The following is a 57,671-nucleotide window of genomic DNA, read 5'->3' as shown; positions in this document are numbered from 1 at the left end:
ATGCAAGGAATACGCAGGCTTCTCTCAGCGCTCCTTCTTGTGGGGAGCTGCCTGGAAGCTAGCGCTCGCGTCGAAGAGAGCGAGCGCGAAGCCCTTATGGTGATTCCCGCTGGGCCTGTCGAGACGGTATTCGACTGGTCCCGCGACGCCTGCGCGAAAAGCCATGTTCCGGATGCTCCGGCGCGGGCTTTTCGCAATGCGGCTCGTGAGGTGAACCTGATTATCAGTCACAACGATAATCGGGCCCTCGTTGGACCCACTATCAATGAGGTACGACCACGCTGCTCAGTGATTTATCGGGGAACGCGGTCAGCTCGGTTGGCCGACTTCGATGACCTGAGTTGGATCGGCGGTGTGTATACCCGCGATGGCCAAACGGTTTATGCGCTTGCTCACACGGAGTTACGGGGCGAACGCATACACGGACAATGCCCGGCAGGCCGCTATAGCGCGTGTCTGCTCAATACGGTGACCGGCCTGGTGTCTCGCGACGGCGGGCGTAGCTTCCAGCCTGCGGGAACGGGGAGGCCGCCTGTGGTAGCAACGCTTCCCTATGGATTCCCGACGGATCGGACTGCCCGGGTCGGTTATGCCAATCCATCCAACATCATCGAGCGCGATGGCTGGTTTTATGCATTCGTCTTTGCCGATGGCTACAAGGATCAGCGCCGCGGAAATTGCCTCATTAGGACCAAGGATATCGAGGACCCATTCTCATGGCGCGCCTGGAACGGAACGGACTTCTCGGCGCAATTTATTGATCCTTTTCGAGAGCCTGGAAAAGATCCAAAGCTCCATGTCTGCGCGCCCGTTGCTTCGAACGTCATCGGTCGCATGATTGGTGGAATTGTCACGTACCGTGATAGCGGATCCGTGATAGCGGTCTTCGGCGACAAGAGGCAGGACGCCAACGGGCGCTGGATCGAGGGGATCTTCTCATCAACGTCATCTGACCTCCTCACCTGGACACGACCTTCCCTCATCATGGAAGCGCAGGTGCTCTGGGACAAATCCTGCGAAGAGCCGCACGCCTATTTCTACCCGACCCTCATCGATCCCGATGCGCGGACCTTTTCGTTCGAGGATGTCGGCACAAGCGGCTTTCTCTATCTGACCCGATATCAACTCGATAAGTGTCAAGTGACCTGGGACCGAGATCTCGTGCGTGTCCCGGTAACGATTCAAAAGATGCGGTAGTTCGCGGATTATTGCCGTCTTACTTAAAAGCTAAAAGCATCGTGGTGCATTACATGTGGTAGTCTGCCGCTGCAGTCTGATCGGTGCCACGGGTCGCACGAAACGGATTCAGAGCCAGGGTAAGAACGATTGACACTGCGAAGTTCAGACCCAGCGCATAGAGAGCCGCGTAGCCGGGGATGGTGAGGCCATCGAGCGAGAGGGGCACCACGGCCGATTGGAAGCCTTGTGAGGCTGCCATCCAGGTTCCCGTCACGATGCCGACAGCCCAGCCGATCAGAAGCGCCCAAGGGTTCAACCAGGCGGTATAGAGGCTGACAATCACCGCGGGAATTGTCTGACTGATCCAGATGCCGCCGAGAAGCTGGAGCTGAATGGCATATTGCAGCGGAAGAAAGATGATGAAGATGAGGGCCCCGAATTTTACGATCAGCGAAACGATCTTGGCATTCTGCGCCTCTTGTTTCGGGGTTCGATCCGGCCGGATGAAGGGGACGTAGATGTTTCGTGTGAAGAGGTTCGAGGCTGCGATCGACATGATGGCCGCAGGCACTAACCCCCCGATGGCGATGGCCGCGAAGGCGACGCCTGCGAACCAATCCGGGAAGGAATGGAGGATCAGCGCGGGTACTGCGAAGTTCGACCCGTAGCGGGCGAATTGCGGGGCGAATTCCGGGAGTTTGTCGACACTGACCGCCAGCGCCATGAAGCCGGTGAGCGCGAGAAGTCCGAGCAGAAACGAATAGGCGGGGAGATAGGCGGCATTGCGGCGGATCACCTCGCGACCGCTCGAACTAAAGATCGCCGTCATTGTGTGCGGATAGAGAAAAAGGGCGAAAGCCGAGCCCAGTGCGAGCGTCGCATAGGCGGAGTATTGACCAAGATTACCATTCTTCGGCGAGGTGAGGAGGAGCTTCGCTTCGGGTACGGACGCGAACAGCTTTGTGTAGCCACCGATCTCGATGGGAATAACGACCACCATGGCGATCACAGTGATATAGATCAGCGTATCCTTGACGACCGCAATCATCGCCGGAGCACGCAACCCACTCGTATAGGTGAAAGCTGCCAGGATCACGAAGGCGATAATGAGCGGCAGATCGCCGAGAAAACCCGCAGCTTGTACGCCCATCGCGCCGATCACCACTTCGATGCCGAGCAACTGCAGCGCGATATAAGGCATGGTCGCCATGATGCCGGTTATCGCGACGGCGAGCGCAAGCCATCGGTTTCCGTGACGCCCTTCAACGAAATCTGCGGCAGTGATGTAGTTGTGTTTGTGCGCCACCGCCCACATGCGGGGCAGGATGAGAAAGACGAGCGGGTAGACGATGATTGTGTAGGGCAGTGCGAAGAAACCAATGGCGCCTGCGCCGAAGACGAGGGCAGGGACAGCGATGAAAGTGTAGGCTGTATAGACATCGCCGCCGAGCAGAAACCAGATGACCACCGTGCCGAGCCGGCGCCCCGCGAGACCCCATTCATGCAATTGATCGAGATCGCCGCGTCGCCAGTTGGCGGCGACAAATCCGAGCACCGTGATGAATCCGAAGAGTAGGATGAAGATGATCAGCGCGGTCCAATTCATGTCCGTCTCCTCGGGACAAGCGACTCGCGACTGTCGCGGCGCTAGCCGATCTTGCGGTGCACCAGAACGATCAGGCCCGAGGTGATGAACACCCAGGCGAATTGATACCAATAGAAGAACGGGATGCCCCAAAGCTGCGGCTCGATGGCGTTGTAGAACGGAACCCAGAGCAGAGCGATGAAAGGGATCAACAGCAACAGGTTCCAGGCACGGTGGCCGCGCGGCCGGGTATCAAGGGGGTCGGGCATTTCAACGCCTCCCTTGGTTCAGAGCCTTACCAGCCTGTCACGGCACGGCCGGCTTGAAATCTAACTAAAGAAGCGCAACGGTTCGCGTTGGTTCCATGGATGATTTCATATTCAAGAGCATCCGTAATCTGGAAACGATGATGACCTTTCAGAAACCGTTTCTTCTCAAAGCTGCTCGATGGAAGAGAGGAAAAGGTCTCGCCAGCTGGGTTCTCGCCCACGACCAATGTCTTGTCATTCGTGTAGTGATGCGGCGGAACCGCTAGATTGTAGGGAGCGGGTACCCCGCGAGAAACCCGTCCGGCCAGATCATATTTAGACCCATGGCAGGGGCAAAAGTATCCACCTGGCCAAGCCGCATCGACGTTGGGGTCGCCTGGGTCAGGTTTGACGTAGGGAATACAGCCCAAGTGAGTACAGATGGCGACGAGGACGAGGAATTCGGGCTTGCTCGACCGGCTCCAGTTTCTTGCGTAGCTTGGCTGCTGATGAACGGACGATTCTGGATCGCTGAGGCGTGAGATTACACTCTCGCTTTTCAAACTCGCTTGTTCCGTGCGATGCAAAACGAAGATTGGTTTCCCTTGCCAGAAGAACGAAATTTGTTGTCCCGCTGAAATGGTGATGTGGGTTCTCCCGCCGCCAAAACATCTGCCGATGGCTTCATCGATGCAAAGAGCGGCCAAATTGTAGCGGCGGTGCCTACCGTGGCGAATGCACCTGCCGTCAGAAACATAAAGTCTCGTCTATTAACCGTCTCATCCGCTTTGAGGCTGTGCTGATCGGCCATGTGTCACCATCGATTTGTAGGCGCGCCGATGTCGCTTCACGATGAATAGTTTCCCGATAATCTCACCGGCATTGTGCGATACAACGGAAATTCAAGATTACGCGCCTACAGCTCGACACTCAGGTATTCCTTACTTTGTATCGTTGTCGCCAGTCTGGTTCGCCGGCCTCTCGTTCCTGCGATTTAGAGCACTATCAAGGTAAGATAAAAGATCTATCGGTAGTGGGAAGACCACGGTTGAGGAGCGTTCTCCTGCGATATCGTGGAGGGCTCCGAAATAGCGGAGCTGCATTGCGCATGGTTCTCTGGCAAGCGATCGACCAGCTTCGACGAGCTTGTCCGCAGCTTGCTGCTCGCCCTCTGCGTTGATCACCTTGGCGCGCCGTAACCGCTCGGCCTCAGCCTGCTTGGCAATGGCGCGAACCATGGTCTCGTTGAGGTCGATATCCTTGATCTCGACGTTGGTCACCTTGATACCCCACGCATCGGTCTGCTGGTCGACAATCTGCTGAATGTCCGCGTTGAGCTGATCGCGTTCGGCGAGCATCTCGTCGAGTTCATGTTTTCCCAGAACGGAGCGAAGAGTTGTTTGGGCAAGCTGGTTCGTTGCTATCGCAAAGTTCTCCACCATAATGATCGCGCGCTCAGGATCGACGATGCGGAAATAGAGAACGGCATTGACCTTAACCGAGACGTTGTCGCGGGAAATGACGTCTTGTGGTGGAACATCCTGGACAATGATTCTCAGGTCGACTCTCACCAGTTGCTGCACGAAAGGGATTAAGATGATCAAGCCAGGCCCTTTTACGCCTGTGAACCGACCGAGTGTAAAGACAACCCCCCGTTCATATTCCCTGAGGATGCGAATTGCAGAAGCCAGGAAGACAACGGCGATCAGGATGAGGATCAAATATACAACATACCCGACTATCATGGTTTCCCTCCTTGGCTCGTTGCGACCTTCGGAGCGCTCTTCACGACAAGCGTGAGTCCATCGACTTCTGTCACCTCGACGCGGTCACCGTTGATAAAAGAATTCGCGGCTCGGGCACTCCATCGCTCTCCGAGGGCGAACACATGACCCGTCTCACCGGACCAATCGAGTACTTCGGCGGACTGCCCCAGCATTGTCGAAACACCTGTGCGGGCAGGTTGACGTCGTAAGCGCCAGACATAGCCGAGCGTGAGTGTAAACAAGCCGATGCTCGCCACTGCCACGCCTCCGATCACACCCCACGACAGTCTAAACTCCGGCACATCGGTGTTGAGCAGCATTGTGGCTCCGATAACGAGAGCCACAAGACCACCGATGCCGAGCACAACGGTCGGTGTGAATGCTTCCGCAATAAGGAAAGCGATCCCGAGCAATGTAAGCGCAACGCCCGTATAGTCGACCGGCAACATGTTCAAGGCGTAGAGGCCCAGAATAAGGCAAATTCCGCCAATCACGCCCGGTGCGATGGTGCCCGGATTGCTGAACTCGAAGACAAGGCCGAAAAGACCCAGGATCAAGAGAATGAAAGCGACATTGGGGTCGGTGATCACCGAAAGGAATTGATCGAGCGAGGTCGGTTCAATCGGTTCGATCCGGAGATTTCCTGTCGCGAGGCGTATTCGGCTCCCTGCGATGTCTACTTCTCGCCCATCGATGCGAGCAAGAAGGTCCATGGGATCTCGGGCGATAAGGTCGATGACGCCCTTGTCCAAAGCGGCTTGGGCCGAAAGGCTTACCGAATAGCGCACGGCTTGCTCGGCCCAATCGGCATTGCGGTGCCGCAACTCCGCCAAACTGCGAATGAATGCGACGGCGTCGTTAGTAACCTTCGCTTTCATTGTATTCTCGTCATTAGCCGGCTCCGGCTGGTCGTGAGCATCTCCCTTGCCCTTCTCTTTATTGATATCTTTTCCGGGAGGAGAAGGCTCGAACAAGCCCCCAATCTGTACGGGAGTCGCCGCTCCTATATTTGTTCCGGGTGCCATGGCCGCAATATTGGTCGCATAGAGAATGTAAGTGCCGGCGCTCGCAGCATGAGCTCCGGCAGGCGCAACGAAACCTATGACTGGGATAGGAGAGCTCAGAACGTTGGCGATAATCTCGCGCATGCTGGTGGCAAGGCCACCTGGAGTATCAAGTTGTAGAACTATGAGATCTGCCCGATGCCGAGTGGCGGAGTCAAACGCGCTTTTGACGTATCTGGCGGTCGCCGGTCCAATCGGGCCCTTGATCGCAACCGAAGCCGCAAACCGGTTTCGATTGATGTCATCTGCACATGCAATGCCCGTCCATGATGCGATCAGCACCATGAAAGAAATTGCGATCGGGGTTGATCGCCATTTGGACACGCACAAGTCCCCTTCTACGGAAGGCTGCAAGTGCTTCGATAGAGTGACTATAGCATTCTATGGTTTCGTAACCTATTGAGTTCTCGCGCTATTGCGGAACATCAGGCGGAACATAGGGTAACGTTCGCGCGAAGAACCAGAGCAGGAACAACACCAGCGCAAGGCAACATCCACTCGGCGCGCCAATCACCATCTCGCGACGGGGTTTCCGAGGCGTCGCATGGCGCTTGTACCGTACATTTCCATCCTTAAGTCGAAACGATGAACCTTTTCTCGAACGGAGACCGACCATGAGGAAAGTCCTTATCGGACTGAGCGTCTTTCTATTGAGCGCGAGCCTCATCTCAGGCGTGGCTGTTGCGCGAGGAGGAGGAGGAGGAGGAGGCGGAGGCGGTGGCGGTGGCGGTGGAGGTGGAGGTGGAGGTGGAGGTGGAGGTGGAGGTGGAGGCGGCCATGGTGGCGGTGGTTCCGGCGGCTCACACTCCGGCGGAGGTTCGTCGCGTGGTGGCCACGAGCATGAAGGGTTCTCGCGCCGGCAAAATCAATCGGAGCCCGGGGATACTCGTTGCTATATGATCTATTCAGGCTACGCGTGTAGCTATTAAGGTGTCCTAGTCGCTTGAGGTGCCGGAAGACGGCAGGATAGAATCCTACCCGAACGTGAATGCACGACGATCATCGGGTCGATATGTTCCGAAGTTTTTGAGTGCCGCGCGATACCTGCGCCGGCGAGGGCTGCGCGCGCCAAGGAACGTATCCACAACATGATCGTTGATTGTACGGCCTACCGGGAGAGAACAAGCAGCCGGCGTTCGGCGCTGTAAGAGCTGTCATGAAGGGAAACGGCATAGTTCGTTTCGGGCGGCGGTATGGCTCGTGAAATTCCACGGGAAGCGTCAGACACACAGGAGGAAGTCTCAATGAGCACCAACCTGGTATCGCTGGTCACACAATTTCTGACGCCCGACATGATCGCCAAAATCGCTTCAGCTTTCGGTTTGGACAAGTCACAAATCGGAAGAGCAATAAGCGCCGCCGTGCCGGGCATTCTCGGTAGTCTGGCAGGAACCGCATCCACCCCGGAAGGTTCGCGCAAGCTATTTAATGTGGTCAGTCAACAGCCGCCGGGTATCCTGGATACGTTGACGGGAGCGATTGGAGGCTCCGGCCAGAAAAACCTGATCGACAATGGAACCGATATGTTGTCCTCCCTATTGGGCGGTTCCTCAACTTCGGCGCTCGGAGATGCGGTTGGTAAGTTTGCTGGGATCGGAAGCTCGTCCGGTGCGTCGCTTCTCGGGCTCCTGGCGCCGGTGGTTATGGGCGTTCTTGGTAAGCAGAAAACAGCCGGAGGGCTCGATGCATCGGGTCTTTCGCAAATGCTCACTTCCCAGAAATCCGATATTGCCAGGGCGTTGCCACCTGGTTTCGCGGACTTGCTGAGCGGCACCGGTTTGCTCTCCGGCATCAGCGGTGCCGGCGCTGCGCAGACAGCGAGAGCTGCACCCCAGTCGACAACGTTGGAGACCAATCGTACGGTCCGACGGACCCAGTCTCCTATGCCTGGTTGGGCTTGGGCTCTTCCGGCCATTGCTTTGATTGCGCTGGGCTGGTGGTGGTTCGGCCGATCTGCGACGCATGTGGCGGAGACGGGAACGACAACGCAGACCGCGCAAAATCTCCCCGATCAGACCACGACGACACAGGCTCTGCCATCGGCGCAAAATCTCACTGTCGGCTCCGTCAATCTAGGGTCGACAGTTCAAACAACGGTCACCAATATGCGGCAGGCTCTGCAAGGTGTAACAGACGTTGAATCTGCGAAGGTAGCGTTGCCGAAACTCGCCGAGGGTGCGGCCCAGCTCGATCGGGTCGACAACCTGGTCAACCAGCTTCCAGCCGGTGGAAAGGTTGCACTCGCATCGCTCGTCACAACGGCTCGCCCCACCCTTGACGAACCCTTCAATCGAGTCCTTGCCATTCCCGGTGTCTCGGAGGTTGCCAAGCCCACGATTGATGCAATCAAACTCAAGCTGGATGCACTGACCAAGACTGCGGGCTGAAATCAATATCCCGATTTTGACGGACCGGCCGGACAATTATTGTCCGGCCGAGTTTGTATTGCGGTCGACGATGCTGACATCATGACGCACGTTGCCTCGCCATACGCAAAGGTGTCATCGCGCTCGGCGTGAGCGCGATGACGGGATGTGGAAGAGTGGCTACGGTTCGGATCCTTCATTGAGAGCTAACTCAGCCGGGGCCGCGAGAGGCTCATCCTCGCCGGTTGTAGAATCGGCAGTTTGGAGTTGGTTAAACGCGCCTCCTGACGAGCTGAACAGAACATCGACCCAGTAGTTCGCTGCATCGTAAGAGCTTGTCGGAAACAAGCTGGACGATCCATAGGTGTACACGCCGTTGCCGCCCGCACTCGCGCTCGACGGCGCGGTGAGGGGGCCGTTCGTGGCTGCCGCCGAGAAGTAATTCGAGGTCGCGGCGTAGTGGCCGTTGCTGTGGTAGGAGACCACATAAGTGGTTCCAGCAGCCAACGGGATCGGGCTCGGGAATGCCGCGGTCTGCCATCCGCTGGCGGTTTCGTTCGTAAAGGTGACGGTGCCGAGAAGCGTTCCGGTCGCTGTCCATAGATTTCCATGGTGCGTGCCGGTGTCGCCGGTCCCTTTATAGAACTTGATACCGTTAACGGTGCCCGCGACAGATGATTGGAACTTCATCCCGAGTTCGACCGAGTTGGTCTCCGGGTCGGACAGGATTGCCGGTATTGCCGACGGCGAGAACAGGCTGACGGAAGCGGGTGTGACGGTGATACTCACATTCGCCGAGGATGTGCCGCCGCGACCGTCGCTGATCGAATAAGTGAATCCAGCGGCCCCGGTATATCCCGCCGTTGGCGTGAACGTGATGATGTTTGTGGATGCGTTGAACGCGACCGAGCCATGAGTCGCAGCGCTGACACCCGTAATGCTCAATGGATCACTATTCGGATCAGTGTCATTGGCGAGGAGTGCTGCAGCGGTGATCGTGAGAGGTATGTCCTGGTTCGTGGAAAATCCCGTATCGTTGTTGGCTGTAGGGGGTTGGTTGGCAACGCTGCTGGAAGAGGCGAACAGCACGTCGACCCAGTAGTTCGTAGCCTGATAAGTATCGGTCGGAAACGAGCTGGACGATCCGTAGGCGTAGACGCCATTGCCTCCGGCCGATGCACTCGATGGCGCTGTCAACGGGCCGTTCGCGGTGGCCGTCGAGAAGTAGTTTGAGTTCGCCGAGTAAAAGCCGGTGTTCGTGTGGTACGAGACGACGTAAGTCGTGCCGGCAGTGATTGTCACCGGACTGGAGAATATTGCCGTCTGCCATCCGCTGGCAGTCTCGCCCGCGAATGTCACCGTTGCTAGCCGAGTGCCCGTGCTCGACCAGAGCGATCCGGTGTGAGTGCCGGTGTTTTGAGCGCTCTTGTAGAATTTGACACCTGTGACCGTGCCTGCGACGGACGCCTGGAACTTCATTCCCAACTCGACTGGAGCAGCGTCGGAAACGGAAGGGGTCGCTGGTGTCGCCGATGACGAGAACAAGCTGACGGAAGCCGGTATGACGGTGAGACTCACATTCGCCGAAGACGTGCCGCCACGTCCATCGCTGATGGAATAGCTGAAGCCTGCCTGCCCGGTATATCCCGCTGTTGGCGTGAACGTGACGGTGTTGGCGGCAGCATTGAACGCGGCTGCGCCATGGGTCGCTCCACTGACACTTGTGATGTTCAACGGATCGCCGTCCGGATCGGTGTCGTTGGCGAGAAGCGACGCAGCGGCAATCGTGAGAGGCGTATCCTGATTCACGATAAATCCGGTGTCGGTATTCGCGGTGGGAGGTTGATTGACCGTACTGCTGGAGGAAGCAAACAACACATCGACCCAGTAGTTCGTGGCCTGATAGGTATCGGTTGGGAACGAGCTTGACGACCCATAGGCGTAGACGCCGTTGCCGCCGGCCGCTGCGCTTGATGGTGCGGTCAACGGGCCGTTCGTGACGGCGGTCGCGAAGTAGTTTGCGGTGCTCGAATAATGTCCCGCATTCGCGTGGTAGGAAACGATGTAGGTGGTGCCGGCGGTAACTGTCACTGGGCTGGGGAATATTGCGGTCTGCCAACCACTGACGGTCTCGCCCGTGAATGTTACCGTTGCCAGTCGCGTCCCTGTACTCGACCAGAGAGATCCGGTGTGAGTGCCGGTGTTTTCAACTCCCTTGTAGAAACGGATACCGGCGATCGCTCCCGCGATCGATGGTTGGAACTTCATTCCGACTTCGACCGCGCCATTGTCTGCAACATTGGGGTTTTCAGGCATGGCCGTGAGTGGGAACAAGGACACGAGGTCGTTACCCGAGACGGTAACTGTTCGTCCTGCAGCTGGAATCTCCAGATTGAGGCTGTCATCCACGGCTCTCGTCTTGATCGTGACGGAACCTGCCGTCAATGGAATCCAGCTGTAGGTCCAGTTTTGGCGACCAATCGCCCGGTGCCAGGTCGCGCCGGAATCCGTCGACACGTCGACTGCGGCGACGACACCACCTCCGCTGTCGGATGCCGTGCCCGTGATTGTAACAGTCTGGCCGACAGTGATGGTTGAACCGACGCTGGGAGATGTGATCGTCGAGACCGGTTTTATGGTATCGGTCGATTGTGTTGCCGGGACGAGACCAGCCTCAAGAGTGCCGGGTTGAACGCCCATATCGGCGAACAGGTTGACCATCGCCTGCTTGACATTGTCGTCTACGGGTGTCGCTTCGTTGTCATGGTTGTCATCGAGCCCCCAAGCCCAATAGACTGTTCCCGCGCCGAACACCAAGGCACCGCTCGGCGCGCGATACAGCGTCAGGTTATGGGTCGCGGTGCCGTTCCCGACCGTGTTGCCATAGTCCAGGAGATATTGAGTGACCGGGACCGTGGTCGAGGAGAGCATGATGAGCCCTGCCGGCCGGAAGCCGTTATCGGGGGACTCGTCCCATTCGTAACCGAGATAGCCCTGCGGTAAGGTCGCAGTCTGGCCCGGTTGCAGGTTGGCAATGCTCGTATTGCGCCAAAAACGCAGGTTGGCGTATTCGGAACCGATTGTGATCGAGTCGCGACGATAAGAGTCGACCTGGAAGATCGTTCCCGTGAGAGCATTTTCGGGCCGACCTCCGCCTTGCGAGGTTGGCGAGACGAAGCGCGGATCGCGAAAAGTTCCGGTCCACTCATTGCTCGGATCGATGTCGCCGTTGCCCCAGGTTTCCTTGTAGCAGATCAGAGTGCGATAGGGTTGAGCACCGGCGGTGAAACTCGGCGCCCATCTGGTTCTCCAATAAACCTCATTACCGCTCCAGAACGAGAGATGGACACCCGCATCGCGAGCCGCCTCGACGTTGGCGCGCTGCTGCCCCGACCAATACTCGTCGTGGCCCACCGACAAGAACACCTTGTGGTTCGTGAGCAGGTTTCCGAAACGGTCGGTATCCACACCGGCCATGTACGACACGTCGTAACCATTCTTTTCCAGCCATAAAAGCGCCGGATATTCGACCCCGAAAATGTAGTCCTGTGGACCGGCCAGGAGGCCGCCGCCACGTGTTGTGATCGGTCGGTTGTAACTCAGCGCGTAGGCGCGGCCGCTTCCCACAGAGCCTGTCGCAGGGCCGGTGCCCCCGTAGAAATTCGCGCCGCCCCAAGGATTGTACGCGTGCCAGGTCGTGTCGGACGTCTGGAAGATGATATCGCTCGTGCTGCTATCGTCGCGAACGATGAACGGGATATGATTTGCACCAGCCGTGCCGTCTTGCCGAACGAGCTTGGCGATGTAGATCCCTGACGTGGCATCCGGCGGAACGTTCCAGGACGCGGAGACGGCCCAGTTGCCGGCATCAACCGCACCGGTGGCGTTGTCTCGCTGCGGGTTCAGCTGGGTTTGAAGGCCCGTATGGGGGATCGTGTCGAGTTTCCTGGCGCCCATACCGCCGTAGTAGCCGAGGCGGTAGATGTCGATCCGATAGTTGGTCGAATCGGTATTGATCTTGAAGTCGATCCTCTGTCCTCGATTGATACTGATCTCGGTCGCGAACCCCTCGATGTTCGTGCTGCCCGCTCCATCGATGCCCCACTCGTTCTCAGGATTTCCGAGTTCCTGATTTTCAAGAACGATGGGGTTGGAGGCGGTAGCCGCAAACGCGGTCCGCAGGTGTGCCGCCGGACTGCTCCTGGTCACCGGACCCTGGAGGATGCCGGGCCCGATGATGACGGCATCTGCCCCGGCCTGTGGCACCTCTGGCCCCCCGCCTGGGAGCCCGTGAATTATTGCGTCAGTCTCTGTTTCGGACCGAAGGCTATCGATAAGGCTTGGCCCTTGTTGATCGGGTTTTGTAAAGTTCGTCGGGGTCTGATCTGTCTTGAAAGGTACAAGTTTCTTCAAGAACAGAAATCGATCTACTATGTTTTGGACAAATTTATAGCACGACACAAGCATTGCAGCCTCCGTTGGAAGAGGTAATAGCTAATCGTCTAGCTTTCTAACGTCTCATATCTGGAACGGTAATGGAATGTGGGGTCGACGGCTGCGACCTAACTCTGGGTAAGTCATCCACAACTAATAATGGCGAAATCGGAGATTCCAACTTGTGACGGGCGCTGGTTCAAGTGCCCATCGACCGGGCGATGCGAACCTGCCGTCCGACGGTCTCGGGAAGCGTACCCGGTCACGAGATGGAGCGACTGCACTGGCAAACACTGCGTTGCCGTGCAATTTCGGCCAGATCGCAAGAGCTGATGCCGTACTCGCCACACTCAAGTGAGGCGCCTTAAGCGGCATCTTGATACTCAGAAACAATCCAGATACTCAGGATTATGGCTACCGAAGAAAACGTCCCTATTTACGCTGAAATCCAGCGGGATGTGGAGCGCAAGATCATGTCGGGCGCTTGGCCGCCCGGACACCGCGTTCCCTCCGAAGCAGAACTCGTTGCTCAATACGGCTGTTCGCGGATGACGGCGAACAAAGCGATGTCCAATCTCGCGGCATCCGGTATGATCGTTCGTCGGCGCAGGTCGGGATCGTTCGTCGGACCACCGCGCGTGCAGGAACCGCTGTTACGGATCCAAGACATCCGGGCCGAGATTCTCGCGACGGGCCGTTCCCATCGGTTCAAGATATTGCGCCGCAACACACGCATTGCATCGACCCAGGAAGATGCCGCGCATGTCGGCGTTCCCGTCGGCACGCCGATCCTGACGCTGGAAATCATCCACTACGCAGACGACGAACATTTTGCGGTCGAAAACAGACAGATCAACTTGGCGGTTGTGCCTGAGGCTGCCGAGGAGAGTTTCAAGACGATCCCGCCAGGCACGTGGCTCTTGCAAAACGTGCCATGGACAGAGGCGGAGCACGCCATTCGCGCTCTGCCGGCGGACCGCGTGACGAGCCAACGCTTGAAGATCCCTTTCGGCGACGTTTGCCTATCGATCGCTCGCCGAACCTGGAAAGCCGATCGTCTGGTGACCTTCGTCCGCATCATCTATCCCGGCGATCGACATCGCTTTGTGGCCCGGTTTACACCTTCATCATCTTTGTGAGGCGTGGTTAGGCGACCGAGCGCGGCTATATCTCGGAAAAACAATCTTCCTGCTTTTCCGAGACATGCGCTAGCGGGCGGCTGACGCCCAACCATATCTGCGCCCCAGCCGCCACTCGATCACGTATTGGATCAGCGTCCAAGCGAGGGTCAGCAGCAGATAATAGACCGCAATGGCGAGATAGACCTCGAAAGTTCGATAGGTCGCGGCATGCAGGCTGTCTGCGAAAAGAAACAACTCAGGAACTGCGATCACGCTCAAGAGCGATGTCGTCTTGAACATCGCGTTGCATTGATTCCCGAGGGGTGGGATTATCACAGGTATCGCCTGCGGCAGGATGATGCGCCGCATCGCGAGCGCCGGCTCCATGCCCAGCGATTTCGCAGCCTCGGATTGACCCGGATCGACTGAGTCGATTCCGGCCCTTGTGATTTCACTCATGTAGGCGGCTTCGTGCAGCGCAAAAGTAATGACACCGGCAAGGATTGCGCCGCTCAAGTTGAAGATGCCCAAGATCCTGATATCAGGTGGAAACATATCCCACCCTCCGAATAGGTATGGAAGCCCGAAATAAACGAGCATGATCTGGACGAGAACGGGGGTGCCGCGAAAGAAGGCGACATAACCTCCATTCAGCATCCGCATGCTCCGTCGTCGGCTCAAGCCGGCGACGGCCAATAACGTTCCGAGTCCGATCCCTATCACCATCGAAACGATAGTCGTGGACACGGTGATGCGAAGTCCACGCAACAGATTCTCGGGTGGGTTAAACAGGATACTGAGGAAAAACGCGACATCGAAGTGCAAAGCCGTTCACTCCCGTCCAGGCGGTATTCGATTGTAGCGCGTATCAATCGCAAGCCTTGGTGCTGCCACAGAGGAAGGTTCCTTCCCCGAGCTTCCAATCGTCAAGGATCTTCTGAGCTTCCCCCGATGCGACAAGCTCCTTCCAAGTATCGCCGATAGCCTTTGTCTTGGCCGCTTGCGCTTTAGGAATGACGATGCCCATCGTGTTGGGAGGAATCGGCAAGCCACCGATTTCGAATTTATCAGTCGCGGTCGATAGAAAATAAGCGAGCGTCAGCGAACCGCTTGCGAAGGCCTCCACGCGCCCGAGCGAAAGATCCTGAAATGCGATCGCATTGTTCTGGTAGGTGGCAATTTCCATCGGCGACTTATTCGCCGAAACGATCTTTTCGTTGACTGCCTTGAGGCGGCGCTCGTTTGCGCTTCCGAGGAGAACGGCGACGCGCCGGCCCGACAGATCTTCGTAAGTGTGAAGATTGAGCGGGTTACCCTTCTTCACCAGGATGCCGGAAGCCTGTGCCCGGTAATCGACGAAATCATAGATCTGAAGCCTTTCGGGGCTCTTCGATGTCTGTGACATGACCGCGTCGCACTGACCTGAATCGAGTGCCGCAAAGATCGACGCGAATTTGAAATTCTTGAGTTCCGTCTTCACGCCGAGGCGATTGCCGATAGCCTTCATCAAATCGATCTCGAAGCCAATTGGTGTTTGTCCATCCTTGTCGAGGAACGCTGCCGGCGGATCTCCGAACTCGGTGCAGAAGACGATAGCGCCCTGTCCTTTGAATGGTCCGGAATCCGCGGCCATCGCGGCAGCGGACGATGAGCAGGCAAGAAGGGCGGCTAGGATGAGGCGTTTCATGGCAAAGTTCCCTTATTGGCATTATGGTATATACATATTCACGTCTTCTGATGATGGGCAAGCCGAAAAATGGGGCATTTGCTGCCTAAATGGTGACTTGCCAGGACGATTTAATTGTACATACAATTGAATTGTGAACTCAATTCAGGAGAGTGACATGTCCCGATTGGTGTCTGACGACGAGATCGAACGGTTCGCCAGAGATGGCGCAGTCGTGCTTCGAGGCATTTTCCCCGACCAATGGTTGAGGGTCGTCGAGGCGGGTATTGAACACAATGTTGCAGAGCCGAGCGATCACGGCGCCTACGCAGACGGTGAAGCGCGCGGTTTCTTTCAGGATAGCGACAACTGGCGCCGGATCGACGAATTTCGCGACTTTGCGATGAACTCACCGGCAAAGATTATCGCGGCGGAATTGATGCGTGCCACTAAGATCAACTTCATCCATGACCATGTTCTCGTGAAGAGAGCCGGCGCGGGGAAGCGAACACTGTGGCACCAGGACCAGCCCTACAGTCCAATCGATGGTCGTGATTTTTGCACCATGTGGCTGCCGATCGACCCGGTGTCGCGTGAGACGACACTCGAGTTCGTGGCCAAGTCGCACGTATCGGGGAAATGGTATCGGCCACAACGCTTCGCGACGGGCGAACTGCGAGAAGGAGACGATCCGCAATGGGACGTGCTGCCGGACATCGAGGCGGATCGTGAGCGTCACGAAATTCTTGGTTGGGCGATAGAGCCTGGCGATGTTCTTGTCTTCCATGGTCTGACTCTGCATGGCGCGGCTGGCAACAGCACGACGCAGGATCGACGGGTGCTGTCGACGCGATGGACGGGCGACGATGCACGCTTCCAACGCCGTCTTGGCAAGATGTCACCGCCGCCGCCCAAGATCGGTGCACCTGAAGATGGCGATCCTGTCGATTGCGACGCGTTTCCCGTGGTCTGGAGAGCTTGAAGAAAGCCTAACCTCTTGCGAGCAGCGGTCTGTCGGTAGTCCCAGCAAGACGACAGGAATCCTGCAGCGCTGAGTTCTGCTGCTCGCAACCACACATATCCTCGATTCGAACATCGAACGCCACCGCCGGATTGCTGTTTCGCTCGCGGCAACTTCGGCCCGATCGTTTGTTGCGGATCGAAGCGCTCGGATCATTTTGCGTTGTCGTGAAGATCTCTTTTCTCTTGCTCCATCTCGATGACGACAATATGTATATACTATTGAATGTGCCAAAACAGACCGTGTCCAGAGAGGGGAACTGCGAATGTCCTACGGTAGCATCCGGGATCTCACGCAAGAGATCATCGAGGCGACGAACGCCATCATGACGACGGAACCGGAGGAGATCCGCGCTTTCCGAACCGGGACACTCGATAACAAAGCGGGCAGTTACGGCCAATATTTCGGCACCTGGGACATCGCTGCCGGCATGATCCGGGACTATTCGATGTATACGCTCTATCCGCTTCTGAATGTCGTCCAGAACGAGAAGATCGGCCTCGAACAATTCCGCGCTGTTTTCCAGGCATTCGATCCTGCATACAGCAACTATCTGCGCTACAGCGGCTTTCCGGAGATGGGCCGTCGAGCTGCCGATATGCGCCGTCTCCTGGAGACGACGAAATCACGCGAGGATGTTGTCGCTGCCATCAAGGCTTTTACGGCTTACACGAACCGCCTGGCGGCTTGGTCATTTCACTACTTCCCGTGGGGCCTCGGCACGCAGTTCCAGTACAAGGATCCCGAGGTGCCGGCGCCGTCCATTACCGACCTCAATCGCCGCGTTCATATCAAGGACGGGCAGCGCATTCGCTTGACATGGCAGCCGCTCGGAATCTCTGTCGAGGCGGTGCTGGCGACGCAGGAAAATCCGGAGCTGTGCCGAGATCTGCTTGAGGCGCTGCCTTTCAGCATCATCCAGGATCACGCTGTGGTCACGGGCGAATCGATGTATGCCTGGACGCCAATCGTCAGCACCGCGCCGATCCATGTTCGCGAGCGCATCTGCGACGCTCCTCAGGGTCGTCTGCGCTTCTCGCAATCGACGGGCCAGAAGTTCATTGTTCAATATGGACCGACGACGGAAGATCTCGCGCAGCCTGTGCTCGGAGAGATCCTAGGCGAAGACGCGAAGAAATTGCCGGAGGTCGGTAAAGCGGTTTGGAGGAGCACTTTCGAAACGAAGGAGCTGATCTGGCTCACCGTTGAAAAGGTCTGACGCCTGAAAGTTGATCGCACTATGCGCGAGCGTCGCGCCGGCGCTCAGTTCTGTGCCGGTGCGAAGCTTGCGCTCAGATAATAGAGGTTTCCAGGAAAGACTTGCCGCACATGAGTGATGGACTCGCGTTCGCGCCAAGTCCGGCGTTCAACCTGGAGACAGGCAGTCTCGGGTGTGATCGAGAGGGGCGCCGCGTAGGTATTTCCCGCGTTGAGTGACATGATGCGGTGTTCGGCCTCCGTCCACGGCACATGACCGAGCAACCAAGTGCCCGGCGGTTCCCTTGAGAAGTCGACGTCGGCCGCTGTCGGAACCGCTGCGAGATTAAGTCGCCGCTCTTCGAAGGCAAACGGTTCTCGCCCGGCGAAATGGCGGCATGTCAGCATGAGGACGTCGGTTCCGGACTCCACGACGAGCAGGGCGCGGTCCTCGCGCGTGGCGCGGCGGCGGCGGCGTGAGATGAGCTCATACCGGTATTCCTGGCCGCGGCGAGAAATCTCTGCCTTGATGTCCGGGATCTCCAGGACCGCCGATTGCACTCGCGGGCGCGAGACGAACGACCCGGCGCGACGGCGCCGATCAAGAAGCCCGATCTCGGCTAGCCGCGACAGCACCTTGTTCACCGTCATGCGTGAGCAGCCGTATTCCGCCCTCAGCTCATGCTCGAAGGGGATACGATGTCCCGGTGGCCATGCACCTGAGAGGATCTTCTTCTCGATGTCCGACCGAATCCGCTGGTGCAGTGTTTCGGCTTGGTCGGGTTTCGATGAGATTGAGGGACGCGTCATTCAGCCAACAGCCTGGCAAGGGTGGCGCGGTAACGTATTTCGATAGCGGCACGGTCGACATGATACCCGTCGGCAACAACTTTCTTGCCATATCGCCATACGCAATCGATCACTTGGCGACGGGATGCAAATATCCAGGTGTCGAGCACCGTATCATCGCATCGTGAATCGATGAACGACGCGGCCTTGAGCGAAGCGATGTCGGCAGGCGCTCCCGGTGTTAGATCGCGTGAAGAAAGCGACAAGGCTCTTGCGCCTCCGGTACGGGCGGCATCGAAGAGGCTGCGCCCGGTCGAGTGGCCAGCCTCCTGCGCCATGACGTTGCGACTCCGCAATGTGAGTCTCTGTCCGTATTCCAGCATCGAGAGCTCACTCGCGGCGTCGATGAGAATATTAGAGTCAGAGCCGATGCCGTAATGCCCCCCCAGAGCCGTGAAGGTGCGTGCTTCAAATACGCCGTCGCCGAGATTGGCCTCGGTTATGGGGCAGAGCCCGACCGTCGCGCCGTTGCGTGCCAAATGCTCGATCTCGTCGGGTGTCATATGGGTGGCGTGGATGAGGCACCAGCGCGAGTCGACAGGCATGGAATCGAGAAGCCAGGCGATGGGTCGCGCTCCGCTCCACGCCAGGCAATCCTCGACTTCTTTCATTTGCTCGGCGACATGAATATGAATCGGGCCGCTTGGCGCGAGTGCCGCGACATGGGTCAGCTCATGGGGTGTCACGGCGCGCAAGCTATGGGGCGCGACGCCGATGTTGGCGTCCGGCAAAGTCACGAGGCTACGGCGGGCGTCCTCCAGCAGAGATGCGAATTGATCGAGCGATGTCACAAAGCGCCTCTGTCCCTCCAATGGCTCGAGACCGCCGAAGCCGGCATGAGCGTAGAACACGGGCAGAAGCGTGAGCCCGATACCGGTTACGTCGGCCGCAGCTGCGATCCGCTCGCTGAGTTCCCCAAGCCGCGCATAGGGAGTGCCATTACAATCGTGGTGGACGTAGTGGAACTCGCCGACGCGCGTGAAACCCGATTCCAGCATCTCGGCGTAAGCGAGAGCCGCAATGCTCTCCATGTCGTCCGGTGTCAGGCGGTCGAGGAAGCGATACATGACCTGCCGCCACGTCCAAAAACTGTCGAGGGTTTCACCTCGCACTTCGCTCAGCCCCGCCATGCCCCTCTGAAAGGCGTGGCTGTGGAGATTGGGTACCCCCGGCAGGGCGATCCCGTGTCGATCGTCCCCCGGCCTTGCCGGAACACCGGTTTCGACGGCTGCGATCAGCCCTTCCTCGATCGTGATCCGGACATCCTGACGCCAGCCATTCGGCGTCAACGCCGACGCAAACCATAGAGCCATTCCATCCCCGCGATGCACTTGCTTGACACCTCTTTATATGTCTATACAAGTTAGATGTATAGACAAGTCGATAAGGAACAACGATGGCGCAGGGCGAATCCACAGTTCCTCGCACACGCATCTGGTTCAATGCCCGCCTAGCCACCATGAAGGCGGCCCATTCCGGTCTCGGCATTGTCGAGAACGGTGTCATCGTGGCGCGCGATGGCCGCATTCTTCATGTCGGCGACGTTTCCAACATGCCCTCGATCAGTGACGCCGAACGGATCGATTGCGATGGCCGATGGATAACGCCCGGCTTGATCGACTGTCATACTCATCTCGTGCATGGAGGCGACCGCAGTCACGAGTTCGAGCTGCGTCTTGCAGGCGCGAGCTATGAGGACATTGCGCGAGCCGGTGGCGGCATCGCATCGACCGTTGCGGCGACAAGAGCTGCAAGCGAAGCCGACCTCGTTGCGAGCGCCCTTAAACGTGTTGACCGGCTGATGGCCGACGGCGTCACGACGGTCGAGATAAAGTCGGGATACGGCCTGTCGGCCGATGCCGAGATGAAGCAGCTACGCGCGGCGCGGAGACTGACCGCACTGCGCCCCATTGATGTCGTTACGACTTTCCTCGGTGCTCATGCGCTTCCGCAAGAATTCGACAGCAAGGATAGTTTCATCGATGCGCTCGTCGCGGACATGCTGCCGCGCGTTGTTTCAGAAGGGCTCGCCGACGCCGTCGATGCCTTTTGCGAGAGCATCGCATTCTCGCCCGAACAGGTGAGACGTTTCTTCGATGCCGCTAAAGCCGCAGGCTTGCCGATCAAACTTCACGCCGACCAGTTGTCGGATCTCGACGGAGCGGCGCTGGCCGCACACTATGGCGCGCTCTCGGCCGATCATCTCGAATATACCAACGAAGCCGGTGCGGCGGCCATGGCCGCGGCCGGCACGGTCGCGGTCGTTTTGCCGGGGGCGTTCTATTTTCTGCGCGAGACACGCAAACCACCCATCGATGTCTTCCGTCGATACGGAGTTCCCATAGCGGTCGCGACCGATTGCAATCCCGGCACATCGCCGCTGACCTCACTTCTCCTCGCGATGAACATGGCAGCCACGCTGATGCGGCTGACCGTCGATGAATGCCTTCTCGGCGTGACGCGGGAAGCGGCGCGTGCACTCGGTCGTCTCGACACCATCGGCACGCTGGAGCCTGGCAAGTTCTGCGATCTCGCGATCTGGGACATCGAGCGGCCGGCGGAACTCGTTTATCATATGGGGCTGAGCCCGCTCCATGCTCGCGTTTGGAGAGGACAATGACATCAACCATGATAAAGCCCGGTCAAGTGCCGCTCGACGATTGGCGTGCGATCTACCGTGGTGCGCGGGTCGCACTCGATCCGGGCGTCCGTCCAGGCATCGCCCGTTCGGCGGAAGTCGTCGAGGCGATCATCGCCAAGGGCGAGCCTGTCTATGGCATCAATACCGGCTTCGGAAAGCTTGCCAGCATTCAGATCGGCATTGAAGATCTCGAGACGCTTCAGCGCAACATCGTCCTTTCGCATGCGGCCGGCATTGGCGAGCCCATGCCGATTCCAGTGGCGCGGCTCATGATGGTGCTGAAACTCGCCAGCCTTGCCCGGGGCGCTTCCGGTGTGCGGTTGGCGACGATCGATATGTTGCTGGCGCTCCTGGAGCGCAATGTCATCCCGGTCGTGCCCGCGCAAGGCTCGGTCGGCGCCTCCGGCGATCTGGCGCCGCTGGCGCATATGACGACCGTTATGATCGGCGTCGGCGAGGCGTTCGTCGACGGCGTCCGCATGTCGGCGGCGAAGGCTCTGGAAAAGGCCGGGCTCAAACCCTTGACCCTTGGCCCCAAGGAAGGTCTTGCTCTGCTCAATGGCACTCAGTTCTCGACGGCCTATGCGCTGGCGGGTCTCTTCGAGGTCGAGACGTTATTCCAGACGGCGCTCGTCACGGGAGCCCTGTCGACTGATGCCGCGCGCGGCTCCGATGCACCCTTCGATCGACGGATCCACGATCTGCGGGGACATTCCGGTCAGAAGGAAGTGGGCACCGCTCTCCGCTCTCTTATCGCAGGCAGCGCGATCCGCCAATCGCACCTGACGGACGATGACCGTGTTCAAGATCCCTACTGCCTTCGCTGTCAGCCGCAGGTGATGGGCGCCTGTCTCGATCTGTTGAGACAAGCAGCCAATACATTGGAGACCGAGGCCAACGGCGTCTCGGACAATCCGCTGGTTTTTTCCGAGGAGGGCGAGGTCGTTTCCGGCGGTAATTTTCATGCTGAGCCCGTTGCCTTTGCCGCGGACATGATCGCGATGGCGCTGTGCGAAATCGGTTCGCTGTCCGAACGGCGCATCACACTTCTGACTGATCCTGTCTTGTCACGGCTGCCAGCCTTCCTCACACCGAAGCCGGGCCTGAACTCGGGCTTCATGATTCCTCAGGTGACAGCTGCCGCTCTCGTTTCGGAGAACAAACAGAGTGCCTTTCCGGCAAGTGTCGATTCCATACCGACATCGGCTAACCAGGAGGATCATGTCTCGATGGCGGCGCATGGTGCGCGCCGCCTGATGAGGATGGCCGATAATCTCGCCGGTGTCATCGGCATAGAGCTGCTGGCGGCTGCCCAGGGTTGTGATTTCCATGCGCCGTTGGCTTCCAGCGGAGCACTCGAAGCCGTGCGCGCTCGTCTGCGGCGTGAGGTGCCCACGCTTAGTGATGACCGCTACTTTCATTCCGACATACAGATCGCAACCGCCATGGTGAAGTTAGGCGAGTTGGTCGTTGCCTCAGGTCATCCGCTACCCGGCCTCGGTGTGGGGTGTCGATGACATGACCATTCCCTCGTGGCTGACGATCCGGCGTGGAGCGTCGCCGCTGATCGTCAGCATTCCCCATACAGGCACCGACATTCCGGCCGAGATCGAAAGTCGTCTCGCCTCGCCCTGGCTCGCGCGTAAGGATACTGATTGGTGGATCGAGCGGCTCTACGATTTTGCTCATGATCTTGACGCGACGATCATTCACACGTCGATCTCGCGCACAGTCATCGATGTGAATCGAGACCCAAGCGGCGCGTCTCTTTATCCGGGACAGGCGACGACAGAACTCTGCCCCACGACGAGTTTCGACGGGGAGAAGCTGTATCGGCCGGGGCGCGAACCGAGCCTTGATGATATCGCGGAACGCAGGAAGCTATTTTTCGAACCCTATCACGCCGCCATAGAAGTCGAGATCGGCCGTTTGAAACGTGAATATGAGCGCGTTATTCTCTACGACTGCCATTCGATCCGTTCCGTCGTACCGCGCTTGTTCGAGGGGACCCTGCCTCATCTCAATATCGGCACAAACGGTGGTACAAGTTGCGATCCGACGCTGCAACGGATCATCGCCGAGGCCTGTGTCACCAGTGGATTCTCGAGTGTTGTCAACGGTCGCTTCAAGGGCGGCTGGATCACCCGCCGTCATGGCCAGCCGGGCAACGGCATTCACGCGGTTCAGATGGAGATCGCATGCCGCGGCTACATGACGGAGCCTCGTCTCGTCGATCCAGATAATTGGCCCGGCTCCTTCGATCCGCAACAAGCCTCTCCCATGCGCGCCTTTCTTTCCGATTTACTGACGTCCGTGCTCACCTGGACACGATCATGACTGGAATGTCCCGATGAATCTCCCTTCTCGTCTCGACAACACTCGCCTCATCCGCTCACCGCGCGGCTCCGAAATCAGTGCGAAGAGCTGGCTGACTGAAGCGCCATTGCGCATGTTGATGAACAACCTCGATCCTGACGTGGCCGAGAAGCCGCATGAGCTTGTCGTCTACGGCGGCATCGGCCGCGCTGCGCGCGATTGGGACAGCTTCGACCGGATCGTCGCTGCGTTGCGCCGGTTGGAATCCGATGAGACACTCCTCGTTCAGTCCGGCAAACCTGTCGGTGTCTTCCGTACCCACGCTGACGCACCCCGGGTCTTGATCGCGAATTCCAACCTCGTACCCGGCTGGGCTACTTGGGAGCATTTCAATGCGCTCGATCGCAAGGGCTTGATGATGTACGGCCAGATGACGGCCGGCTCTTGGATCTACATCGGCACGCAAGGCATCGTCCAAGGCACTTACGAGACCTTCGCCGAGGTCGGCCGTCGTCACTACGGCGGAGACCTCTCGGGCCGGTGGATTCTAACTGGCGGCCTTGGCGGCATGGGCGGGGCTCAACCGCTCGCCGCCACCATGGCCGGAGCTTCGATGCTCGCAGTCGAGTGCTCGCCTTCGCGCATCGATATGCGGCTGCGCACGCGCTATCTCGACCTGCAAGCGACCGATCTCGACGAGGCGCTGACCATCATCGAACGCTCCTGCCGTGAGCGCAAGCCAGTCTCGGTCGGTCTTCTCGGCAATGCTGCCGAGATTTTCCCCGAACTCGTCCGCCGCGGCGTGCGGCCCGATGCCGTCACCGATCAGACCTCGGCGCATGATCCGCTCAACGGCTACCTACCAAGCGGATGGACTCTCGCTGAGTGGGAAGACCGGCGCGTGCGTGATCCTCAAGGAACCGTCGAGGCGGCAAAGCGCTCGATGGCGGTGCAAGTCGAGGCCATGCTGGCTTTCTGGCGACAAGGCGTCCCGACTCTCGATTATGGCAACAACATTCGCCAGATGGCACAGGATATGGGTCTCAAAGACGCTTTCGCGTTTCCGGGTTTCGTACCTGCCTATATCCGGCCGTTGTTCTGTCGCGGCATCGGCCCGTTCCGTTGGGTGGCGTTGTCGGGGGATCCGGAGGATATCGCGCGCACAGACGCGAAGGTGAAGGAGCTCATTCCCGATGATAAGCATCTGCATCAATGGCTTGACATGGCGCGTGAGCGTATCGCGTTTCAGGGGCTTCCGGCCCGCATATGCTGGGTCGGTCTCGGACAACGCCACAGACTCGGCCTTGCCTTCAACGAGATGGTGGCGCGAGGCGAACTGAAGGCACCGATCGTGATCGGCCGAGATCATCTCGATTCCGGCTCCGTTGCCTCGCCCAACCGCGAGACGGAGGCCATGCAGGACGGCTCGGATGCGGTATCCGACTGGCCTCTCCTCAATGCGCTTCTCAACTGCGCTTCCGGGGCAACCTGGGTTTCGTTGCACCACGGCGGTGGTGTCGGGATGGGTTATTCGCAACATTCGGGCATGGTCATCGTGTGCGATGGTACGGCCGACGCTGCGCGACGGTTGGAGCGCGTGTTGTGGAACGACCCTGCGACGGGAGTTATGCGGCACGCCGATGCCGGCTATGACATCGCCATCGATTGCGCGCGCGAATACGGCCTTGATCTGCCGTCGCTGGTAGGTCGCTGAACTTGGCGGCGATGCGAATCCTACGCGCGACCGAGCATCGCAAGATGCCCTGGAAGAACAGCGGCGGCACGACTTTCGAAATTGCGACCGGCCCGGAAGGCGCCGGCCTCGACGATTTTGATTGGCGTATCAGTATGGCGCTGGTCGCGACACCCGGGCCATTCTCGCTTTTTCCGGGATGTGATCGAACGTTGTGCGTTCTGACGGATGGACCGCTCAGCTTGCGTGTCGGAAGGAGCCCACTGTTGCTGCTCGATGAAGAAACCGAACCCTTCACTTTTCCCGCCGATGTTCCGGCTGCCGCAGAAGGGATCGGGTCACCTCTGCTCGATCTGAACGTCATGTGCCGGCGCGGTCGCGCTCGCGCCCAGGTGTCGCGTCATCGTGGAGCAGCGTTGATTCTGGAGCCGACCAGCGGAACGCTTGCCGTGCTGTCAAAAGGAGGGGACGCAGAGATTTTCGGCACGTCCGATACGCTCAACGACGGTGACGTACTTCTCATGCAGGGGTGCGAGTCGCAGATACGCATTCATCCCGATATGCGCGCGACACTCTATCGCGTTCAGATCGACGCTGTTCAGACTGCCGGCGCGTAATCAAGCTCAAGAATATCCGCTTGCCAGAGCAATATTTTTGGCTTTATGTATATACTAATAAAAAGAGGGATCGGCTATATGACCTGTGGGATAGCGCGCGCGTTCGAGCGAATGTCTGCCATGGATCGAGCGGAGTTCTCTGACGCTCATGTCTGGGCCAACTCGGATCCAGTGATTGTGATCCTACGCACCACGATTGCCTGATCGCAGGGAGGTCGTCTTGCAGTTCGACCTAAATTACTTCCTCGCGTTTGTGTTCACACCGCCGTCCTCACTGCTGATCGGCCTCGTGATCACCGTTGTCGTGACGATTGCCTCGATGGTGCTTGGTATCGTCCTGGGTCTGCTGTTGGCGATCGGGGGCCTCAGCCGTTACCACACATTGCGGGGTCTCAACCAATGCTATCTGGTGTTCTTCCGCGGCACACCGACGCTCGTGCAGCTGATGCTCGTCTATTTCGGTCTGCCTGCTCTGTTTGGCGGTGCCGATCTCTTTCCTCCGCACATACCGATCCTCGGATTTTCCTTGAACGGAGCATTGCTCGCCGGGAGCATCGCGTTCGGCTTGCACGAGGCCGCCTACATGAGCGAGATCACCCGCTCAGGAATTCTCGCTATCGACAGGGGGCAGGCTGAGGCTGCGAAAGCCCTTGGAATGACGCCCGCACTATCGATGCGGCGTATCATTCTGCCGCAAGCCGTTCGCATCATGGTGCCGCCGCTCGGCAATCAATTCAACGCGATGCTCAAGACCACGTCTCTGCTGAGCGTCATTGCCGTTCCGGAGATGTTCCATGTGGCCGAATCCGTGCAGGCGGCAACATTCAAGACCTTCGAGGTCTATCTCGGTGTCTCGCTCTACTATCTCGCGTTGACCAGCCTCTGGGGCGTGTTGCAGCGCGCGATTGAACGCCGCGTCAGACTTGGCGGCACTAAGCAGGACAAGATCGATCGCATTTCGACTGAGACGACGGTGGTGGAGACATGAGGGAGATTTCGCCGTGACTGGTTTAGGGAGCAGCACGGCCGCCCGGGCGGCAGTCGAGATGTGCGATGTAACGAAGTCGTTCGGCGCGGTGCCCGTGTTGCGCAATGTCAACCTCACCATTGCGCGAGGCGAGACGGTTGTGGTGATCGGCCCGTCGGGATCGGGCAAGACGACCTTGATCCGCTGCATCAATCATTTGGGGACGATCCAGAAGGGGCGCATCTACGTAGATGGTTCGCTCGTGGGCTACGAGCTCAAGAACGGTAAACTCGTCAGTCGGTCGGAGAAAGAGATCGCGCGAGCGCGGCGTGACATCGGTATGGTCTTTCAGCGGTTCAATTTGTTTCCACATCTGACGGCGCTTCAAAACATAACGGAAGCACCAGTTCACGTTCTGAAGAAGTCTCCCAAAGAGGCGGCTGAGACAGCACGCAAGTTGCTCGAACGTGTCGGGCTCGCGGACAAGGCCGACAGCTATCCGAGTCAGCTATCGGGTGGGCAGCAGCAACGCGTAGCCATCGCACGGGTGCTCGCTATGCAGCCTAAACTCATTCTCTTCGACGAGCCGACGAGCGCACTCGACCCGGAGATGGTCGGTGAAGTGCTCGACGTGATGAAGGACCTCGCCTCGCAGGGGATGACCATGATCGTAGTCTCGCACGAAATGGGTTTCGCACGCGAGGTCGCGGACCGCATCGTTGTCATGGATCAAGGTGAGATCATCGAAAGCGGACCGCCATCCCAGATTTTCGATTCTCCGCAGAACCCACGCACCGCACTTTTCTTATCCCGGATTCATCGCTGAACCGGGTTTCCTCGCACCCAACTTCAAGGAGACAAGAATGGGCCGCCTAATCGATATAAGCTGGCCGGATCTCGACGTGATAGTCGTGGCCGAGCTTGCTGATGAAAGCAATCCGGAAATGTGCGAGGAGTTCTGGCAGCATCTGCCGTTCCGTGTGCTTCAAGCCCATCCGGTCGTCTCTGGCGAATCGCTTTATTGTTGGACGCCGATCGTCAGTACGGCGCCGGTACGTCACAGAGAGCGGATCATCGATTGCCCGATCGGTCGCCTTCGCTACTCTCAATCGACCGGAAACAAGATGTCCGTTCAATACGGACAAGGTCTCGAACCTCTCGCCCAACCCGTGCTCGGCCAGGTTCTGCCGGAGTATTGTGATCTCCTGCCGGGCGTCGGCAAAGAAATCTGGGAGAATGTCTTCTGGCGCAAGGCCGAGATGTTCATCGAGGTCAAGCGCCACGATGGCTCTGTGGCCGCACCGCAGCCCGATAAGAACCTGCCTGAAATCGCCAAGACCTTCCTGGCGGAGGCGAGGCGTGTGCAGGAGAGCGAACCGGAAGATCTCCGCAACATTCGCCTCGGTCTCGTCGAAGACACCGGGTCATATGGTCAGTATTTCACTGCTTGGGATTACGCCAACGGCATGGTGCGCGACTACATCATGTATACGATTTACCCGTTGCTGAAGCTCGCAGATAAACTCTCGCCTGAGGATCTTGCGACGTCTCTCGATGAATTCGACGTACCGTATTCAAGCTACCTCGGTTATTCCGGCCTCGTCACTTTGGACAAGTTCGCGGGAATGATGCGCGATGCCGTTCGGCAATCGAAAGATCGCGAAGAGATCAAGATGATCCTCCGTGCGTTCCTGATGTATGGCAATCGACTTTGCGCTTGGTCTTTCCATTATTTCCCGTGGCACATCGGCCTGTTCTACAACCGTCAGATCGGTGGTCAGGAAATGCCAGGTAGGTGGATCCAAAGGCCATCGAGGCTGAACGGCTGACCCGACTTGTATCGGCGCGTCACGCGAGCCAAGAAAGAAGCAGCTTTGTAGAACGTGCCGTGCCCGTTACAGCCTTTGTGGCTTAGTGATAGGTGAGCGTTTGCCGTCTCCGGCTGCGTTTTGCAGCGTTCACCGGAGGCGGCTGACTTTCTCTCGGTAAGGGAACCAGACAGCGCGATCGCGAATAGATTGATTCGTCCGTTCGGTCTCGTTACCGCATACACTCCTTATGTGCCCTGGCGCCGCTCATTTTGCTGCGTAAGAATAAATCATTGCATCCCGCTCGCTCAGTCGGCGTTCCAACTGGATGACTTCGGATTTGATCAGGCCGATCACGATGGATTGGTGCTCCTGGTTCATCCTGGGTGTGATACTTGCTACACTGATGGAGGCGAAGGGCTGCCGGTTGCGGTCGTGAACGGCTGCGGAAAGCGTCGTCACTCCCAAACGTGGAATTTCGCGGACAACATAGCCGCGGCGACGCGCGTCGCTAACTTCACTTAGGACCTTTTCGGCCGTTTTGTCATGATCCTCATAAAGGTCCGCGTTGTTGTCGATGATGGATTGCGCCTCCACCTCCCGAAGAGATGCCAGGATGGCGAGACTTCCTGCACCCACGCCAATAGGTCGCCGTAACCCGACATCCGTTACGAAGGCTTTGATCGGAAAAGATCCTGTCGCGCGGTCGAGGCACACCATGTCCAGCCCACTGCGCTTGGAAAAAAAGACCGTGTCGCCCGTCTGTTCGGCAATACGCGCCGTGACAGGTTTGTAGAGATCTTGAAAATCGAAACGCGGCGCGGCGGTCAGGCCAAGGTCGTAGATCACAGGCCCGAGGAAATAACGCCGATTGCTCCTTTGTTGGAGAACGAGGCCCGCCTCTGCGAGGGCCTTTAGAATGCGATGTGCCGTGGAGGGCTCGAGGTCAGTCGCGGCCGCGACCTCCGACATCCCCGCCCCACTCTGATTTCGGTCCGCAAGACTCTTGAGGACCAGAACTGTTCTGCGAATGCTTTGCGTGCCACTCATAAAAATGCACCTGTAATTCCACATCGTGGAATTTGGTGCATTTTTTCATTTTGTCAATCTTGACCGTCCCCATGAATAAGGTCGTAATCCAGCGTCAAAGCAACATCAATATCCACATTGTGGATGATAGACTGAAAGATCAATCGATGCTTACAGCTGTTCCATCTCGCGTCTCCGCCGGCACTCGGTTTCGTGCGGCTCTTGCAGAGGAATCTCCGCTCCAGATCGTCGGAACGATCAATGCTTATACGGCTTTGATGGCAAAGCAGGCCGGCTATCGCGCGATCTACCTCGCTGGCGCTGGTGTCGCCAACGCGTCGCATGGTTTGCCGGATCTCGGTATCACTACAATCAACGATGTCTTGACCGATCTGCGTCGTATTTCCGATGCGTCGGACCTTCCGGTTCTGGTTGACGTCGACACCGGTTTCGGCGGGGCGTTTTCTATTGCCCGCCTTGTGCGCGGCCTGATCAAGGATGGCGCCGGCGCTATGCATATGGAGGACCAAGTTGCGTTGAAGCGCTGCGGCCATCGGCCGGGTAAAGAGATCGTCAGCAAGCACGAAATGCTGGATCGTATCAAAGCGGCGGTCGATGCGCGATACGATGAGGATTTCGTCATCGTGGCCAGAACTGATGCTTTGGCGATCGAGGGGCTCGATGGTGCGATTGAGCGCGCTGAAGCCTACATGGAGGCTGGCGCCGACATGATTTTTGCGGAGGCGTTCACCGATCTTGCTCAATATCGTCGACTTGCGGACACGCTCAAGCGGCCGCACTCTGTTCTGGCGAACATTACCGAATTCTCGAAGACGCCGAATTTCACGCTGGATGAATTGCGCGATGCAGGTGTTTCCGCTGCCCTTTATCCGCTCTCAGCCGCACGCGCCATGAATGCGGCTGCGCTAAATGTCTACAACACAATTCGTAAGGAAAAGACTCAAAAGAGCGTCCTTGAAACAATGCAGACTCGCGAGGAGCTCTATGGCTTCCTCGACTATCATGCCTACGAAAGGAAGATCGACGATCTGTTCGCCAGCAAAAAGGCCGGATAAATTTTTATGCTCGGGAGGAAAAAATGAACGCCAAAAAACTGACACGCATAGCCTGCGCAGCGTTTGCTGCGGCAACGCTCCAGGTCGGAGCTGCATGGGCCCAATCCTATCCGCAACAGCCAATCCGTTTCATCGTTCCGTTCTCGAGCGGAGGAGGCACGGATGTCGTGGCGAGGATCTATGCGGATGAGCTGACAAAGACACTGGGTCAACCGGTGCTTGTCGACAACCGGCCTGGAGCAGAGGGGATCGTGGGGACAAGCGCTGCCGCGGCGGCGGCTCCCGACGGTTACACAATCCTTCTCGTGCTTCAGGCAACGATGGCTCTCAATCCGAGTCTCTACAAAGCCACGAACTACGATCCGGCCAAGGACTTCACGCCCATCGCCAGGATCTCGGAAGCGCCTTATGTTGTCGTTGTACATCCTTCGCTCGGCGTCACGAACCTTTCCGACCTCGTCAAGAAAGCAAAGGCGGAGCCGGGTAAGATCAACTACGCCAGCGGTGCGTCTGCGGCTTTTCTTGCGTCGGAATTGATGCAGAAGACGATGGGGATCAAACTGACCCACATCCCCTACAAGGGATCTGGGCCTGCAATCACTGATCTCTTGAGCGGGCGGGTTGGATTGATGCTCAGCAGTCCCGTTTCGGTTCTGCCGCACATCAAGAGTGGAAAGCTCGTCGCTCTTGCCGTGACGGGACCGCAGCGCTCGCAATCACTACCTGATCTACCGACTGTTGCCGAACTCGGTTACCCAGGCTTCGACGTCGTCGGCTGGTATGGTGTTGCGGCCCCTCGTGGAACATCCGCGGATGTCACGAACCGCCTGGCCGAGGCTTTCAAAGCTGCGGCGAGCAAGCCTGAAGTCCGTGCACATCTCGACAGGGCCGGTGTTGAACCATCCTCAAGCACACCGCAGCAGTTCTCTTCCTACATCGAAACCGAGCTGGAGAGGTGGACTGGCATGATCAAGGAAGCTGGTATCCAGCCGCAATAGAAATTGCTCGTACTCCAGAAGCTCAGCGCGTCGCCATAGGCGACCGCTCCCCATAACGCACCAGGACAGCCCATCATGCCGCATATGTGGATCGAAAGCTCGGCCAACATCACTTCCGAACCGGAAGTCGCCTCTCTCAAACACAAGGTCTATCAGGCCGCTTTGGCGACAGGGATTTTTCCGGTTGCCGGAATTCGCGTTCGTCACACCGTCATCGATGATTATATCGTGGGCGACGATCATCCGGACAATGCCTTTGTGCACGTCGTCGTTCGTCTCGGTATCGGCCGCGATGAAGATACGAAACGCAAGGCCGCGGAGAGCATGTTCAGCGAGATCGAAAAGCATCTTTTGGCCTTGAGTGAGCGGAAACCTTTGGCCGTGGCATTCGAAATTCAGGAAATGCATCCCGAGTTGAACTTCAAGTTCAACAATCTTCGTGAGCATATTGCCAAACGTCAGAACGCCGCTTAGCGCCACGATCCAACTCTCGCTGAGGTAATTGCGCCATGAAACTGAGCAAAGATCTCGTCTCCGGCCTGTTGTTTGCGTGTATCGGATTGGGAAGTCTGACAATCGCCAGCGCTTATCCTTTTGGTTCCGCGTTGAGCATGGGGCCAGGCTACTTCCCGATGATCGTCTCCGGACTGATCTTCCTGTTCGGTTGTGCGACTTCCATTCAGGCGATGCGGGCTCAAGACACCGACCTCGTCGGGAGGCTGCATTTGCGTCCACTTGCATTCATCGTGGCATCGATTGTGAGTTTTGCGCTTCTCATTGATCGCGCAGGCCTCGTCATTGCGGTGTCGGCCCTCATCCTTCTTGGATGGTACGCCAATCCCTATCGGAATCTTCGGGACTTGCCGTTCCTTCTCGCGATTGGGATCACCGTTCCCGTTCTCGTCTTTCGTTTCGGCCTGAACATGCCGATCAAACTCTGGATGTTGTGATGCTCGACGGTCTCATTCTCGGCTTTCAGGTCGCATTTTCCTTCAGCAATCTCGCCTATTGCCTGCTCGGCGTCACTCTCGGCACCTTCATCGGTATGCTCCCGGGTGTCGGTCCTCTCGTGACCATTGCAGTTCTTCTGCCCTTCACGTACGGCCTATCGCCGGAAGGCGCGCTGATCATGCTGGCGGGCATTTACTATGGAGCGTCCTACGGCGGGTCATCGACAGCCATTCTCGTCAATCTGCCCGGTGAGTCTTCCTCCGTCGTAACCTGTCTCGATGGATACGAGATGGCAAAGCAAGGGCGTGCCGGCCCTGCGCTCGCGATTGCGGCCATAGGATCCTTCGTTGCCGGATGTATCGGGACTCTCGCGATCGCTCTCTTTGCGCCTGCGTTGGGGGATGCGGCGCTGCGGTTCGGCGCTGCGGAGTATACGTCTCTCGTGATTTTGGCACTCGTCGCCACCGCCGTTCTCGTTCACGGATCGGTGCTCAAAGGACTGACCATGGCTCTGCTTGGTCTGCTCGTCGGCTTCGTTGGGATGGATGTGAATTCGGGTCTTCCGCGCTTTACGTTCGGTCTCACGGAAATGATGGATGGCGTGGAGTTCGTCGTGGTCGCTGTCGGTATGTTCGCTTTCGCCGAGATCGTTACAAATCTCGAAGGAAGTGAGCAGGGTGATGTGACGACGACCGAAGTCGGAAGCCTGATGCCCTCGAAAGAGGATGTTCGAGCGTCCACCATGCCCATCCTTCGTGGAACCGGAATAGGTATGTTCTTCGGAATTCTGCCGGGGGCGGGAACCACGATCAGCTCCTTTGTCTCCTACATCGTCGAAAAGCGTGTTGCGAAGAATCCGTCGCGGTTCGGTAAAGGTGCCATTGAAGGAGTTGCCGGACCGGAGGCCGCCAACAATGCCGCGGCGCAGACATCGTTCATTCCGACGTTGACGCTGGGTGTTCCCGGAAGTGCGACAATGGCTCTGATGCTCGGTGCTTTGATGATCCAGGGCATTACGCCCGGTCCCAATGTCATAACCGAACGACCGACGCTGTTCTGGGGTCTCGTCGCGAGTATGTGGATTGGAAATCTGTTGCTGCTGATCCTCAATCTTCCGCTGATCAGGCTTTGGACTTCGCTTCTGAAGATTCCTTACTCGTGGCTCTATCCTCTTATCCTCGTGCTCTCCTGCTTTGGAATCTACTCGCTGAACAATAGCGCCGTCGACGTTCTTCTCGGTGCGGCGTTTGGGCTATTCGGTTACATGGCTGTCAAACTCGAGTGCGCACCGGCTCCCTTTATCCTCGGCCTCGTTCTGGGACCTATGCTTGAGGAGAACGCGCGCAGGGCCCTGCTGATTTCGCATGGCGATCCGAGCACTTTCATCACGAGCCCGATAAGCGCGACCTTCCTTATCCTCGCGGCCTTGCTTCTCGTGCTTCTGGCTATTCCCGCGGCGCGGAGACGCAAGGATTCGATTGATCTCGAAGCCGCGTAGAAATCTACCCGGCGGCGAGAGTGCGCCGCCGGTCTCAAAGCTTTACTGACCACCAAAAGGGTTGCCCAATGCGCGATGCTGGAAAAGGAAGCCGCCTTCGCGGCTCGATCCCGCCTGTCCTGACGCCGTTCAAGAATGGTCGGGTCGACTATGATGCCTACGCGAGTCTCGTCGAGGCACAGATCTCCGGTGGATCACACGGGATCCTTGTCAATGGCACGACTGCCGAACCGTCGACGCTGACACTCGAAGAGAGAAACAGACTGGTTTCGGTTGGGATCGAAGTTGCGAAAGGCCGGGTTCCGGTTGTCGCGGCGACAGGATCCCAGTCGCTCGGGGAGAGCCGCGCTCTGACAAGATCCGCTGCCGAAGCCGGAGCCGATGCCTTGCTTATCGTCACGCCATATTACATCCGCCCACCACAGCGTGGCTTGATCGCTTACTACATGGAAGTCATGCAAGGGATCGATGTTCCGTGGATGGTCTACCACATTCCAGGGCGGACGGCTGTGTCCGTAACGATCGATACTTTAGCCGAAATGAGGGACCGCTCGCCGAATTTTGTCGGCATGAAGCACGCGGTGAATGATCTTGGCTTCGTATCGGAGGCTCTTCACAGATTAGGCCACGATTTCCGGATCTTCGTCGGTCTGGAAGAATTGAGCTTTCCCATGATGGCTGTGGGCGCCTGCGGTCTCATGAACGCTGTCGGCAATCTCCAACCTCGAGTGCTCGCCGACATGTGCGAGGCCGTTTGGAAGAACGACCTCGCGACAGCCAAAGGCCTGCATGATCGCCTCCTGGAGATCAATCAGGCGGTCTTCTTCGACACGAACCCCATTCCCGTGAAATACATGGCTAAGCGGCTCGGTTTCCTTGAGCGAAATGAGCATCGCTTGCCCATGATGCCGGCAACTAAAGAACTTGAACAGCGGCTAGACCGCGTCCTGTCCGCCGCCGGCTTTCTTAACTGAGGTCTTTTCTCATGCGCTTGATAAGCTTCCACGCGGCCGGTCGGGACCGCTTCGGCATTGTGATCGGTGATGGGGTGTTCGATCTTTCAGAGCGAACGACCTTCTCAGGGGTTCGCGACGTCGTCGCCCGCAACGGGATGAACGAACTCGAGCATCTATGCCGTGGTGCAACGCCGGATTATCGGCTGGATGAGATCGTCTTCCGGATTCCCGTTCCCGATGCGGACAAAATCATCTGCGTCGGCGTCAACTATCCGGACCGCAATGCCGAGTACAAGGATGGCTCGGATCTTCCGAAATTCCCGAGCCTTTTCCTGCGCACACGTGGCTCGTTTGTGGGGCACGGGCAGCCTATCCTTTTGCCGCCGGAGTCCCCGCAACTTGATTATGAGGGCGAACTCGTCGTGGTGATCGGAAAGGGCGGGCGACGTATCCCACGCGAGAGCGCCCTCGAGCACATCTTCGGACTTTCTATCTGCAACGAAGGAAGCGTGCGCGATTGGATGCGGCACGCAAAGTTCAACGTCACGCAGGGAAAGAACTTTGACGCTTCGGGAAGCATAGGCCCCTGGATCGATGTTCTGAAAGAGCCTTCCGGCCTTGGCGATCTCCATTTGCGGACGTGGGTCAACGGCGATTTGCGCCAGGAAGATAAAATCGAACGCATGATCTTTCCCATTGATTATCTCATTCATTACATCTCGACCTTCACAACACTTCAGCCGGGCGATCTCATCGTGACGGGAACGCCGACCGGCTCCGGAGCAAGGTTCGATCCTCCGCGATTCCTGCACGACGGGGATTCTGTTCGCGTCGAGATCTCAGGCGTCGGCGTTCTTGAGAACAAGATTACGGTCGAGAAATGATGGCAGCGAAAAGGGAAAAGATCGATGTCACGCTGATCCCCGGTGACGGTATCGGGCCGGAGATCACGAGGGCAACAATCTCGGTGCTGGACGCGCTCGGCGCTCCCTTTGTCTGGGACGAGAAGCAGGCGGGACTCGCTGCCGTCGCGGATGGACACGACCCTTTGCCTGAAGAGACGTTGGCGAGTATCCGTCGTACAGGGCTTGCCTTGAAAGGACCTCTCGCAACGCCGCAAGGGGGAGGGTATCGCTCAGCCACCGTCCGACTTCGCGAAGCTTTCAAACTGTACGCAAATGTCCGACCTGCGCGAACCATGATCCCAGGGCGCTACGACAACGTAAACATCATTCTGGTAAGGGAAAATCTCGAAGGATTGTATGTCGGTCGCGAACACTACATCGAAGTTGGAGGAGATCCTCATGCAGTTGGTGTTGCAGTTGGGATCAACACGAAGGAGGGAGCCTTCCGAGTTCTGCGCCATACTTTCGATCTTGCGGTCAGGCTCGGACGAAAACGGGTTACTGTCGTTCACAAGGCCAATATCCTAAAAATCCTCACAGGGGTTTTTCGTGAAGCCGCCCTGGAGTTGGCTCCGGAGTATGAAGGACGTCTGAAGATCGACGAACGGATCGTGGATGCATGCGCGATGGAGCTCGTGCTTCACCCGGAGCGATACGACGTCATCGTGACGACCAACCTATTCGGCGACATTCTCTCCGATCTTATCGCCGGTCTTGTCGGAGGCCTTGGACTGGTACCGGGCGCCAATATCGGAAGGGACACCGCAATCTTTGAAGCGGTCCATGGAACGGCACCGGATATTGCCGGCAAAGGGATTGCAAACCCAACCGCGCTGCTGTTGGCGGCCGGAATGATGTTGGAGCATGTCGGTGAGCAAGATAAGGCAGATCAATTGCGCTCGGCGATCCTTAGCGCATACCGAAATGGGCAATGCACAGGCGATCTTGGAGGACAGCTATCCACCGATGATTTCGCGCGATCCGTTATCGCAAATTTATGATCGCATCTTCGGCGAAGAGGCCGGGCAGTTTGAACGCCGTCCGGTGGATCAATTGAGATCCCACGGCGCGGTACTCACGAGCGATGCACCCGACGGAAACCGTTGGCGTTGCGTGTCGATCTTGAGAGATAGACAGGCAAGTCGACACTAGGTCGGGAGTCGACCCTCCGGTGTGTATTGGTCGACAGCCTGCGGCAAATTTCGTGACAATCGCGCGAGGATCTCGTCGCGTGAGAGCCCAGTCTGCTGGGACAGGGTGGCGAGTACATCCGGCCCGACGGCCTGTTCAATTTGTTGAGGAGCGACGCTCTTGTTCGGGCCTGTTCCGATCCAGGATTCCGCCGTTTCGCCCTGGCCGCTCTGCTTAAACTGCTCCAACAATTGACCCAAACCGCTGCTTAGTAGGCCGCCGGCACCTGCTCCGCCAAGGCTTCCGAGCAGCCCACCCAAGCCGCCTTGTTGCTGACCACGGCTTGCGGGCGTACCGGCGTTTCCCGACACCTGCCCGCGGAGCATTTCCGCAATCTTGTCGCGATTCTGGTAACCGGCTACCGCAATAAGCCCGAGTAGGGCAGTCATGGAGGGAAATCCGCGGTCCATGTCGATGCTCCTCGTTGTCCAACAGTAACAGAGGCAATGGGGAAAGAGTTCCGTCACGCTTCAACCATCCAACGGGCTGCACTCGCGGACGCGTTGCCCGCCCATTGTGCCGCTGAACTTGGGGAGGAATCGACTCGCCATAAAAATGAGCCAGTCTGCCTACAGTAATCACGTTGCCTGCATGTGCCGCATCGCGCCTCTTGCCGGCTTAGCTTGACGGTGTGCCCTATCTTGATGTCGGTTTTCAATCTTGATCCGAAGAGCACGCCCAGAGCCTTGTGTCAGATTGAAAGAGACAGGACCTCATGCGTATTTCCCGACGCGGAGTTATGGCCGGTGTCGCATCATTCGCCATCGCTCGCAGAGCGCTCGCCACGGATGTTGATGTCCTGATCGTTGGTGCTGGTGCAGCGGGTCTCGCCGCGGCCAAGACGCTGCGCTCTGTCGGGCGAACCGTGACCGTTGTTGAAGCGCGCTCTCGGATCGGTGGGCGTGCTTATACCGACCGATCCCTTGACGCATCTTTTGACGCCGGTGCCCACTATGTTCATTGGCGCGACCGCAATCCGTGGCGGAAGATTGCGACTGAGCTTGGCGTACGTCTCGATGAGGAAGAAGAGGGCGGTGGCCTGCGCGTCTATCGCAATGGCGCTCTCTTGTCTGATGCCGAGCGCAGGAGGCGGCGTCTCGCCAATGGTCAGGTCGAGAGCTTAATCGAAGCCACCGGATCGGTCGATTCCTCGTTCGCGGACGCGGTCCGTGACAAGCCCTCAGAAATCGCCGATGCAGCGGGTGGCATCACGCTTTTCGCGCTGGGCGAAGATCCGGATCGTGTATCCCTTCAGGATTATGACCAGCTGTGGAGTGGAGACGATTATATTCCGGTTGGTGGATATGGCGCGCTGGTCGAGCGGTACGCGGCGGACATTCCCGTGCACCTCGAGACCACGGTGAAGCATCTGCGTTGGGGAGAGGGGCGTGTCGAGGCCGAGACCTCGCGCGGGTTGCTGAGGGCCCAAACCGCCATCGTGACGGTACCAATCGGTGTTCTCCAGGCTGGCACTCTGCGCTTCACACCGAGTCTTCCTTCCGACATTCAGCAGGCGTTCGATGGACTTCATATGGGGGCATTGACCAAGATTGCCCTGCGAGTCGATCGTGAGCGGTTTGGCGGAGTGGACGCAACCGATTTCATTGACATTGCTCCGGACGGTGCGGTGACGAGCTTCGAGTTCTGGCCGGATGGCCAGCCGCTCGTGGTCGCTCATATCGGCGGTGACCGCGCGCGGAACCTGTGCCAAGGCGGGGAGGGCGCGGCCATGGACTTCGCCCTAGAGCGATTGGTCTCGATGGTCGGCAGCCGCATTCGGGAGACAGTGACGGGCGGGCGCCTTGCCGGGTGGTGGACCGATCCGCATTCCCTCGGTTCGTACTCCATCGTGAAACCGGGGCACATCTCCGCCCGTGAGGCGTTGCGAATGCCGATCGGCGACCGGATTTGGCTCGCGGGAGAGGCGAGCGCAGGTGGTGGAGCGATGACGGTCGGTGGCGCAACTCTTGAGGGGGACCGTGCTGCCCGGCAAGTTCTTCAGAGGCTGCGCGCAGCCTAAGCCGCGGTTGCGGCTGACATACCTGCCCCATCATCCCTCGCGTGCGAGTGCGAACGCCGAACTGCGAACTCGTGCGCTTTCTTCGACCATTCGCTGTGGGGGCGATTGCAACAGCTATGCACGATGAAAAGTAGCTGTCTAATCTTCAGAACTTTCAGGCAAGAAAATTCGATCTCGATACGGACATAAGTGCGACGACTAGACTGCGACTTAAGGATGAGCTTACATAGCCTTGTTGAGCTGAACCGTTACTTGACCATGACCTTCCATGATTTCACGATGAGATCACAAGCAGGCTCGATTTATTCCGGCCTGGAAAACGAAGGGAAGGAAAGCCATGCGTGATCTCAAGAAGGTGCTCTTTGCTTTGAGCTGCAGCGTCCTGGCGCAATCCGCTTACGCGCAGCAGGCATCCGATGGCGTCGTCAAGATAGGCATCTTGAACGATCAGTCCGGCGTCTATGCGGATTTCGGCGGAAAATCTTCCGTTGAGGCGGCACGCATGGCGATCCAGGATTTCGGCGGCAAGGTTCTCGGCGTGCCGGTCGAGATCGTCAGCGCGGACCACCAGAATAAACCTGACGTAGCGTCGAGTATCGCCAGGCAATGGTACGATACCGACAAGGTCGACGCGATCATGGAGCTGACGACCTCTTCGGTCGCGCTGGCGGTCCAGGGCATCTCGAAAGAGAAGAAGAAGATCAACATCGTCACTGGAGCGGCGACGACGGATCTGACCGGCAAGCAATGTTCGCCTTATGGCTTCCATTGGGCCTACGATACGCACGCACTCGCCGTCGGAACCGGGGGCGCGCTGGTGGAGAACGGTGGCAATAAATGGTTCTTCCTCACCGCTGACTACGCCTTCGGCTATTCGCTCGAAGACGAAACATCGAAAGTCGTGAAGGCGAAGGGTGGGCAGGTTCTCGGTTCCGTACGTCATCCCTTGGGTGCCAACGACTTCTCCTCGTTCCTTTTGCAGGCACAAAGCTCCGGCGCCAATGTCGTCGGCTTGGCCAATGCGGGTCTCGATACCGCGAATGCGATCAAGCAGGCCGGGGAATTCGGTTTGACCCAAGGCGGCACGCGTCTCGCGGCACTTCTCTTCACGTTGGCGGAGGTGAAGGGCCTGGGTCTGAAGGCGGCGCAGGGACTGACCCTCACGGAGGGTTGGTATTGGGATCAGAGCGACGAAAACCGCACCTTTGCAAAACGTTTCATGGAAAAGACCGGCCGCATGCCGAACATGATCCACACCGGCACCTACTCAGCTGTCTTGCAATATTTGAAGGCGGTTCAAAAGGCGGGCACGGACGCGACCGAGCCGGTTGCGAAGCTCTTGCATGAGATGCCCGTGGAGGACGTGTTCGCCAAGAAGGGGAAGGTCTTGCCCAATGGCCGCATGGTCTACGACATGTATCTCTTCCAGGTGAAGAAGCCTGACGAGAGCAAGAGCGATTGGGATATGTTCAAGCAGCTCGCCAAGGTGCCCGGCGATGAGGCGTTTCTCACCTTCGCTCAGAGCGGTTGTCAGCTGACGCAGTAGTTCTTCGTCATCGCAACAGGGACGGCAATGCTGTCCCTGTTGCCCGGTTCGGGTCAGATTTCGCGGGAGTTTCAAACGGGGCGTCTTATCCTCACCCGCTATCGCCTGTTCATCGCGCGAGATTGTCGGCAGTATGGTCCATAACCAGCCTATCCTGAGCGCCACAAAACTCACCATGGAGTTTCGCGGCTTTGTCGCCGTGAAGGATGTGACGCTTTCCGTGCATGAGGGATCGGTTCATGCTTTGATCGGCCCCAATGGCGCCGGCAAGACGACCGTCTTCAACCTGCTCACCAAATTCCTGACGCCGACGCGCGGCCAGATCACCTTTCGCGGAAGCGACATCACGGCCATGAAGCCTACCGAGGTTGCTCGACTCGGTCTCGTCCGCTCTTTTCAGATTTCGGCGGTGTTTCCGAATCTGACGGTGCTCGACAATGTACGCGTGGCACTGCAGCGCCCCTCGAACCTTGCCACCCAGTTCTGGCGTTCTTCATCGGTACTTACAGCGTTGGATGAGCGGGCCATGGAACTCATCGACGCTGTCGGCCTCACGAGCTATGCGCATCGGCCCGCTGTGGCGTTGTCGTATGGCCGTAAACGTGCGCTCGAAATTGCGACGACGCTCGCTCTTGAACCCGCCATGCTCCTTCTCGATGAGCCGATGGCGGGGATGGGGCATGAGGATATAGGCCGCATCACCGAACTCATTCGCCGCATTGCCAAAGGCCGTACAGTGCTGATGGTTGAGCACAACCTCAATGTTGTTGCCGATCTCTGTGACAGGGTCACCGTTCTGGCTCGCGGTGAGATCCTGGCCGATGGATCATATGAGACCGTCAGCGCCGATCCCCGAGTGCGCGAAGCCTATATGGGAACTGAGCATGACTGACGCCCCTCTTCTCGAAGTTCGGGGGCTTAATGCCTGGTACGGCGAGAGCCACGTCCTGCATGGTATCGATCTCGATATCCGTGAAGGTGAAACCGTGACGCTGCTCGGCCGCAATGGTGCCGGCAAGACGACGACCTTGCGGGCAATCATGGGGATTCTTCGCCGGCGCGAAGGGGTCATCCGGTTGCGCGGACAGGATCTTCTGGGCTTGCCGCTCCACCGCGTAGCGCAAGCTGGTCTGGGTTATGTGCCAGAGGAGCGCGGTATTTTCGCGAGCCTCAATGTGGAGGAGAACCTCATGCTCCCGCCGAAGGTGGCGGAGAACGGCATGAGCGTTGAGGAAATCTATCGTCTCTTTCCGAATTTGCATGAGCGACGCTCAAGCCAGGGCACCAAACTGTCGGGTGGCGAGCAGCAGATGCTCGCCATTGCCCGCGTGCTTCGGACAGGCGCCAAAATCCTGCTTCTGGACGAGCCGACGGAAGGGCTTGCTCCTGTGATCGTTCAGCGTATCGGAGACGTGCTCGTGGCACTGAAAGAGCGCGGCATGACGGTTCTTCTCGTGGAGCAGAATTTCCGCTTCGCGCGTAAGGTGGCCGATCGCTTCTATCTCATGGAGGATGGGCGCATGGTGAATTCCTTCCCGACGCATGAGCTCGATGCCCATGCGAGCCAGCTCCACGAAGTGCTCGGGGTTTGAGGACGCCATGACCACCATATTCGGCATTCCGACGCCCGCCCTCTACGGCCAGATCCTCATCGGGCTCATCAATGGTTCGTTCTACGCACTGCTGAGCCTTGGCCTCGCGGTCATCTTCGGCTTGCTTCGGGTGATCAACTTCGCTCACGGAGCGCAGTACATGCTCGGCGCTTTTGCTGCTTACGGGCTCCTTAACTATGCCGGTATCGGATACTGGCCGTCCCTCATTCTCGCTCCCCTCATCGTCGGCGCGGTCGCGGTTGTAATCGAACTCACGATGCTGCGCCGTCTCTATGGTCTGGACCCGCTCTACGGGCTTTTGCTGACCTTCGGACTGGCTCTCATCTTCGAGGGAGCGTTTCGCTATTGGTTCGGCGCCGCGGGCAAACCTTATGCGCCACCCTCGCAACTGACCGGTGCGCTGAATCTCGGTTTCATGTTCATGCCCATCTATCGCGGGTGGGTGGTCGTCGCATCCTTGGCTATTTGTCTGGCGACCTGGCTTCTTATCGAGAAGACGCGTCTCGGATCGTATCTGCGCGCGTCCACAGAAAACGCGACCCTGGTTCAGGCCTTCGGCGTGAACGTGCCGCGACTTCTGACGCTGACATATGGACTGGGTGCGGCGCTCGCGGCGCTGGCGGGGGTGCTGGCGGCTCCCATCTATCAGGTGAGCCCGCTCATGGGCTCCAACCTCATCATTGTCGTCTTCGCCGTGGTCGTCGTCGGCGGTATGGGTTCGATCCTTGGCGCCATCGTTACGGGTTATATGCTGGGTGTACTCGAGGGGCTCACCAAGGTTTTCTATCCCGAAGCCTCGAGCATCGTGATTTTCGTAGTCATGGCCATCGTTCTGCTCGTCAGACCTGCGGGCCTCTTCGGTCGGGAGGAATGAGTATGACTGCAAAAGTTCTGCATTCCTCGGTTCAGTCGAAGTTTCGGGCATCGAACATGGCGTTTGGCGTCATCGCAATCGCGGCTCTGCTTGCTGCGCCCTTTTTCCTCTATCCAGTCTTTCTGATGAGTGTGCTGTGTTTCGCGCTGTTCGCCTGCGCGTTCAATCTCCTCATTGGGTATGTGGGGCTTCTCTCATTCGGTCACGCGACCTTTTTCGGCGGTGCTGCTTATTTCACGGCGCATGCGGTCAAGGTTTGGGGTTTCGAGCCGCTTGCCGGAATTCTTCTTGGCGTTGCCGGCGCTGCTTTTCTGGGGCTCGTGGTCGGTTCGCTCGCCATTCGTCGCCAGGGCATCTATTTCGCCATGATCACGCTGGCGCTCGGGCAGATGTTCGCCTTCATCTGCCTGCAAGTACCTTTCACGCATGGTGAAGACGGCATCCAGGGTGTGCCGCGCGGCCGGCTCCTCGGTCTCGTCGATCTCAACGAGCCTTTGGCCATGTATTACGTCACTCTCGCCATCTTCCTGTTTGGCTTCTTTGCCGTGTGGCGCATCGTGAATTCGCCGTTCGGTAACATTCTCAAGGCCATTCGGGAGAATGAGAGACGGACCATCTCGCTCGGCTACCGCGTCGACCGCTACAAGCTCGGCGCATTCGTCATGTCGGCGGCGTTGGCTGGCCTTGCGGGTGGGACGAAGGCTATCGTCTTTCAATTCGCAACGCTGACCGATGTGCAATGGCAGATGTCCGGCGAGGTCATCCTGATGACGCTTCTCGGCGGCATCGGCACTTTGATTGGGCCTGTCGTCGGAGCAGGGCTCGTGATTGCCCTGCAAAACTATCTCGCCACCTCGGACTTTCCCGTTACGGTGCTGATCGGCATCATCTTCGTCATCTGCGTCCTTCTCTTTCGTCGTGGTATTGCCGGAGAGATCATGAACATCGTCAAACGGAAGCCTGACGAGATCGTCTAGAGTTTGATGCCACATGATCCGGGCAAACACCGGTTTCCACTTCTGATCATGCTCTAGGATATGCTTTTCGGCGGCATTTGGCGCTCGGCTTCAAGTCACGCGCTTTGCCTAAATCAGGACTTTTTGCTCTGAATGAGTGAGAGTCGCGAGGCAGTCATTCTCTCGAGGCGATCTTGCGGATCGCTATGGCGATCATCACATATATCAGCGCTGAAAATTTGTTGCAGTCGAGGGATGAGTTGATCGGTCGAGGTCAAACGATCATGGGAATTCGGTTTGTCCGGGTGCCGCGTTGGGGCGCCTTTTTGGTGTTGGTCATTGCGGTTTCGCTTGGGTTGCTTTTGCTCGCGCTGGCTGCGGGCCTCGCCTTGATCGCGATCCCCGTTGCTGTAGGAATCGCGATTTTTAGCCGATGGCGGTTTCGCCGGATGAGTGGAAACAGGGAGGCCCCACAGACGATTGAAGCTGACTACTACGTCATCGACGACAGTCGTAAATAGGAATATTGCGCTCCCCTGGCTTCGCCCTCGATGTGTCCGCCTGCGAAGCACAATCTGATCCCATCACGACGCGTTGGTCACTCGCCGTAGGGGATCCAGACGTTCTTCACCTCAGTTGCGCGCCGCAGCCAAACATCTTCATGAGCTCCCTCCGCTTGCCAATCGATAACAAGCCCGGCATTGGTCCATACGCGCTTGATGTTGCCTGCGGACTCCGCCTCGACGGTTCGGCAGATCTCGCTCTCGGCAACACACCAGAGTCCGTCGACGTCATCATGACGGGCGAGGACCAGAGCGAGTTCGGCGCTCCGGCCGGTGACGATGTTGATCGATCCGGCTGGGAGATCCGAGATGTTGAGGACCTGGAACAGATCGGTGGCGACCAGCGGATAGCGGGCGGAAGGAACCGCGATCACGCGATTACCCATGGCGAGCGCGGGCGCAATCATCGAAACGAAGCCCAACAGCGGCGTATCGTCCGGCGCGACGATCCCGATCGTGCCGACCGGTTCGTTCATGGCGATCGCGACCCCGCGCATGGGCGGAGAATGGACGCGGCCCTCGAACTTGTCCGCCCATCCGGCATAAGCGAAGATGCATTTGATCGAGAGCTCGACCTCGTTCGTAGCGGCCTCGGCCGTCATTCCCGTCAACTGTTGCAGGCGGTTGGCGAACTCCACCGCGCGCGATGACAGGTTTTCCGCCAGGAAGTAGAGCACCTGCGAGCGATTATAGGCGGTCGTCTCGGACCAGCTGTGGCAGGCCCGCGCGACCGTGACCGCGTCGCGGATATCCTTGCGACTTCCGAGACCGACCTCTCCTGCGAACCGTCCCGCGCTGTCGGCAACACGCATCGAATAATTGCCGTCCGGACGAACCTGCTTTCCGCCGATGTACAGCTTATGGGTCCGGTCGATGATGCCGAGGCTTTCACCCTCGTCGCCCTCGACGGCTTCAAGCTCCGGCAGCGGACGATACAGCGGCTTTGAAGACGATTGAGGAACGAGATATTCCTGCAATCCTTCGCGCCCGCCTTCGCGGCCAAATCCGCTCTCGCGATATCCGCCGAAGCTGCAGCTCGCGTCGAACATGTTGGTGCCGTTGAGCCAGACCACGCCCGCTTTCAATTGCGGCGCGACATGGAGCGCCGCGTTCATGTTCTCGCTCCATACGGATGCGGCGAGACCATAGCGGCTGTTGTTGGCGAGTTCGATGGCCTCGTCGATGGTGCGGAACGTCATCGCGACGAGAACCGGGCCGAAGATTTCCTCCTGCACGAGGATGTTGGCAGGCGAAACATTGGTGACGAGCGTCGGCGGATAGAAGAGTCCGGAGGACGGGAGCGCGCAATCCGGCTGCCAGCACACTGCTCCTTGCTTCTCCCCTTCGGCGACCAATTCACGGATACGCTCGATCTGCACGGAGGCGACGATGGCACCGATATCGGTGTTCTTGTCGAGGGGGCTGCCGACGCGCATTTGCGCCATGCGCGCCTTCGTCTTTGCGATGAATTTCTCCGCGATGCTTTCATGCATCAGGAGCCTGGATCCGGCGCAGCATACCTGTCCCTGATTGAACCAGATCCCATCGACAAGGCCTTCGACGGCGCTGTCGAGATCTGCATCCTCAAGAACGATGAAAGGCGACTTGCCGCCGAGTTCCAGCGACAATTTCTTGCCCGACCCCGCCGTCTCCTTCCGGATCAGTTTGCCGACCTCGGACGATCCCGTGAAAGCGATCTTGGCGATATCCGGATGCCGGACAATCGCAGCGCCTGCTTCGGGGCCGCCGGGCAGAATGTTCACGACACCCTTCGGCACGCCGCAACGCTCGCACATTTCGGCAAACAGAATGGCCGTCAGCGGCGTGAACTCCGCCGGTTTCAGAATGACCGTACAACCGGCGGCCAGAGCCGGCGCGATCTTCCATGCCAACATCAACAGTGGAAAGTTCCAGGGGATGATCTGTCCGACGACGCCCACGGGCTTGTAGCCGGGGAACTCGCGCTCCATCGCCTGCGCCCAGCCCGCGTGGTAGAGAAAGTGACGAACCGCGAGGGGAACATCGATGTCCCGGCTTTCGCGGATCGGCTTGCCGTTATTGATCGATTCCAGCACGGCGAAGAGACGCGCGTTGCGTTGCAGCATGCGTCCGAGCGCATACAAGACACGCGCCCGCTCGAAGCCCGATGTGGCGCCCCAGGCGGCCTGCGCCCGCTGCGCGGCCGCAACGGCAGCTGCAACATCTTCCGCGCCTGCAGAAGCCACGTTGGCAATCGTAAGGCCCGTGGCCGGTTCGATAACCTCAAAGGCTTCGGCCGATACAGGCGCACGCCAGGAACCGTCGATGAAAAGCGCTTCGCCAAAGTTTCGTTGCGCCAGCCAGGCATCGGCCTCGTTGCGGGCCTCTGGGGACGGTCCATATTCCATGGTGGCGTACTTCTCCAGAATATTCACGGTATTCCCCGTCGTTCTTATGCGATTGCGTGGCGGTGGTTGGCCGAATAGCGGCCTGTCAGGAAATGTTCGAGCTGGCGCTCGATATCGGTGAGAAGGCTGCTTGCGCCGAACCGGAACAGTGTCGGATCCAGCCATGTCAAACCAAGCTCTTCGCGCATCAGCGCGAGCCAGTCGAGAGACTGTTTTGCGGAAGAAATCCCGCCCGCAGGCTTGAATCCGACAAGCCAGCCCGTGCGCTCATGATATGTTCGAATTGATCGAGCCATCGCAAGCCCGACAGGAAGCGTCGCGTTGACGGCTTCCTTGCCGGTCGAGGTCTTCACGAAGTCCGCACCGGCCATCATGGAGACGAGCGACGCGCGCATCACATTGCGCAAGGTGGACAACTCACCGGTCCCAAGAATAACCTTGAGATGAGCCTCGCCGCAGGCTGCCCGAAAGGCTTTGACCTCATCATACAAGGCCGACCATTGCCCGCTCAGCACATGTCCTCGTGTGATCACGACGTCGATCTCGGTTGCCCCATCGGCAACCGATTCCTCGATCTCCCGCAGACGGGTCGCGAAAGGAGCGAGCCCGTGCGGGAATGCCGTCGAAACAGCGGCGACCTGAATTCCAGTGCCTTGAAGGGCCTCGACCGCGGTTGCGACAAACGGGTGATAAACGCACACGGCTGCGGGGCGGATAACGGTATCGCCCAGCCCGAGTTGAGCGATCATTTCCGGTCGCAACGGTTGCCTTGCCTTGGCGCAGAGACGTCGCACGCGCTCGTCCGTATCGTGGCTCGACAACGTCGTCAGGTCCATGCAGGCGATGGAGCGCAAGAGCCACGCGGCCTGATATTCGCCCTTGATGCTCCGTCGGCGTGAGAGCGTTTGCGTGCGCCTTTCAAGGGCGCTCCGATTGACGTGACGGATATCGTCGAGCCAGCTCAGATCGAGGTCAATTCCAGGATTCCTCTGGTGACCGCTATGATTGACAGACGACGTCATCGACAAACTCCGCATAAAAAACTCTTACGGGCAATCCAAGGATATTAGCTTATCCGTGCACAGTGTTGGCCGCCAGAGGCGACTCCACATATTGAAGATACAGTTCTGTATGCGGAAGCGCATTCTTTCGGCGGAAATCAATTCGTGCCACGAATTAACCAAAAAGCCGGAATCCGCGATCGAAGCAACCCTGAAACGTGTCTATCGATGGACCGAACACCACTTAGAGCTCGACCTTATGGACCGGTTCCAGAGGAGGCAGAGGCAGCCTTAAGGCTAAAGTTTTTTGAGTTCTTCTGCTGTGTCGACATCCTGGAGAACAGCCGGATCGGCGACGGGCCACTCCACAACATCGGCTCTCTCTCGAAGGCTCGGCCCTGCGCCCACGTCCCCGGAAAGTTCTTGGACCATGCTCTCGAGTTCACGGGAGATCACAAGAGGGTGGCCGCGTTGTCCGTTCACCGTCGGGACCAGCGCCGCTGGCGCTCCCAGCGCTCGCCAGTGATTCACAAGCGTATCGATCAGACCTGTTGTGATGAGGGGCATATCGCCAAGGAGAATGACGGCGGCCCTAGTCCCGGGTGGCAGTGCGGCAAACCCGATTTTCAGGGATGTGGAAAGCCCGTCCGCAAAGAAGCGGTTACGAACGACTTGAACTGGGAGGTTCCTCAGCACCGCCTCTATCTCCTCGGCTCGATGACCGGTCACCACGATCACCGGTTCGGCCACGGACCCAAGAGCGGCCTCGACCGCGTGGCGTATGAGGGTCTTGCCACGAAGAGAAGCCAACAGTTTTGGCTCTTCGTCGAACCGGGTGCTGCGTCCGGCGGCGAGGACGATGGCTGCCACATCATTCATGTCCGTTCTCACCATGCCGGACGCTGCGTCCGGCGAGACGATGGTTCCCGAAAAAAGGCCGAACGTCATGGCGACCGCCTCCGCTCGTTTCGCAGGGTCGCAATGACCTCGGCGAGGATGGAGATGGCGATCTCCGCAGGCGAGACTGCTCCAATGTCGAGCCCGATCGGCGCATGGATGCGGGCAAGATCAGTCTCCGCGACGCCGGCCGCCATAAGACGCTGCATGCGGCGCTCATGTGTTTTCCGCGAGCCGAGCGCGCCTATGTAGAAGCATTGTGTACGCAACGCGGCCACAAGGGCCGGGTCGTCGATCTTCGGATCGTGAGAGAGAGCTACGACAGCCGTGTAGCGGTCGAGTTTCAAGTCCGGCAGCGAATCATCGGGCCACTCGGGCAGCACCGGCACATCCGGAAAGCGCTCCCGGCTCGCGAAGGCCGTGCGTGGGTCGATGATGGTGGCGTCAAGATCGAGGCTTTTCATCATAGGGGCCAGCGCCTGGCTGATATGCACGGCGCCGATGATGATGACCCTCACCGTGGGTACCTGCACGGTCAGGAAGAACTGACGGCCTTCTCGTTCCACCAAACCGCTTTTTCCGTGTCGCAGGCGCTCCTGCAATTCCTTGGCAAGGAAATCTCCTCCGACCTCCTTTTCTCGGACAAGGCGCTGTTCGTCCGAGGCTATATCGGTGATGAGAACCGCGGTACGTCGGGCTGCCCACTCCGCATTGAGATCGGATAGGAGGTCTAGCCGCATGTCGTTCCCTCAAATCTCTGGTGGAATGACGCCCGAAAGCGACACGCAGGTATGAGCACCCTAGTCTATCCGTTCAACGTAGACTTTGATCCGCCCACCGCATGAAAGCCCAACCTTCCAGGCCGTTTCATCGGCGACTCCGAATTCTAACATCCGTGATCTTCCGTCGGCAATGACTGCCAGGGCTTCAGCAATAACCGTGCCTTCAACACAACCGCCCGAAACGGATCCACAAAAATTGGTATTCTCGTCGATGACGAGGTGGCTGCCGACGGGGCGAGGAGCGGAGCCCCACGTCTCGACCACCGTTGCTATCGCGACGCCTCTGCCGGCGCGACTCCAAGCCTCGGCAGTCTTTAAGATATCTGTGTTTCCCGAGAACATGTTATCTCCGGATGAAAAAAGCAGCTATGAAATACGGCTCAGCTTGTCGAGCGTGATCGGCAGATCGCGCACCCGTTTTCCTGTAGCGTGGTAGATTGCATTGGCGATCGCGGCCGGGACACCCACGATACCGATCTCGCCTAGCCCTTTGACCCCTAGCGGATTGATAATCTCATCCTGCTCGTCGACGAAGATCACCTCGATGTCGTGCACGTCGGCGTTCACTGGAACATGGTATTCCGCGATGTTGGCGTTCATGATGCGGCCGAAATTGTGATCGATCAGTGTTTCCTCGTGGAGGGCCATTCCCATGCCCCAAACCATACCACCCATGACCTGGCTGTGCGCCGTCTTGGCGTTCAATATGCGCCCGGCCGCGACGGCGCTGACGATGCGCGTGGCACGGATGACACCCAGTTGCTCGTCCACTTTCACCTCGGCGAAGACCGCCGAATGCGTGTTATGCGCGTGGGAGCCGTCGTTGGCGAAGCGTGTGGTCTTCTCCTGTACGATTTGATCGACGCCGCCATGCCGCATCGCATCTGCGATTGTCACGGCATGGGTGTTGTTTTGTTTACTAACGATCATGCCGCCGGAGAGGGTGATACTGTCCAGAGTTGTCGTCGCGAGTGACGAATTCGGCATTCCTTTTGCTAGACGCAGCAGTTCTTCGCGAATGGCGTTGGCGGTTGTGACGATTCCGTTCGATACTGAGGCCGCGATCCAGGATCCGCCTTCCACCGGCGACTGCGGTAGTGTCGAATCGCCCAGCCTGACATCGATACTTTCGAGGGGAAGGCCAAGCATGTCAGCTGCGACCTGCGCCATGATCGTGTAGGTTCCGGTGCCGATATCGGATGTCGCGCACGAAATCTGTGCCCGCCCATTAGCGGTCAGCGCAATACGAACTGTGATCGGTACCTGCAACGCCTCCCAGATTCCCGTCGCCATGCCCCAACCGACCAACTCGCTACCGTCGCGCATTGTGCGAGGCTCTGGGCTGCGTTTGTCCCACCCGAACGCCTCTGCACCCTGCCGGTAACATTCGCGCAGGCTCTTGCTGCTATATGGCAAACCGGTGTCCTGATCACGCTCCGAGTAACATCGTAAGCGAAGTTCGACCGGATCAAGCTCGAGTGCGACCGCGAGTTCATCCATCGCGGATTCGAGTGCATAGACACCGGTCGCAGCGCTCGGGGCACGCATATCGCACGGCGTCGCAAGATCGAGCCGCACCAATTTGTGTGCATACCTCGCATTAGCGCTCTTGTAGAGAAGATTTGACCAGATGGTCTCACGACGATGGAAGTCCTCGTATTGCGACGTCACCGTGATCGCGTCATGTGTGATCGCGTCGATCTCTCCATCGGTCTTTGCGCCCAGCTCGATCCGCTGGATCATCGCGGGCCGGTAGCCGAGGGAATACATCTGCTGGCGTGTCAGCACCACACGCACCGAACGCTCCAGCGCACGCGCTGCCAATACAGCGAGAGCGACCTGATATTGTGGCCGCAGGCCGGAGCCAAATGCACCGCCGACAAAAGGCGACATGATGCGGACATCTTCCGGCTTCAGGTCGAAGACGCCGCATACATAACGATGCACATTCTGCACCCCTTGGGTTTTGTCATAGATCGTGATCTTTCCGCCACCATCCCACGTGACAGTCGAGGCATACGGCTCCATGGGATTGTGATGTTCGATCGGGACATAGTACTCGCCATGGTGACGCACATCGGACGCCGCAAAGGCTTTCGCTGCGTCGCCCCGTGGCTTTGCGGGCGTCTTCAGGGCAAAGGCGTCGTCTAGTTTGCTGTATATATCGGTGACGTGAGGGGCCGTTTCATAGCTCATGCGGACGAGCGAAGCCGCGAAGCGTGCGGTCTCGGAGTTCTCGGCTAACACCAACGCGATCGGCTGTCCGCTGAACCTTATCTTGTCGTCATACAGGGGGCGGAACGGTGAGCCCTCATCGGGCGCCACATCGTCCTTGTAGGCCTTGTCGTTGTCGGCCATGGGTGGTCGGTTTTCGTGCGATAGTATGGCGATGACACCATCGACTTTCATGGCTTCGCCGATATCGATGCTTGCAATTCGCCCCCTTGCAATCGTCGAGCCGACGACGCTGCCATGGACGAGACCAGACGCCTTGAACTCACCAGCATATTTCGCCGCTCCCGTGACCTTGTCACGTCCGTCGACGCGAGAGGCGGGACTACCGATATAAGATCCCATTGGCTTGCTCGCTTGACCTTCTTGTTCAGCTGTGACTGCGGAGAACGAAGCGGCGTTGACGCCGCGTCCGAGTAAGCTCGCGGCGACAGCCCCCCGCAAGACACCTCGACGGCTGATGTCACCTAAGTTTGAGCGTGTGAAGCGGTAACGTGGCATTGCAGCCTCACGCGATTTTCTTGTTGGTTTGCGATTGCGGCGTGCCCTGTGCCGCTTGTGTCAGTGCGCGAACGATGGTGCGATGTGCGAGCTCGATCTTGAACGTGTTGTGCTCGAAACCCTTGGCATCGCGTAGCGCCAGGCCCGCTGCGCGTTTGAAAATGTCTGGGCTCGCAACTTGTCCAATCAAAGTGGCTTCGGCCGACTGATCCCGCCAAGGTTTATGCGCCACGCCGCCGAGGGCGAACCGAGCTTGGCGGATCGTATTGCCGTCCATCTCCAACCCAACCGCTACGGACACCAGTGCAAAGGCATAGGACAGACGATCGCGGATTTTGAGATAGGTGTAATTCTTGGCAAAACCCTGGACCGGAAGTTCCACTGCGGTGACGATCTCGCTCGTATCCAGATTGGTGTCGCGCTGCGGCGTGTTCCCGGGCAAGCGATGAAAATTCGCAAAGGGGATGATGCGCTCCCCCTTAAGTCCGGCGACATGAACTTTTGCTTCGAGGGCGGCGAGTGCCACGCACATGTCGGAGGGATGGGTGGCGATGCAGGTATCGCTCGTCCCTAAAATCGCGTTGATACGATTGAGGCCCTTTATCGCGGAGCAACCGCTACCGGGTTCGCGCTTGTTGCATGGCGTCGCCGTGTCGTAAAAGTATAAGCAACGCGTACGCTGCAAGAGATTGCCACCGGTAGACGCCATGTTGCGCAACTGCGCCGAAGCGCCCGCCAGAATGGCGCTTGCAAGCACTGGGTATCGTTGTGCAATCAGCGCGCTCCAGGCGAGATCCGCATTGGTCACAAGCGCACCGATCCGCACACCGCCGTCAGCGGTCTCTTCGATCTTCGAGAGCGGCAACCGCGTGATATCGATCAACCGGGTAGGACGCTCGACATCCTCCTTCATGAGATCAAGCAAGTTGGTACCACCAGCGATGAACTTTGCCGTGGGCTCGGCTCCAAGTTGTCGAACCGCGTCGGCGACATCGTTGGCGCGCGCGTATTGGAAATTGATCATGATGCCTCCATCACCTGCCGGATGGCCGCAACGATGTTCGGATAAGCGCCGCAGCGACAGATGTTGCCGCTCATCAACTCGCGGATTTCGTCAGGGTTTTTTGCGTGGCCTTCAGCGATCAGCCCCGCCGCCGAGCAGATTTGGCCGGGCGTGCAATAGCCGCATTGGAACGCGTCATGGTCGATAAATGCCTGTTGCAGCGGGTGTAATACCCCGTTCTTTGTCGCAAGACCCTCGATCGTGGTCACTTGGGTGCCGTCCTTCATGACGGCAAGCGTGAGGCAAGAGTTGATCCGTCGTCCGTCGACCAGCACAGTGCAGGCCCCGCATTGGCCGTGATCGCAACCCTTTTTCGTGCCGGTGAGATCGAGATGCTCTCGTAGCGCGTCCAGCAAAGTCGTCCACGGAGCGACATCAAGCTTGGCTTCAACACCATTTACGGTCAGCTCGACCGAAGTTTTGTTTGGTAGCGGGATGGTTGCCTGAGTGGCCGTGTTGATTTGCGCCATGGGCATTCTCCGCAGATCGAAGAATATTGGCTAGGAACCAGCTTGGGGCCCGGAGGTTCCAATTAGCGAATACGTCAAGGTTCAGCGTGGCAATGATACCATCGACAGCGGGCGGTGACGATACGTTGGACGGCAAAAGCAAAAATGACAGATGTAGGTAGTGACAGTCTTGTCGGCGGCGGCGGTAACGGACGGCGGGGGGACTTTTCGGCATCGAGAGCATCAACGGCGAGTGGCTCGTCGTTGGTAAGGACGGTATTCGGATCGATTTCGAACAGCAGCGCACCTTCGATCTTGTCGTCAAGGCGACGGATCTGGCGGGCGCGAACGTCGAGAAGACGATCACCATCGCGTCAGAAACGTGGGCGTCGAAATCGTCAACAGCTCGAGCGGAAATGACCTCATCAAGGTAGGCTCGTCTTCCTGGAAAAACTTGTCGCCCGCAACCGTGCGATGCGGATGCCATGGCCTCACGGATTGCGATCTTGGTCCCGTCAATTCGATTCAGCATCTCGCAAAAATCGATACCCACTTGGCAGCGGCACGCGCGGCCGGAAACACGATCCTGACGGGTGGCCGGATCGCACAGAGTGAGCGGATCAAGGAAGGCTGGTTCTTCGAGCCGACCGTCATTCTGGCGCGAAGCGTCGAAGATCCCATCGTGCAGGAAGAGATTTTCGGACCCGTGCCTGCGGAGCTATTGCAAACTCAAGAGCGTCGTTGCGCGGATTTGAGGATAGGCCGCCGCGCGGCCCAAAAGGCCAGGCTTAAAAAACACGCTTCGCTGCCGAAACCTCGGCATCGTCGTGGAAGCGCCATACTAGTCGATTGCGATGGACTCGTCTGAGTCCTCGCCGGTTGCGGCTTCCGTCGCTGCCGACCTGTGCCCTTGCTTCCACCGGTGGGTCGACGATCGATGTCAACGACTGCCAACGACATCAACGTCAGCCTGAGTTCATCGAACAGGTTGCACCCACTTCTGGACCGATCTGACGCTTGGGATTCTCTCTACATCGCGGTTATTCGCGAGCCGCCGAGGTGATCTACGAGGTCAGTCAAACGCTCGTCGAATCGGAATCGGCACTGCACGGTTCGTGCATCGATACTAGCTGGTCAGGGGCCGGTTTTCTGAACCGGTAATCGATCCGTACGGACCCGTTGTCGCCGCGATGATCGACCGCCGATCCGCCTGTCTGCCCTGAAAAAAGTGTCGTTAAGACTTGATCTGGGCGCCAGTTCTTGACAATTATATATTATATCATTATACTATCTAGAGTATATATATGATATAGATAGCCTAATTTTGTGGATATAATGTATCATTTTAAGTTAAAGTATCACATACTTTAGCGTAAATTTAGTTTTGACTGGACGTTCTGTAGTTTATAGTTAGATTAATGTCGTATACACGCGCGTTCAGGAGCTCGTTATGGCTATCGAATATTTTTCTGGTTCAGATGTTTATGAGCAGTATGTTTATTCGGGTAACCATCTGATCGTCACCGAACAGGGCTCGATTCAAAGTGCCACGAGTTACGGGATTACCGGGACCGAGTATCCCTTCGATCAAGGAGCTTCCATCTATGGATTTGTCTCCGGCCAAGATACAGGCATCTTTTTCGTGGGGCTGGGCAGCACCATCAATATTGGCACGACCGGAGTGGTGCAGGGTGGGGTGACCGGAATCTTCATCAATAGCGGGATAATAAGCAACTATGGCCAGGTCTTCGGAACCCAGCAGGCGATCTTTATAGGTTACACCGACTCGATGGTCGCCAACACGGGTGTTATTACCGGCGCAATCGGAATCCTGGGGGATGATGACTTTGCGACAGGCACCCAGATCGTAAATTCCGGAACCATCACGGCCATCACATATGGAATTCGACTTCCCAACAGCAGCCAGGTGACGAACACGGGGACGATCCGGGCGCTGGGAGGCATCGGAAGTATCGGCGTAGCCTTGGCGACGAAAACGGAATCGGCTGCGTCCTTTAACAATTCCGGTGTGGTTGTCGCTGAAACTGCCGTTCAGGGCGGAGAAGGGCGAGATACCGTTCGCAATATCGGCCAGCTTTGGGGCAAGGTTTCGCTTCTCGGCGGAGATGATCTCTACGATGGGCGCGGAGGAGTAATCAGTGGGATTGTCGACCTCGGAAGCGGCGATGACACCGCCTATGGGGGAGACGGGAGCGAGACGCTTCTGGGTGGAGATGGGAACGATTCAATCTCCGGCAGCGGCGGGGACGATATTCTCGACGGCGGCGAAGGTGCTGACACACTGGACGGCGGCACAGGTGCGGATGAGCTGCGGGGCGGCGCGGGCGACGACGTTTATGTCGTGGACGAATCCGGCGATCTCGTCGTCGAGAGCGCTGACGAGGGGATCGATACGGTCCGGGCTTCGCTTTCCTACGCGCTGACCGATCACGTAGAAAATCTCGCCCTGACGGGGAGTGCCAATCTCAACGGCACTGGCAACGCCCTTAACAATGTCATTACGGGTAATAGCGGCGACAACATTCTCGACGGCGGTGCCGGCGCAGATGAGATGCGAGGTGGGGCAGGCAACGACATCTATATCGTGGACGACGCCGGCGATCTCGTTATCGAGAATGCGGATGAAGGGGTCGACACGGTCCGTGCGTCGGTCAGCTATGTGCTCGGCGCGAATGTCGAGAACCTCGTTCTGAGAGGAACGGCGGATCTTGCCGGGACCGGCAACGCGATATCCAACGTGATCGTTGGCAACAGCGGCAACAACGTGTTGGACGGCGGCGAGGGCGCGGACGAGCTTCGGGGAGGCGCCGGCAACGATCTCTACATCGTGGACCATGAGGGTGACCGGGTCATCGAATATGCGGGCGAGGGCGACGATACGGTCGAAGCCTCGGTTTCGTTTGTGCTTGCGGCGAATATCGAAAAGCTCGTTCTGACGGGCAGCGGCGATATCGACGGGACCGGCAATGCGATGTCCAACGTGATCGTCGGTAACGACGGCAACAACGTTCTCGACGGCGGTGCGGGCGCGGACGAGTTGCGGGGCGGCGCGGGCAACGACACCTATATCGTGGACGACGCCGTCGATCTCGTTATTGAGAACGCAGACGAGGGGATCGACACGGTCCAAGCTTCGCTTTCCTACACCCTGATCGATCAGGTAGAGAATCTCATCCTGACGGGGAGTGCCAATCTCGGCGGCACGGGCAATGCCCTGAACAATGTCATTACGGGTAATAGCGGAGACAATACGCTCCAGGGCGGTCAAGGCGATGACACGTTGGACGGCGGAGCAGGTGAGAACGTTGCCGTCTTTTCCGGTCAGAAATCAGACTACACCATCACAAAAAATAGCGACGGCAGTTGGACTGTTGCCGACAAGCGTGTCGACCACGATGGCACAGACGAACTGCGGAACATCCAGACACTCAAGTTCGTCGACGGAACGGTTTCGCTGACAACCCAGCCCACGGGGCCGATTGCCCCTGTTGTTGTTGGCGGGTCTGTGTCGATTCAGGAGAACGCGCTGGCTTATGCGGCGGTGGCAAACGTTCGCCCGGCGGGTGTCGTCGGGGACACGGTGACCTATGCGCTGGTTCTGAACCCCGGTGCGAAGTTCGGTAT

At 58.2% G+C, this 57,671-nt stretch carries 52 protein-coding genes and 1 pseudogene; 31 read left to right on the top strand and 22 right to left on the bottom strand.

Going from position 1 to position 57,671, the window contains the following annotated elements; all coding sequences use genetic code 11:
• Positions 1–24 precede the first annotated feature (24 nt).
• Positions 25–165, bottom strand: a complete 141-nt coding sequence (locus AB4072_RS13670) for a hypothetical protein (protein WP_441968686.1) — start codon at positions 163–165, stop codon at positions 25–27.
• A 45-nt stretch (positions 166–210) separates the two neighbouring features.
• Between AB4072_RS13670 and AB4072_RS13665 the strand changes: the two genes are divergently transcribed.
• A complete protein-coding gene (locus tag AB4072_RS13665) occupies positions 211–1,197 on the top strand; it encodes a hypothetical protein (RefSeq protein ID WP_441968684.1) in 987 nt (328 codons plus the stop codon).
• Positions 1,198–1,246: 49 nt separating this feature from the next.
• Here AB4072_RS13665 and mctP read toward each other — a convergent pair whose 3' ends face one another.
• From mctP to AB4072_RS13635, 6 genes and pseudogenes are all read right to left on the bottom strand, one after another.
• Positions 1,247–2,785, bottom strand: coding sequence for a monocarboxylate uptake permease MctP (mctP, locus tag AB4072_RS13660; RefSeq protein ID WP_441968682.1), 1,539 nt, complete (start codon positions 2,783–2,785; stop codon positions 1,247–1,249).
• 41 nt (positions 2,786–2,826) lie between these two features.
• Entirely contained in the window at positions 2,827–3,033 is a 207-nt protein-coding gene (locus AB4072_RS13655; RefSeq protein WP_441968680.1) for a DUF3311 domain-containing protein, read from the bottom strand.
• A 26-nt stretch (positions 3,034–3,059) separates the two neighbouring features.
• On the bottom strand, positions 3,060–3,719 hold the full coding sequence (petA, locus tag AB4072_RS13650; RefSeq protein WP_441968678.1) for a ubiquinol-cytochrome c reductase iron-sulfur subunit: 660 nt from the start codon (positions 3,717–3,719) through the stop codon (positions 3,060–3,062).
• Between the two features lie 234 nt (positions 3,720–3,953).
• Positions 3,954–4,757: a slipin family protein gene (locus AB4072_RS13645; protein ID WP_441968676.1), complete on the bottom strand. Its 804-nt coding sequence runs from the start codon at positions 4,755–4,757 to the stop codon at positions 3,954–3,956.
• The gene (locus AB4072_RS13640) at positions 4,754–5,656 is read right to left on the bottom strand and encodes an NfeD family protein (RefSeq protein ID WP_441969192.1); all 903 of its coding nucleotides are present in this window, start codon (positions 5,654–5,656) and stop codon (positions 4,754–4,756) included. Before AB4072_RS13640 ends, AB4072_RS13645 begins: the two co-directional genes overlap by 4 nt.
• A gap of 162 nt (positions 5,657–5,818) precedes the next feature.
• Positions 5,819–6,127, bottom strand: a pseudogene (locus AB4072_RS13635) (NfeD family protein); the annotation flags it as partial.
• Between the two features lie 396 nt (positions 6,128–6,523).
• Here AB4072_RS13635 and AB4072_RS13630 point away from each other — a divergent pair.
• Both AB4072_RS13630 and AB4072_RS13625 read left to right on the top strand, forming a co-directional pair.
• Positions 6,524–6,742: a hypothetical protein gene (locus tag AB4072_RS13630; protein WP_441968674.1), complete on the top strand. Its 219-nt coding sequence runs from the start codon at positions 6,524–6,526 to the stop codon at positions 6,740–6,742.
• Between the two features lie 293 nt (positions 6,743–7,035).
• On the top strand, positions 7,036–8,229 hold the full coding sequence (locus AB4072_RS13625; protein WP_441968672.1) for a DUF937 domain-containing protein: 1,194 nt from the start codon (positions 7,036–7,038) through the stop codon (positions 8,227–8,229).
• Positions 8,230–8,388: 159 nt separating this feature from the next.
• On the opposite strand, the gene AB4072_RS13620 is transcribed toward AB4072_RS13625, so the two are convergent.
• Positions 8,389–12,474 carry a DUF4082 domain-containing protein gene (locus AB4072_RS13620; RefSeq protein WP_441968670.1) on the bottom strand — a complete coding sequence of 1,362 codons (4,086 nt, stop codon included), beginning with the start codon at positions 12,472–12,474 and terminating at the stop codon, positions 8,389–8,391.
• A 578-nt stretch (positions 12,475–13,052) separates the two neighbouring features.
• Between AB4072_RS13620 and hutC (AB4072_RS13615) the strand changes: the two genes are divergently transcribed.
• On the top strand, positions 13,053–13,781 hold the full coding sequence (gene hutC, locus AB4072_RS13615; RefSeq protein ID WP_441968668.1) for a histidine utilization repressor: 729 nt from the start codon (positions 13,053–13,055) through the stop codon (positions 13,779–13,781).
• 69 nt (positions 13,782–13,850) lie between these two features.
• Here the strand turns inward: hutC (AB4072_RS13615) and AB4072_RS13610 are convergent, their stop codons facing one another.
• Complete coding sequence (locus AB4072_RS13610; protein WP_441968666.1) at positions 13,851–14,531, bottom strand: amino acid ABC transporter permease; 681 nt, start codon at positions 14,529–14,531, stop codon at positions 13,851–13,853.
• Positions 14,532–14,631: 100 nt separating this feature from the next.
• Entirely contained in the window at positions 14,632–15,450 is an 819-nt protein-coding gene (locus AB4072_RS13605) for an ABC transporter substrate-binding protein (protein ID WP_441968664.1), read from the bottom strand.
• Between the two features lie 157 nt (positions 15,451–15,607).
• On the opposite strand from AB4072_RS13605, the gene AB4072_RS13600 reads away from it, so the two are divergent.
• On the top strand, positions 15,608–16,411 hold the full coding sequence (locus tag AB4072_RS13600; RefSeq protein WP_441968662.1) for a phytanoyl-CoA dioxygenase family protein: 804 nt from the start codon (positions 15,608–15,610) through the stop codon (positions 16,409–16,411).
• A 304-nt stretch (positions 16,412–16,715) separates the two neighbouring features.
• Positions 16,716–17,669 carry a hypothetical protein gene (locus tag AB4072_RS13595; RefSeq protein WP_441968660.1) on the top strand — a complete coding sequence of 318 codons (954 nt, stop codon included), beginning with the start codon at positions 16,716–16,718 and terminating at the stop codon, positions 17,667–17,669.
• A gap of 44 nt (positions 17,670–17,713) precedes the next feature.
• Here the strand turns inward: AB4072_RS13595 and hutC (AB4072_RS13590) are convergent, their stop codons facing one another.
• Positions 17,714–18,457: a histidine utilization repressor gene (gene hutC, locus AB4072_RS13590; protein WP_441968659.1), complete on the bottom strand. Its 744-nt coding sequence runs from the start codon at positions 18,455–18,457 to the stop codon at positions 17,714–17,716.
• Entirely contained in the window at positions 18,454–19,809 is a 1,356-nt protein-coding gene (locus tag AB4072_RS13585) for a formimidoylglutamate deiminase (RefSeq protein WP_441968657.1), read from the bottom strand. Before AB4072_RS13585 ends, hutC (AB4072_RS13590) begins: the two co-directional genes overlap by 4 nt.
• Before the next feature lie 83 nt (positions 19,810–19,892).
• On the opposite strand from AB4072_RS13585, the gene hutI reads away from it, so the two are divergent.
• The 8 genes from hutI to AB4072_RS13545 all read left to right on the top strand — a co-directional run bounded on the left by hutI (position 19,893) and on the right by AB4072_RS13545 (position 28,559).
• Positions 19,893–21,116: an imidazolonepropionase gene (gene hutI, locus AB4072_RS13580; protein ID WP_441968656.1), complete on the top strand. Its 1,224-nt coding sequence runs from the start codon at positions 19,893–19,895 to the stop codon at positions 21,114–21,116.
• Positions 21,113–22,654, top strand: coding sequence for a histidine ammonia-lyase (gene hutH / locus AB4072_RS13575; protein WP_441968654.1), 1,542 nt, complete (start codon positions 21,113–21,115; stop codon positions 22,652–22,654). The genes hutI and hutH overlap by 4 nt, the downstream gene beginning before the upstream one ends.
• 1 nt (position 22,655) lies before the next feature.
• Complete coding sequence (gene hutG, locus AB4072_RS13570; RefSeq protein ID WP_441969190.1) at positions 22,656–23,474, top strand: N-formylglutamate deformylase; 819 nt, start codon at positions 22,656–22,658, stop codon at positions 23,472–23,474.
• A gap of 13 nt (positions 23,475–23,487) precedes the next feature.
• Entirely contained in the window at positions 23,488–25,167 is a 1,680-nt protein-coding gene (hutU, locus tag AB4072_RS13565) for a urocanate hydratase (protein ID WP_441968653.1), read from the top strand.
• Between the two features lie 44 nt (positions 25,168–25,211).
• Positions 25,212–25,763, top strand: coding sequence for a HutD/Ves family protein (locus tag AB4072_RS13560; protein WP_441968651.1), 552 nt, complete (start codon positions 25,212–25,214; stop codon positions 25,761–25,763).
• A gap of 220 nt (positions 25,764–25,983) precedes the next feature.
• Positions 25,984–26,751 carry an amino acid ABC transporter permease gene (locus tag AB4072_RS13555; RefSeq protein ID WP_441968649.1) on the top strand — a complete coding sequence of 256 codons (768 nt, stop codon included), beginning with the start codon at positions 25,984–25,986 and terminating at the stop codon, positions 26,749–26,751.
• Between the two features lie 58 nt (positions 26,752–26,809).
• Complete coding sequence (locus AB4072_RS13550; RefSeq protein WP_441969188.1) at positions 26,810–27,556, top strand: amino acid ABC transporter ATP-binding protein; 747 nt, start codon at positions 26,810–26,812, stop codon at positions 27,554–27,556.
• Between the two features lie 37 nt (positions 27,557–27,593).
• Positions 27,594–28,559 carry a hypothetical protein gene (locus AB4072_RS13545; protein WP_441968647.1) on the top strand — a complete coding sequence of 322 codons (966 nt, stop codon included), beginning with the start codon at positions 27,594–27,596 and terminating at the stop codon, positions 28,557–28,559.
• A 246-nt stretch (positions 28,560–28,805) separates the two neighbouring features.
• On the opposite strand, the gene AB4072_RS13540 is transcribed toward AB4072_RS13545, so the two are convergent.
• A complete protein-coding gene (locus tag AB4072_RS13540; RefSeq protein WP_441969186.1) occupies positions 28,806–29,588 on the bottom strand; it encodes an IclR family transcriptional regulator in 783 nt (260 codons plus the stop codon).
• Between the two features lie 35 nt (positions 29,589–29,623).
• On the opposite strand from AB4072_RS13540, the gene prpB reads away from it, so the two are divergent.
• The 8 genes from prpB to AB4072_RS13500 all read left to right on the top strand — a co-directional run bounded on the left by prpB (position 29,624) and on the right by AB4072_RS13500 (position 36,952).
• Positions 29,624–30,643 carry a methylisocitrate lyase gene (gene prpB / locus AB4072_RS13535; RefSeq protein WP_441968645.1) on the top strand — a complete coding sequence of 340 codons (1,020 nt, stop codon included), beginning with the start codon at positions 29,624–29,626 and terminating at the stop codon, positions 30,641–30,643.
• A 23-nt stretch (positions 30,644–30,666) separates the two neighbouring features.
• Complete coding sequence (locus tag AB4072_RS13530; RefSeq protein ID WP_441968643.1) at positions 30,667–31,641, top strand: Bug family tripartite tricarboxylate transporter substrate binding protein; 975 nt, start codon at positions 30,667–30,669, stop codon at positions 31,639–31,641.
• Positions 31,642–31,716: 75 nt separating this feature from the next.
• Positions 31,717–32,115, top strand: a complete 399-nt coding sequence (locus AB4072_RS13525; RefSeq protein WP_441968641.1) for a hypothetical protein — start codon at positions 31,717–31,719, stop codon at positions 32,113–32,115.
• Positions 32,116–32,150: 35 nt separating this feature from the next.
• On the top strand, positions 32,151–32,591 hold the full coding sequence (locus AB4072_RS13520) for a tripartite tricarboxylate transporter TctB family protein (protein WP_441968639.1): 441 nt from the start codon (positions 32,151–32,153) through the stop codon (positions 32,589–32,591).
• Entirely contained in the window at positions 32,591–34,090 is a 1,500-nt protein-coding gene (locus tag AB4072_RS13515; protein WP_441968637.1) for a tripartite tricarboxylate transporter permease, read from the top strand. The genes AB4072_RS13520 and AB4072_RS13515 overlap by 1 nt, the downstream gene beginning before the upstream one ends.
• A gap of 68 nt (positions 34,091–34,158) precedes the next feature.
• The gene (gene dapA, locus AB4072_RS13510; RefSeq protein ID WP_441968635.1) at positions 34,159–35,064 is read left to right on the top strand and encodes a 4-hydroxy-tetrahydrodipicolinate synthase; all 906 of its coding nucleotides are present in this window, start codon (positions 34,159–34,161) and stop codon (positions 35,062–35,064) included.
• Positions 35,065–35,075: 11 nt separating this feature from the next.
• Positions 35,076–35,930 (top strand): fumarylacetoacetate hydrolase family protein, encoded by an 855-nt coding sequence (locus tag AB4072_RS13505; RefSeq protein WP_441968633.1) that lies wholly within the window; start codon positions 35,076–35,078, stop codon positions 35,928–35,930.
• Positions 35,927–36,952: an isocitrate/isopropylmalate dehydrogenase family protein gene (locus AB4072_RS13500; RefSeq protein ID WP_441968631.1), complete on the top strand. Its 1,026-nt coding sequence runs from the start codon at positions 35,927–35,929 to the stop codon at positions 36,950–36,952. Before AB4072_RS13505 ends, AB4072_RS13500 begins: the two co-directional genes overlap by 4 nt.
• A gap of 147 nt (positions 36,953–37,099) precedes the next feature.
• Here the strand turns inward: AB4072_RS13500 and AB4072_RS13495 are convergent, their stop codons facing one another.
• Positions 37,100–37,552 (bottom strand): YidB family protein, encoded by a 453-nt coding sequence (locus AB4072_RS13495; protein ID WP_441968629.1) that lies wholly within the window; start codon positions 37,550–37,552, stop codon positions 37,100–37,102.
• A 305-nt stretch (positions 37,553–37,857) separates the two neighbouring features.
• Between AB4072_RS13495 and AB4072_RS13490 the strand changes: the two genes are divergently transcribed.
• From AB4072_RS13490 to AB4072_RS13460, 7 genes are all read left to right on the top strand, one after another.
• A complete protein-coding gene (locus tag AB4072_RS13490) occupies positions 37,858–39,162 on the top strand; it encodes a flavin monoamine oxidase family protein (RefSeq protein WP_441968627.1) in 1,305 nt (434 codons plus the stop codon).
• Between the two features lie 337 nt (positions 39,163–39,499).
• Positions 39,500–40,708 carry an ABC transporter substrate-binding protein gene (locus AB4072_RS13485; protein ID WP_441968625.1) on the top strand — a complete coding sequence of 403 codons (1,209 nt, stop codon included), beginning with the start codon at positions 39,500–39,502 and terminating at the stop codon, positions 40,706–40,708.
• Between the two features lie 133 nt (positions 40,709–40,841).
• Positions 40,842–41,600, top strand: coding sequence for an ABC transporter ATP-binding protein (locus AB4072_RS13480; protein ID WP_441968623.1), 759 nt, complete (start codon positions 40,842–40,844; stop codon positions 41,598–41,600).
• Positions 41,593–42,300 carry an ABC transporter ATP-binding protein gene (locus tag AB4072_RS13475; RefSeq protein ID WP_441968621.1) on the top strand — a complete coding sequence of 236 codons (708 nt, stop codon included), beginning with the start codon at positions 41,593–41,595 and terminating at the stop codon, positions 42,298–42,300. The genes AB4072_RS13480 and AB4072_RS13475 overlap by 8 nt, the downstream gene beginning before the upstream one ends.
• A 7-nt stretch (positions 42,301–42,307) precedes the next feature.
• Positions 42,308–43,195: a branched-chain amino acid ABC transporter permease gene (locus AB4072_RS13470; protein ID WP_441968619.1), complete on the top strand. Its 888-nt coding sequence runs from the start codon at positions 42,308–42,310 to the stop codon at positions 43,193–43,195.
• Between the two features lie 56 nt (positions 43,196–43,251).
• The gene (locus tag AB4072_RS13465) at positions 43,252–44,172 is read left to right on the top strand and encodes a branched-chain amino acid ABC transporter permease (RefSeq protein ID WP_441969185.1); all 921 of its coding nucleotides are present in this window, start codon (positions 43,252–43,254) and stop codon (positions 44,170–44,172) included.
• A gap of 185 nt (positions 44,173–44,357) precedes the next feature.
• Positions 44,358–44,672, top strand: a complete 315-nt coding sequence (locus AB4072_RS13460) for a hypothetical protein (RefSeq protein WP_441968617.1) — start codon at positions 44,358–44,360, stop codon at positions 44,670–44,672.
• Between the two features lie 77 nt (positions 44,673–44,749).
• Here the strand turns inward: AB4072_RS13460 and AB4072_RS13455 are convergent, their stop codons facing one another.
• The 8 genes from AB4072_RS13455 to AB4072_RS13420 form a co-directional block, all read right to left on the bottom strand.
• The gene (locus tag AB4072_RS13455; protein ID WP_441968615.1) at positions 44,750–47,128 is read right to left on the bottom strand and encodes an aldehyde dehydrogenase family protein; all 2,379 of its coding nucleotides are present in this window, start codon (positions 47,126–47,128) and stop codon (positions 44,750–44,752) included.
• Positions 47,129–47,145: 17 nt separating this feature from the next.
• The gene (deoC, locus tag AB4072_RS13450) at positions 47,146–48,123 is read right to left on the bottom strand and encodes a deoxyribose-phosphate aldolase (protein ID WP_441968613.1); all 978 of its coding nucleotides are present in this window, start codon (positions 48,121–48,123) and stop codon (positions 47,146–47,148) included.
• A gap of 276 nt (positions 48,124–48,399) precedes the next feature.
• A complete protein-coding gene (locus tag AB4072_RS13445; protein ID WP_441968611.1) occupies positions 48,400–49,050 on the bottom strand; it encodes a nucleotidyltransferase family protein in 651 nt (216 codons plus the stop codon).
• Complete coding sequence (locus AB4072_RS13440) at positions 49,047–49,739, bottom strand: XdhC family protein (RefSeq protein ID WP_441968609.1); 693 nt, start codon at positions 49,737–49,739, stop codon at positions 49,047–49,049. The genes AB4072_RS13445 and AB4072_RS13440 overlap by 4 nt, the downstream gene beginning before the upstream one ends.
• Before the next feature lie 60 nt (positions 49,740–49,799).
• A complete protein-coding gene (locus AB4072_RS13435; RefSeq protein WP_441968607.1) occupies positions 49,800–50,123 on the bottom strand; it encodes an XdhC family protein in 324 nt (107 codons plus the stop codon).
• A gap of 24 nt (positions 50,124–50,147) precedes the next feature.
• Positions 50,148–52,358 (bottom strand): xanthine dehydrogenase family protein molybdopterin-binding subunit, encoded by a 2,211-nt coding sequence (locus AB4072_RS13430; protein WP_441968605.1) that lies wholly within the window; start codon positions 52,356–52,358, stop codon positions 50,148–50,150.
• Positions 52,359–52,521: 163 nt separating this feature from the next.
• Positions 52,522–53,538 (bottom strand): FAD binding domain-containing protein, encoded by a 1,017-nt coding sequence (locus AB4072_RS13425; protein ID WP_441968603.1) that lies wholly within the window; start codon positions 53,536–53,538, stop codon positions 52,522–52,524.
• Entirely contained in the window at positions 53,535–54,047 is a 513-nt protein-coding gene (locus AB4072_RS13420) for a (2Fe-2S)-binding protein (RefSeq protein ID WP_441968601.1), read from the bottom strand. Before AB4072_RS13420 ends, AB4072_RS13425 begins: the two co-directional genes overlap by 4 nt.
• Positions 54,048–54,480: 433 nt before the next feature.
• Between AB4072_RS13420 and AB4072_RS13415 the strand changes: the two genes are divergently transcribed.
• Both AB4072_RS13415 and AB4072_RS13410 read left to right on the top strand, forming a co-directional pair.
• Complete coding sequence (locus tag AB4072_RS13415) at positions 54,481–54,894, top strand: aldehyde dehydrogenase family protein (protein WP_441968600.1); 414 nt, start codon at positions 54,481–54,483, stop codon at positions 54,892–54,894.
• Between the two features lie 582 nt (positions 54,895–55,476).
• Positions 55,477–57,671, top strand: a 2,195-nt coding sequence (locus tag AB4072_RS13410; RefSeq protein ID WP_441968598.1) for a calcium-binding protein, incomplete at its 3' end; no start/stop codon positions are given.

The sequence above is a fragment of the Microvirga sp. 2MCAF38 genome (assembly GCF_052115485.1).
In the GTDB taxonomy this organism is placed as follows: domain Bacteria; phylum Pseudomonadota; class Alphaproteobacteria; order Rhizobiales; family Beijerinckiaceae; genus Microvirga.
This window is presented reverse-complemented; position numbering and strand designations above follow the sequence as displayed.

Bases quoted from the DNA above. Each gene is read 5' to 3' on its own strand.
- deoC (WP_441968613.1), bottom strand. From the start codon at position 48,123: ATGACGTCGTCTGTCAATCATAGCGGTCACCAGAGGAATCCTGGAATT.
- dapA (WP_441968635.1), top strand. From the start codon at position 34,159: ATGCGCGATGCTGGAAAAGGAAGCCGCCTTCGCGGCTCGATCCCGCCT.
- AB4072_RS13475 (WP_441968621.1), top strand. From the start codon at position 41,593: ATGACTGACGCCCCTCTTCTCGAAGTTCGGGGGCTTAATGCCTGGTAC.
- AB4072_RS13445 (WP_441968611.1), bottom strand. From the start codon at position 49,050: ATGACGTTCGGCCTTTTTTCGGGAACCATCGTCTCGCCGGACGCAGCG.
- hutH (WP_441968654.1), top strand. From the start codon at position 21,113: ATGACATCAACCATGATAAAGCCCGGTCAAGTGCCGCTCGACGATTGG.
- AB4072_RS13515 (WP_441968637.1), top strand. From the start codon at position 32,591: ATGCTCGACGGTCTCATTCTCGGCTTTCAGGTCGCATTTTCCTTCAGC.
- AB4072_RS13545 (WP_441968647.1), top strand. From the start codon at position 27,594: ATGGGCCGCCTAATCGATATAAGCTGGCCGGATCTCGACGTGATAGTC.
- hutI (WP_441968656.1), top strand. From the start codon at position 19,893: ATGGCGCAGGGCGAATCCACAGTTCCTCGCACACGCATCTGGTTCAAT.
- AB4072_RS13490 (WP_441968627.1), top strand. From the start codon at position 37,858: ATGCGTATTTCCCGACGCGGAGTTATGGCCGGTGTCGCATCATTCGCC.
- AB4072_RS13550 (WP_441969188.1), top strand. From the start codon at position 26,810: ATGTGCGATGTAACGAAGTCGTTCGGCGCGGTGCCCGTGTTGCGCAAT.
- AB4072_RS13480 (WP_441968623.1), top strand. From the start codon at position 40,842: ATGGTCCATAACCAGCCTATCCTGAGCGCCACAAAACTCACCATGGAG.
- AB4072_RS13600 (WP_441968662.1), top strand. From the start codon at position 15,608: ATGTCCCGATTGGTGTCTGACGACGAGATCGAACGGTTCGCCAGAGAT.
- hutG (WP_441969190.1), top strand. From the start codon at position 22,656: ATGACCATTCCCTCGTGGCTGACGATCCGGCGTGGAGCGTCGCCGCTG.
- hutC (WP_441968668.1), top strand. From the start codon at position 13,053: ATGGCTACCGAAGAAAACGTCCCTATTTACGCTGAAATCCAGCGGGAT.
- AB4072_RS13670 (WP_441968686.1), bottom strand. From the start codon at position 165: ATGGCTTTTCGCGCAGGCGTCGCGGGACCAGTCGAATACCGTCTCGAC.
- AB4072_RS13625 (WP_441968672.1), top strand. From the start codon at position 7,036: ATGGCTCGTGAAATTCCACGGGAAGCGTCAGACACACAGGAGGAAGTC.
- AB4072_RS13505 (WP_441968633.1), top strand. From the start codon at position 35,076: ATGCGCTTGATAAGCTTCCACGCGGCCGGTCGGGACCGCTTCGGCATT.
- AB4072_RS13585 (WP_441968657.1), bottom strand. From the start codon at position 19,809: ATGGCTCTATGGTTTGCGTCGGCGTTGACGCCGAATGGCTGGCGTCAG.
- AB4072_RS13595 (WP_441968660.1), top strand. From the start codon at position 16,716: ATGTCCTACGGTAGCATCCGGGATCTCACGCAAGAGATCATCGAGGCG.
- AB4072_RS13425 (WP_441968603.1), bottom strand. From the start codon at position 53,538: ATGATCAATTTCCAATACGCGCGCGCCAACGATGTCGCCGACGCGGTT.
- hutU (WP_441968653.1), top strand. From the start codon at position 23,488: ATGAATCTCCCTTCTCGTCTCGACAACACTCGCCTCATCCGCTCACCG.
- hutC (WP_441968659.1), bottom strand. From the start codon at position 18,457: ATGACGCGTCCCTCAATCTCATCGAAACCCGACCAAGCCGAAACACTG.
- AB4072_RS13465 (WP_441969185.1), top strand. From the start codon at position 43,252: ATGGCGTTTGGCGTCATCGCAATCGCGGCTCTGCTTGCTGCGCCCTTT.
- AB4072_RS13645 (WP_441968676.1), bottom strand. From the start codon at position 4,757: ATGATAGTCGGGTATGTTGTATATTTGATCCTCATCCTGATCGCCGTT.
- AB4072_RS13495 (WP_441968629.1), bottom strand. From the start codon at position 37,552: ATGGACCGCGGATTTCCCTCCATGACTGCCCTACTCGGGCTTATTGCG.
- AB4072_RS13525 (WP_441968641.1), top strand. From the start codon at position 31,717: ATGCCGCATATGTGGATCGAAAGCTCGGCCAACATCACTTCCGAACCG.
- AB4072_RS13470 (WP_441968619.1), top strand. From the start codon at position 42,308: ATGACCACCATATTCGGCATTCCGACGCCCGCCCTCTACGGCCAGATC.
- mctP (WP_441968682.1), bottom strand. From the start codon at position 2,785: ATGAATTGGACCGCGCTGATCATCTTCATCCTACTCTTCGGATTCATC.
- AB4072_RS13420 (WP_441968601.1), bottom strand. From the start codon at position 54,047: ATGGCGCAAATCAACACGGCCACTCAGGCAACCATCCCGCTACCAAAC.
- AB4072_RS13560 (WP_441968651.1), top strand. From the start codon at position 25,212: ATGCCCTGGAAGAACAGCGGCGGCACGACTTTCGAAATTGCGACCGGC.
- AB4072_RS13605 (WP_441968664.1), bottom strand. From the start codon at position 15,450: ATGAAACGCCTCATCCTAGCCGCCCTTCTTGCCTGCTCATCGTCCGCT.
- AB4072_RS13430 (WP_441968605.1), bottom strand. From the start codon at position 52,358: ATGGGATCTTATATCGGTAGTCCCGCCTCTCGCGTCGACGGACGTGAC.
- AB4072_RS13485 (WP_441968625.1), top strand. From the start codon at position 39,500: ATGCGTGATCTCAAGAAGGTGCTCTTTGCTTTGAGCTGCAGCGTCCTG.
- AB4072_RS13500 (WP_441968631.1), top strand. From the start codon at position 35,927: ATGATGGCAGCGAAAAGGGAAAAGATCGATGTCACGCTGATCCCCGGT.
- AB4072_RS13540 (WP_441969186.1), bottom strand. From the start codon at position 29,588: ATGAGTGGCACGCAAAGCATTCGCAGAACAGTTCTGGTCCTCAAGAGT.
- AB4072_RS13530 (WP_441968643.1), top strand. From the start codon at position 30,667: ATGAACGCCAAAAAACTGACACGCATAGCCTGCGCAGCGTTTGCTGCG.
- AB4072_RS13460 (WP_441968617.1), top strand. From the start codon at position 44,358: ATGGCGATCATCACATATATCAGCGCTGAAAATTTGTTGCAGTCGAGG.
- AB4072_RS13440 (WP_441968609.1), bottom strand. From the start codon at position 49,739: ATGCGGCTAGACCTCCTATCCGATCTCAATGCGGAGTGGGCAGCCCGA.
- AB4072_RS13655 (WP_441968680.1), bottom strand. From the start codon at position 3,033: ATGCCCGACCCCCTTGATACCCGGCCGCGCGGCCACCGTGCCTGGAAC.
- AB4072_RS13520 (WP_441968639.1), top strand. From the start codon at position 32,151: ATGAAACTGAGCAAAGATCTCGTCTCCGGCCTGTTGTTTGCGTGTATC.
- AB4072_RS13435 (WP_441968607.1), bottom strand. From the start codon at position 50,123: ATGTTCTCGGGAAACACAGATATCTTAAAGACTGCCGAGGCTTGGAGT.
- AB4072_RS13640 (WP_441969192.1), bottom strand. From the start codon at position 5,656: ATGAAAGCGAAGGTTACTAACGACGCCGTCGCATTCATTCGCAGTTTG.